49 protein-coding genes and 1 pseudogene (1 of these 50 running past the window's edge) are annotated in these 56,114 nt (G+C 71.9%); 21 read left to right on the forward strand and 29 right to left on the reverse strand.

The window, feature by feature from the left end; genetic code table 11:
* The 3 genes from ACP4J0_RS19455 to ACP4J0_RS19465 form a co-directional block, all read right to left on the reverse strand.
* The coding region (locus ACP4J0_RS19455; RefSeq protein ID WP_426599937.1) for a type I polyketide synthase at nt 1–2,798 on the reverse strand (2,798 nt) is incomplete at its 3' end.
* Entirely contained in the window at nt 2,795–3,784 is a 990-nt protein-coding gene (locus tag ACP4J0_RS19460; RefSeq protein ID WP_426599938.1) for an ACP S-malonyltransferase, read from the reverse strand. The genes ACP4J0_RS19455 and ACP4J0_RS19460, both read right to left, overlap by 4 nt.
* Nucleotides 3,785–3,993: 209 nt before the next feature.
* The gene (locus ACP4J0_RS19465) at nt 3,994–5,118 is read right to left on the reverse strand and encodes a 50S ribosomal protein L11 methyltransferase (protein WP_426599939.1); all 1,125 of its coding nucleotides are present in this window, start codon (nt 5,116–5,118) and stop codon (nt 3,994–3,996) included.
* Between the two features lie 274 nt (nt 5,119–5,392).
* Between ACP4J0_RS19465 and ACP4J0_RS19470 the strand changes: the two genes are divergently transcribed.
* Nucleotides 5,393–6,847, forward strand: coding sequence for a class I adenylate-forming enzyme family protein (locus tag ACP4J0_RS19470; protein ID WP_426599940.1), 1,455 nt, complete (start codon nt 5,393–5,395; stop codon nt 6,845–6,847).
* 57 nt (nt 6,848–6,904) lie between these two features.
* Here the strand turns inward: ACP4J0_RS19470 and ACP4J0_RS19475 are convergent, their stop codons facing one another.
* Nucleotides 6,905–7,666 (reverse strand): thioesterase II family protein, encoded by a 762-nt coding sequence (locus tag ACP4J0_RS19475; protein ID WP_426599941.1) that lies wholly within the window; start codon nt 7,664–7,666, stop codon nt 6,905–6,907.
* 693 nt (nt 7,667–8,359) lie between these two features.
* Here ACP4J0_RS19475 and ACP4J0_RS19480 point away from each other — a divergent pair.
* The 4 genes and pseudogenes from ACP4J0_RS19480 (at nt 8,360) to ACP4J0_RS19495 (ending at nt 11,678) form a co-directional block, all read left to right on the forward strand.
* Complete coding sequence (locus tag ACP4J0_RS19480; protein ID WP_426599942.1) at nt 8,360–10,018, forward strand: flavin monoamine oxidase family protein; 1,659 nt, start codon at nt 8,360–8,362, stop codon at nt 10,016–10,018.
* Nucleotides 10,019–10,075: 57 nt separating this feature from the next.
* Nucleotides 10,076–10,417 (forward strand): annotated as a pseudogene (locus ACP4J0_RS19485) (integrase core domain-containing protein); the annotation flags it as partial.
* A 257-nt stretch (nt 10,418–10,674) separates the two neighbouring features.
* Complete coding sequence (locus ACP4J0_RS19490) at nt 10,675–11,277, forward strand: CGNR zinc finger domain-containing protein (protein ID WP_426599943.1); 603 nt, start codon at nt 10,675–10,677, stop codon at nt 11,275–11,277.
* Between the two features lie 5 nt (nt 11,278–11,282).
* Nucleotides 11,283–11,678 (forward strand): SRPBCC family protein, encoded by a 396-nt coding sequence (locus tag ACP4J0_RS19495; protein WP_426599944.1) that lies wholly within the window; start codon nt 11,283–11,285, stop codon nt 11,676–11,678.
* A 342-nt stretch (nt 11,679–12,020) separates the two neighbouring features.
* Here the strand turns inward: ACP4J0_RS19495 and ACP4J0_RS19500 are convergent, their stop codons facing one another.
* Complete coding sequence (locus ACP4J0_RS19500; RefSeq protein ID WP_426599945.1) at nt 12,021–13,118, reverse strand: MerR family transcriptional regulator; 1,098 nt, start codon at nt 13,116–13,118, stop codon at nt 12,021–12,023.
* A 1,447-nt stretch (nt 13,119–14,565) separates the two neighbouring features.
* The gene (locus ACP4J0_RS19505; RefSeq protein ID WP_426599946.1) at nt 14,566–15,531 is read right to left on the reverse strand and encodes a pirin family protein; all 966 of its coding nucleotides are present in this window, start codon (nt 15,529–15,531) and stop codon (nt 14,566–14,568) included.
* A 147-nt stretch (nt 15,532–15,678) separates the two neighbouring features.
* Here ACP4J0_RS19505 and ACP4J0_RS19510 point away from each other — a divergent pair, with 147 nt between their 5' ends.
* The gene (locus ACP4J0_RS19510; protein ID WP_426599947.1) at nt 15,679–16,026 is read left to right on the forward strand and encodes a tetratricopeptide repeat protein; all 348 of its coding nucleotides are present in this window, start codon (nt 15,679–15,681) and stop codon (nt 16,024–16,026) included.
* 178 nt (nt 16,027–16,204) lie between these two features.
* Here the strand turns inward: ACP4J0_RS19510 and ACP4J0_RS19515 are convergent, their stop codons facing one another.
* On the reverse strand, nt 16,205–17,635 hold the full coding sequence (locus ACP4J0_RS19515; protein WP_426599948.1) for a PepSY-associated TM helix domain-containing protein: 1,431 nt from the start codon (nt 17,633–17,635) through the stop codon (nt 16,205–16,207).
* Between the two features lie 139 nt (nt 17,636–17,774).
* On the opposite strand from ACP4J0_RS19515, the gene ACP4J0_RS19520 reads away from it, so the two are divergent.
* Nucleotides 17,775–18,431: a peptide deformylase gene (locus ACP4J0_RS19520; protein ID WP_426599949.1), complete on the forward strand. Its 657-nt coding sequence runs from the start codon at nt 17,775–17,777 to the stop codon at nt 18,429–18,431.
* 196 nt (nt 18,432–18,627) lie between these two features.
* Here the strand turns inward: ACP4J0_RS19520 and ACP4J0_RS19525 are convergent, their stop codons facing one another.
* The gene (locus tag ACP4J0_RS19525; RefSeq protein ID WP_426599950.1) at nt 18,628–20,064 is read right to left on the reverse strand and encodes a dihydrolipoyl dehydrogenase family protein; all 1,437 of its coding nucleotides are present in this window, start codon (nt 20,062–20,064) and stop codon (nt 18,628–18,630) included.
* Between the two features lie 36 nt (nt 20,065–20,100).
* Between ACP4J0_RS19525 and trxA the strand changes: the two genes are divergently transcribed.
* Nucleotides 20,101–20,583, forward strand: a complete 483-nt coding sequence (trxA, locus tag ACP4J0_RS19530; RefSeq protein WP_426599951.1) for a thioredoxin — start codon at nt 20,101–20,103, stop codon at nt 20,581–20,583.
* A 28-nt stretch (nt 20,584–20,611) separates the two neighbouring features.
* On the opposite strand, the gene ACP4J0_RS19535 is transcribed toward trxA, so the two are convergent.
* Together ACP4J0_RS19535 and ACP4J0_RS19540 are read right to left on the reverse strand one after the other, a co-directional pair.
* Nucleotides 20,612–21,646: a LacI family DNA-binding transcriptional regulator gene (locus tag ACP4J0_RS19535; protein WP_426599952.1), complete on the reverse strand. Its 1,035-nt coding sequence runs from the start codon at nt 21,644–21,646 to the stop codon at nt 20,612–20,614.
* Nucleotides 21,647–21,719: 73 nt separating this feature from the next.
* Nucleotides 21,720–22,433 (reverse strand): TetR/AcrR family transcriptional regulator, encoded by a 714-nt coding sequence (locus tag ACP4J0_RS19540; protein ID WP_426599953.1) that lies wholly within the window; start codon nt 22,431–22,433, stop codon nt 21,720–21,722.
* Nucleotides 22,434–22,580: 147 nt separating this feature from the next.
* On the opposite strand from ACP4J0_RS19540, the gene ACP4J0_RS19545 reads away from it, so the two are divergent.
* Together ACP4J0_RS19545 and ACP4J0_RS19550 are read left to right on the forward strand one after the other, a co-directional pair.
* Nucleotides 22,581–23,144, forward strand: coding sequence for an NAD(P)H-dependent oxidoreductase (locus tag ACP4J0_RS19545; RefSeq protein ID WP_426599954.1), 564 nt, complete (start codon nt 22,581–22,583; stop codon nt 23,142–23,144).
* Between the two features lie 562 nt (nt 23,145–23,706).
* Nucleotides 23,707–24,069 carry a hypothetical protein gene (locus tag ACP4J0_RS19550; RefSeq protein ID WP_426599955.1) on the forward strand — a complete coding sequence of 121 codons (363 nt, stop codon included), beginning with the start codon at nt 23,707–23,709 and terminating at the stop codon, nt 24,067–24,069.
* 7 nt (nt 24,070–24,076) lie between these two features.
* On the opposite strand, the gene ACP4J0_RS19555 is transcribed toward ACP4J0_RS19550, so the two are convergent.
* On the reverse strand, nt 24,077–25,078 hold the full coding sequence (locus tag ACP4J0_RS19555; RefSeq protein WP_426599956.1) for a TerC family protein: 1,002 nt from the start codon (nt 25,076–25,078) through the stop codon (nt 24,077–24,079).
* A 150-nt stretch (nt 25,079–25,228) separates the two neighbouring features.
* Between ACP4J0_RS19555 and ACP4J0_RS19560 the strand changes: the two genes are divergently transcribed.
* The gene (locus ACP4J0_RS19560) at nt 25,229–26,476 is read left to right on the forward strand and encodes a polysaccharide pyruvyl transferase family protein (RefSeq protein WP_426599957.1); all 1,248 of its coding nucleotides are present in this window, start codon (nt 25,229–25,231) and stop codon (nt 26,474–26,476) included.
* Between the two features lie 97 nt (nt 26,477–26,573).
* Nucleotides 26,574–28,025 (forward strand): FAD-dependent oxidoreductase, encoded by a 1,452-nt coding sequence (locus tag ACP4J0_RS19565; RefSeq protein WP_426599958.1) that lies wholly within the window; start codon nt 26,574–26,576, stop codon nt 28,023–28,025.
* Nucleotides 28,026–28,160: 135 nt separating this feature from the next.
* Here the strand turns inward: ACP4J0_RS19565 and ACP4J0_RS19570 are convergent, their stop codons facing one another.
* The 9 genes from ACP4J0_RS19570 to ACP4J0_RS19610 form a co-directional block, all read right to left on the reverse strand.
* Nucleotides 28,161–29,180 carry a sigma-70 family RNA polymerase sigma factor gene (locus ACP4J0_RS19570; RefSeq protein WP_426599959.1) on the reverse strand — a complete coding sequence of 340 codons (1,020 nt, stop codon included), beginning with the start codon at nt 29,178–29,180 and terminating at the stop codon, nt 28,161–28,163.
* 38 nt (nt 29,181–29,218) lie between these two features.
* Nucleotides 29,219–29,563: a DUF6343 family protein gene (locus tag ACP4J0_RS19575; protein WP_426599960.1), complete on the reverse strand. Its 345-nt coding sequence runs from the start codon at nt 29,561–29,563 to the stop codon at nt 29,219–29,221.
* A gap of 28 nt (nt 29,564–29,591) precedes the next feature.
* A complete protein-coding gene (locus tag ACP4J0_RS19580) occupies nt 29,592–30,017 on the reverse strand; it encodes a CBS domain-containing protein (RefSeq protein ID WP_426599961.1) in 426 nt (141 codons plus the stop codon).
* Nucleotides 30,018–30,102: 85 nt separating this feature from the next.
* On the reverse strand, nt 30,103–30,537 hold the full coding sequence (locus ACP4J0_RS19585) for a PPC domain-containing DNA-binding protein (protein WP_426599962.1): 435 nt from the start codon (nt 30,535–30,537) through the stop codon (nt 30,103–30,105).
* Between the two features lie 280 nt (nt 30,538–30,817).
* Nucleotides 30,818–31,948 (reverse strand): hypothetical protein, encoded by a 1,131-nt coding sequence (locus tag ACP4J0_RS19590; RefSeq protein WP_426599963.1) that lies wholly within the window; start codon nt 31,946–31,948, stop codon nt 30,818–30,820.
* Nucleotides 31,949–32,026: 78 nt separating this feature from the next.
* Complete coding sequence (locus ACP4J0_RS19595) at nt 32,027–32,455, reverse strand: VOC family protein (RefSeq protein ID WP_426599964.1); 429 nt, start codon at nt 32,453–32,455, stop codon at nt 32,027–32,029.
* A gap of 151 nt (nt 32,456–32,606) precedes the next feature.
* Nucleotides 32,607–33,032, reverse strand: coding sequence for a PPOX class F420-dependent oxidoreductase (locus ACP4J0_RS19600; RefSeq protein ID WP_426599965.1), 426 nt, complete (start codon nt 33,030–33,032; stop codon nt 32,607–32,609).
* Nucleotides 33,033–33,112: 80 nt separating this feature from the next.
* Nucleotides 33,113–34,003 carry an NAD(P)-dependent oxidoreductase gene (locus ACP4J0_RS19605; protein ID WP_426599966.1) on the reverse strand — a complete coding sequence of 297 codons (891 nt, stop codon included), beginning with the start codon at nt 34,001–34,003 and terminating at the stop codon, nt 33,113–33,115.
* 421 nt (nt 34,004–34,424) lie between these two features.
* Nucleotides 34,425–35,264, reverse strand: coding sequence for a TIGR02452 family protein (locus ACP4J0_RS19610; RefSeq protein ID WP_426599967.1), 840 nt, complete (start codon nt 35,262–35,264; stop codon nt 34,425–34,427).
* 286 nt (nt 35,265–35,550) lie between these two features.
* Between ACP4J0_RS19610 and egtA the strand changes: the two genes are divergently transcribed.
* The 4 genes from egtA to egtD are packed head-to-tail and all read left to right on the forward strand — an operon-like array spanning nt 35,551 to nt 39,984.
* On the forward strand, nt 35,551–36,852 hold the full coding sequence (gene egtA, locus ACP4J0_RS19615; RefSeq protein ID WP_426599968.1) for an ergothioneine biosynthesis glutamate--cysteine ligase EgtA: 1,302 nt from the start codon (nt 35,551–35,553) through the stop codon (nt 36,850–36,852).
* Complete coding sequence (egtB, locus tag ACP4J0_RS19620; protein WP_426599969.1) at nt 36,849–38,225, forward strand: ergothioneine biosynthesis protein EgtB; 1,377 nt, start codon at nt 36,849–36,851, stop codon at nt 38,223–38,225. The genes egtA and egtB overlap by 4 nt, the downstream gene beginning before the upstream one ends.
* Nucleotides 38,225–39,025, forward strand: a complete 801-nt coding sequence (gene egtC / locus ACP4J0_RS19625) for an ergothioneine biosynthesis protein EgtC (protein WP_426599970.1) — start codon at nt 38,225–38,227, stop codon at nt 39,023–39,025. Before egtB ends, egtC begins: the two co-directional genes overlap by 1 nt.
* Nucleotides 39,022–39,984, forward strand: coding sequence for an L-histidine N(alpha)-methyltransferase (gene egtD / locus ACP4J0_RS19630; RefSeq protein WP_426599971.1), 963 nt, complete (start codon nt 39,022–39,024; stop codon nt 39,982–39,984). Before egtC ends, egtD begins: the two co-directional genes overlap by 4 nt.
* Nucleotides 39,985–40,053: 69 nt before the next feature.
* Here egtD and ACP4J0_RS19635 read toward each other — a convergent pair whose 3' ends face one another.
* The gene (locus ACP4J0_RS19635; RefSeq protein ID WP_426599972.1) at nt 40,054–41,316 is read right to left on the reverse strand and encodes an extracellular solute-binding protein; all 1,263 of its coding nucleotides are present in this window, start codon (nt 41,314–41,316) and stop codon (nt 40,054–40,056) included.
* Nucleotides 41,317–41,587: 271 nt separating this feature from the next.
* Here ACP4J0_RS19635 and ACP4J0_RS19640 point away from each other — a divergent pair, with 271 nt between their 5' ends.
* Nucleotides 41,588–41,803, forward strand: coding sequence for a dodecin (locus tag ACP4J0_RS19640; protein WP_426599973.1), 216 nt, complete (start codon nt 41,588–41,590; stop codon nt 41,801–41,803).
* An 84-nt stretch (nt 41,804–41,887) separates the two neighbouring features.
* Here ACP4J0_RS19640 and ACP4J0_RS19645 read toward each other — a convergent pair whose 3' ends face one another.
* On the reverse strand, nt 41,888–42,379 hold the full coding sequence (locus ACP4J0_RS19645; RefSeq protein WP_426599974.1) for an LNS2 domain-containing protein: 492 nt from the start codon (nt 42,377–42,379) through the stop codon (nt 41,888–41,890).
* A gap of 59 nt (nt 42,380–42,438) precedes the next feature.
* On the opposite strand from ACP4J0_RS19645, the gene ACP4J0_RS19650 reads away from it, so the two are divergent.
* On the forward strand, nt 42,439–43,458 hold the full coding sequence (locus ACP4J0_RS19650) for an LLM class flavin-dependent oxidoreductase (protein WP_426599975.1): 1,020 nt from the start codon (nt 42,439–42,441) through the stop codon (nt 43,456–43,458).
* A 126-nt stretch (nt 43,459–43,584) separates the two neighbouring features.
* A complete protein-coding gene (locus tag ACP4J0_RS19655; RefSeq protein WP_426599976.1) occupies nt 43,585–45,930 on the forward strand; it encodes an ATP-binding cassette domain-containing protein in 2,346 nt (781 codons plus the stop codon).
* Between the two features lie 44 nt (nt 45,931–45,974).
* Here the strand turns inward: ACP4J0_RS19655 and ACP4J0_RS19660 are convergent, their stop codons facing one another.
* From ACP4J0_RS19660 to ACP4J0_RS19685, 6 genes are all read right to left on the reverse strand, one after another.
* On the reverse strand, nt 45,975–46,835 hold the full coding sequence (locus tag ACP4J0_RS19660; RefSeq protein WP_426599977.1) for a DUF2382 domain-containing protein: 861 nt from the start codon (nt 46,833–46,835) through the stop codon (nt 45,975–45,977).
* Between the two features lie 72 nt (nt 46,836–46,907).
* Nucleotides 46,908–47,729 carry a lysophospholipid acyltransferase family protein gene (locus ACP4J0_RS19665; RefSeq protein WP_426599978.1) on the reverse strand — a complete coding sequence of 274 codons (822 nt, stop codon included), beginning with the start codon at nt 47,727–47,729 and terminating at the stop codon, nt 46,908–46,910.
* On the reverse strand, nt 47,729–48,499 hold the full coding sequence (locus ACP4J0_RS19670) for a GNAT family N-acetyltransferase (protein WP_426599979.1): 771 nt from the start codon (nt 48,497–48,499) through the stop codon (nt 47,729–47,731). The genes ACP4J0_RS19665 and ACP4J0_RS19670 overlap by 1 nt, the downstream gene beginning before the upstream one ends.
* 223 nt (nt 48,500–48,722) lie before the next feature.
* Nucleotides 48,723–49,472: a succinate dehydrogenase/fumarate reductase iron-sulfur subunit gene (locus ACP4J0_RS19675; RefSeq protein ID WP_426599980.1), complete on the reverse strand. Its 750-nt coding sequence runs from the start codon at nt 49,470–49,472 to the stop codon at nt 48,723–48,725.
* Nucleotides 49,469–51,418, reverse strand: coding sequence for a fumarate reductase/succinate dehydrogenase flavoprotein subunit (locus tag ACP4J0_RS19680; protein WP_426599981.1), 1,950 nt, complete (start codon nt 51,416–51,418; stop codon nt 49,469–49,471). The genes ACP4J0_RS19675 and ACP4J0_RS19680 overlap by 4 nt, the downstream gene beginning before the upstream one ends.
* Nucleotide 51,419: 1 nt before the next feature.
* Nucleotides 51,420–52,091 carry a succinate dehydrogenase gene (locus ACP4J0_RS19685; RefSeq protein WP_426600026.1) on the reverse strand — a complete coding sequence of 224 codons (672 nt, stop codon included), beginning with the start codon at nt 52,089–52,091 and terminating at the stop codon, nt 51,420–51,422.
* Nucleotides 52,092–52,222: 131 nt separating this feature from the next.
* Between ACP4J0_RS19685 and ACP4J0_RS19690 the strand changes: the two genes are divergently transcribed.
* Nucleotides 52,223–53,107, forward strand: a complete 885-nt coding sequence (locus tag ACP4J0_RS19690; RefSeq protein WP_398134038.1) for a LysR family transcriptional regulator — start codon at nt 52,223–52,225, stop codon at nt 53,105–53,107.
* Nucleotides 53,108–53,267: 160 nt separating this feature from the next.
* Nucleotides 53,268–54,278: a hypothetical protein gene (locus ACP4J0_RS19695; RefSeq protein WP_426599982.1), complete on the forward strand. Its 1,011-nt coding sequence runs from the start codon at nt 53,268–53,270 to the stop codon at nt 54,276–54,278.
* A 30-nt stretch (nt 54,279–54,308) separates the two neighbouring features.
* Here ACP4J0_RS19695 and rmdA read toward each other — a convergent pair whose 3' ends face one another.
* Nucleotides 54,309–56,114: the 3' portion of a cyclic Di-GMP phosphodiesterase RmdA gene (gene rmdA, locus ACP4J0_RS19700; protein WP_426599983.1), read on the reverse strand. Its footprint extends 342 nt past the window's final position; 1,806 of the gene's 2,148 nt are visible here — the last part of the coding sequence; its start codon lies beyond the right edge, outside the window; its stop codon occupies nt 54,309–54,311.

Genomic DNA, 56,114 nt, shown 5'->3' on the forward strand with positions numbered 1-56,114 from the left:
GCTTCCGCCCACTCCAGCAACCGGGCCGCCTGAGCACGCACCGCCTCCGCCGACTTACCCGACACCACCCACGGCACGACCCGCTCGGGGCCGGGCCATGGGTGCCGGTACTGGAAGGCGGAGGGCTCACGCATGTCGTCGACGCCGGACAGCTTTTGCCACTGCACGGGAACACCGCGGACGTACAGTTCCGCCAGCGCGGCCATGAACGCCTGTGCGTCCCCCGGGCGCAGTGTCACCGTGTCGGCAGAGTCGGCAGCGGTCGGCCCGAGGGCCAGCACCGTCGCCACACCGGCTGTACGCAGCACTTCCAGGCCGTCGGACACATCCGCCGACTCAAGGAGCCCGCTCGCCCAGTGCTCGGGCGAGGCGATCTCCTCAGCTGAAACGATCCGCCCGGCCACGATCGAAATGCGCGGAGCGGAATACGTGAGCACCCTGGCGACCCAGCGCATCTCCTCCAGCACGGCGCCGGTTCGGGAACCGGCAGCGGCGAGTTCGCTCGCCAGCCTGCCGCGCGCTGCGGACAGCGCGGCGGCGTCCGCCAGGGAGAGCACCCCGGCAACATGGGCGGCGGTGATCTCGCCGGAGCCCTGCCCGATGACGTGGTCCGGAACGACGCCGAAGGACTCCAGCAACCGGGCCAGCGCGACCTCGACAGCGAAGGCCGCGGGCTGCGCCCAGGCGGCGTCGTCCAGTGCCTCGTCGACGTGCAGGGTCCCGAGAAGCATCGGCTTCAACGGGCGGGGCAGGTGGACGTCGAGCTCCGCGCACACGGCGTCGAGGGCCTGGGCGAAGACCGGGAACCGTTCGGACAGCCCGATTCCGGGCAGCTCGGTCGCGTCGCCCGTGAACAGGAACGCGGTGTGTCCCTCGCTCACGCGTGCGCTCGTCACGTTCGGTGCTTCTTCTCCGGCGGCCAGGGCGCTCAGGCCACGGCGGACTGCGTCCGCGTCCGTGGCGACCACCGCGGCTCGGTGGGGCAGCCATGTCCGGGCGGTCGCCGCCGAGGACACGTAGTCCCGCACGGAAGCGAGGTCCGCGTGGGCCAGTGTCTGCGCCTGGGCACGCAGGGATTCCTGGTCCAGGGCGGACAGCAGCACCGGCCCGGTCACGGCCTGCCGCTCCGCCGGAGCGGTGTCGGGGGCTGCCTCGAGGATCAGGTGTGCGTTGGTGCCGCTGAAGCCGAACGCGGACACCCCGGCGCGGCGCGGTCGCTGCGTACGCCGCCACTCGCGTGCCGACCGCAGTAGCTCCACCGCGCCGGACGTCCAGTCCACGCGGGATGACGGCTCATCGGAGTGGAGGGTGCGCGGCATGACTTCGTGGCGCATCGCCATCACCATCTTGATGACGCCCGCCACACCCGCCGCGGCCTGGGTGTGGCCGATGTTGGTCTTCAGCGACCCCAGCCACACGGGCTCCGTCCTGCCCTGGCCATAGGTGGCGAGCAGCGCCTGCGCCTCGATCAGGTCTCCCAAGGCGGTGCCGGTGCCGTGCGCCTCGACGACGTCGACCTCGGAGGGCGCGACGCCGGCGTTGGCGAGCGCCTGGCGGATGAGCCGCTGCTGCGCGCGACCGCTGGGCGCGGTGAGGCCGTTGGTGGCGCCATCGGAGTTGATCGCGGAGCCGCGCAGGACCGCCAGGATCTGGTGTCCGTGTCGCCGGGCGTCGGAGAGTCGTTCCAGGACGACCATGCCCACGCCCTCGCCCCAGGCGGTGCCGTCAGCGCCCTCACCGAAGGCCTTGCACCGGCCGTCGGCGGCGAGTCCGCGTTGGCGGCTGAATCCGAGGAAGCCGCCGACGGTCGCCATCACGGCGACACCTCCGGCCAGTGCCAGGTCGCACTCGCCGCGGGCGAGGGACTGCGCGGCGAGGTGCAGCGCGACCAGGGAGCCCGAGCACGCGGTGTCGACCGTGAGTACCGGGCCCTGGAGCCCCATCGCGTAAGCGATCCGGCCCGAACCGACACTCGAGGCGTTGCCCGTGATCAGGTAGCCCTCGGCACCGTCGCGTGCGTGGACGAGCTTCGGGCCGTACTCGTGGTCCTCCATCCCCACGAACACGCCGGTCGCGGACCCTGCCAGGGCCTTCGGGTCGATCCCGGCCCGCTCAACGGCCTCCCACGAAACCTCCAGCAGCAGCCGCTGCTGTGGGTCCATCGCCTGGGCCTCACGCGGTGAGATCGCGAAGAACTCGGCGTCGAAGTCCGCGGCCCCGGTGAGGAAGCCACCGGAGCGCACATAGGTCTTGCCCGCGCGGTCAGGGTCGCTGTCGTAGGACCCGGCCACGTCCCAGCCGCGGTCGTCCGGGAAGTCCCCGATGGCGTCGGTCTCGTCCAGCACCAGCTGCCAGAGGTCCTCGGGTGAGCCCACCCCGCCGGGGAACCGGCATCCCATGCCGACCAGGACGACGGGGTCGTCGGCGGTGGCCCGCTCGTGGCGTACGGGGGCGGCGGTGTCCTTGTCGCCGAACAACTCGTGGGCGAGGAAGTCCGTCAGATCGGCCGCGGTCGGTTCGTCGAACGCCATCGACACCGGCAGGGACAGGCCCGTCGCGGCGGTGAGGCCGCGGTGCAGGTCGACCGCGGCCAGCGAGCCCAGCCCCAGGTCCGCGAACCGCTGTTCCGGCTTGACGCGCTCCCCGTCCGGCAGCTGAAGGACCGCGGATATCTGCGCTACGACGAGGTCCAGCAGCAGGTGCCGGGCCCGCTCCGGGGTCACCCGGTGCAGCCGTGCCAGCAGGTCCTCCGGTGCCTCGGGTCCCGAAGGCGTCGACGACGGGGCATCGGTGGTCATGCGGTTTCTCCAACGTGGGACGGCGAGGGCAGCAAGGCCGACTTCGGGTCGACCTTCACGACGTGGAAGTGCCGGACAGTGGTGTCCAACCGGGAGAAGAGTGCGTCTGCTCCGGTGAAGTGGACGGTGTGCACTCCCCGGGCGACGAGGGTGCCGACGACAGCGCGCCAGTCGAACGGCCGGTTGAAGGTGTCGAGCAGCATCGTGCGCATGGCCTCGGCCGTGTCGACGATCGAGCCGTCCTGGTCCTTGACCACGGTGATCCGGGGCGCGCGGATGTCGAACCCGGAGAAGACGTCCTGCTCCATCGCGTGGCGCAGTTCGCCCAGGAGGGTGGCGTGGGCGGGCGGGCGCATGGTGTACATGGAGTAGCCGCCGATCCGGCTGATGGCGGTCTTGAAGTCGTCGAGGAGAGCCTCCCGCATCGACACCATGGCGAACCCGCGGTCGAGGTCGCCCGAGACCTCCAACCAGTCGCCGCGCCCGGTCCACTCGGCGAGCAGTTCGGCCAGCCGGTCCTCCGGTACGCGTGCGACGGTGTGGGTGACCAGGTCGGTATGTCGTGTGAGGAAGTACTCGCGTTCCCGGCGCGCGATCCGGGCGGTCAGCCGGATTCCATCGGCGAGGTCCAGGGCGCCGGAGTAGACGGCGGTGGGGCGGAGACCGAAGCTCGGCCCCGCGCATAAGAAAGGCCGCGCGCCTGACTGTGTTTCCGCCCGCTCGGCGAGCGCGAGCGAGCTGATGAGGGACGCGACCTGCGCCGCCTCGGAGTAGTCGTCGTCCGCGGAGTCGCGGAAGCGTTGGAGCAGCGAGTAGCCGAGCACCTCGTCGGCGACGCGCAGCCGGGGGCGGGCGAACCGGTCCAGAACGAGGAACTTCCCCAGGGCGGCGAAGGTCGTTCCCGCCAGTCCCGGGAACACGACCGCGCTCGTCTGCTCGCCGGGGCGAGGTGCCCGGGTCGCCGGGCGGCCGGTGGGGCTGGGCATCGTTCCTCCATATGCGGGGTGGACCGCCGGTGGTTCGCCGGCGCCGCGGTCGGTGGCGGCACGACGCTGTACCGACATGCAGGGGAAAGGAGCCACGGCCTTGGTCCTCGTGGGCGGGTCGGATTCGGCTCCGCGCAGGCTGAGCCGGTCTCAGTGCCTAAAGGCGTTGCATTTGTCTCTGGTCCCAGTTCTGGAGCTGAGGGGGAGTCTCAAGTTTCTGGGAACAGCGATCGGTAGAACGGCGTCGAGCGGAAGCCATGCTGATGGTGTGCCGAACTCCAGCGCAACGGCACTGCTGGACCGACGTCACGGCGCAGCTTGCCCGTCAGCGCGTAGTCGGGGTGTACGCCGTCGTCGCTCATCGCCGTGGTGAACTGGAACTCGAACCGGTCGCCCGGCCGCACCGGCAGGCCTGCCTCTGACAGCGGGGCGTACACCGGGGTCCAACTGCTCGGCTGGACCAGGGAGTCGAGCGGCTCGTCGCCTTCGGCCACCCACAGGCGCATGCCCAGCGCGAGCCCGTGGAAGCGGCCCCGCCGCGTGAATGTCAGCTCGGCCCGGTCGACACCCTCCGGTCGCAGTTCACCGTTGAACTCGAGCGGCTCCACCTCGGCTGTGTCGGATACGTACGACCGTTCCTGCGTCTGCGGGTCGTCCTGCAGTCCCACGAGGCACACCCGCAGGTCGAAGGGGCGGCCCACCGAAGCGAACACCTGCTCCACATAACGGAAGGTGAACAGGGGGAAGCTGGGCAGTTCACCGGCCGCCGCACTGGTCAGGTCCAGCGCCACGGCCGTGGTGACGCTGCGGTGCGGGATGAACACTCCGCCGGGCTTCACCAAGCGCTCCCGAGCGTCCCGCAGCACCGCGCCCGCGCCCTCGGAGCCGCCGAGCGTGCCTATGATCTCGGAGACACACATGTCGACGGGGTCGGCGAGCTCGATCTCGGTGGACAGGCCTTCGACCACGGTGATCCGGTCGGCGAAGCCGGCCTGTTCGATGGCCTCCCGGGCGATCTGCGCGGACTTGGGGATGACTTCCACGGCCCACACGTGCCGCGCCCCGGCGCGGGCGGCGGCCAACGCCCACACCGCGTCCTGCCCGGTGCCGATGTCGAGCACCGTCCGCCCGGGTGCGTAGCGTCGGACGGCTTCGGCATAACGACTCATCCGCAGCTCGTCCTTGAGCATCTGACCGTATGCGAAGTCGTCGTACAGGGGGTACTCGCCGATGGAGGGGAACAGCCACACCGGCGGGTTGGACTCGTAGACGCATGCCCGGACGGGCACGGTGTGCCCGGAGGTAGCTAACTCGGCGATGAAGGAACGAGCCACCTGCAAGTCCTTTCCCTGGACGACGACCGGCCGGTCGGAGCCAGCCGCCGTACTGATCAACACCAGCATGCCACGCCCCGGAGCCAGACCCAACAATTAGTTAAACTTGGCGAGTTGCCGCGATCGAAGCGGGTCAGGTTTTATGGACGACATGATCGAGGACCACTACTCTGAGCGCTCAGTCACGGCCGATGCGTGTCGTGCGCTTCAGCGACGACTGTTGATGGGACGCGCCAACGTGCGGTGACCTCCACGGAACAGCGGGGTGAATTCCATGGCCGCGAAAATCTTCGCCGCCGATTCGGCCGAGACTTTGACGGATTTCGAGCAGAAGGCTCTCGCCATCGCCGACACCCTGCGTGCGCGGGGAGTACACACCGGCACGCGGGTCCTGCTCAAGGCGGGAAACTCGACAGGTTTTGTAGGCGCGTTACTGGCTCTGATGCACATCGGCGCGTCGATCGTACTGGTGGACCAGCAGGAGAAGGCCGCCGAAACGGAACGTATCCGAACCCAGGCCAGGGCAAAGGTCGTCCTGGTCGACGACGATGCACCGGTGCTCGACGGCGATGAAGTCGCCTCCCTCTACGAGCTGCTGGCCGTGTCGGCGGGACGGACGCCCACAGATCGCACCCTTGACTTCACCGCGTGGTCCGCGCTGCCCGACGGACTGATCATGTGGTCGTCCGGCTCCACCGGTCAGCCCAAGGGAATCGTGAAGAACGGCGGCCGGTTCCTGAAGAACCTCGAACGCAACGCGGAACAGGTCGGGCACACCTCCGACGACGTGCTGCTGCCGCTGCTGCCCTTCAACCATCAGTACGGGCTGTCGATGGTCCTGATCGCGTGGATCGTCCGCTGTTCGCTGGTGATCGCCCCCTTCCGCCGATTAGACCGCGCACTGCGCATCGCCGGGTACACGGGCGCAACCGTCCTGGACGCGACACCGGCGACGTACCGCTCGATCCTGAACATCCTCGCGAAACGCCCCGCGGCGAAAGCATCCCTCGGCACGGTCCGCATGTTCTGCAGCGGCGCCGCCGCGCTCGACCCCACCCTCAACCGCCGTTACGTCGACGAGTTCGGCCTGCCGCTGCTCGACAGCTACGGCAGCACCGAACTGGGCAATGTGGCGTTCGCAACACTCGACAACCCCGTGGCCTGCGGAACGGTGCTGGACGGGCTCGCCCTGAAGGTGGTCGGCGACACCGGCGAAGTGCTGTCCTCGGACGAGATCGGCGAGGTGCTCGTTGACTGCCCGGACATGATGCTCGGTTACCTGAACCCCGACGGCGACCTCGACTCCGTCCCCCAGGGCTGGTTCACCACCGGCGACCTCGGCTACCTCGACGACCACGCCAACCTCCACGTGATTGGCCGCAAGTTGGCGGTGAACCGCAACGGCTACACCCTCTACCCGGAGATCATCGAACGCAAGATCGCCGACCGGGGATGCTCAGCCAAGATCGTCTCCATGCCCGCCGCGGACCGGGGCTGTTCCCTCGTCTTCTTCGTCGAAGATGAGCAAGCCCGCGACGCCAAACACTGGCAGGCCCTCATCAAGGCGGTCCTGCCGCCCTGGGAGCAGCCGAACCGTCTGCATGTGCTCGACCGCTTCCCCCTCAACGCCAACGGCAAGCCACACAGGCGAAAGCTCGAGGAGCTCGCGGACCAGCTGTTCTCCCAGCCCGACCAAGGCCATGGCCAGGAGGCCTTCGGCAGCTCATGACGACCGCGAACACCGCGCCGAGGCGGCGGTGTTCTGCTCGGCCTTGCGAGCGGCGGCTCAGCCCCTCCGAGCGGCGGCGGCCAGCTCTTCAGAGACAAGCTTCATGATCCGTTCCTGATGACTCGCCAGGAAGAAGTGGCCGCCGGGGAAACGGTGAATGCCGAATCCACCAGTGGTGTGCCTTTCCCAGGCGTCCGCTTCTTCCCTGCTCGTCCTCGGGTCGGCATCACCGGTCAGTACCGTGACGGGGGCCAGCACGGTGTCTTCAAGTGCGGCGCGGTAGTTCTCGATCGCGGTGTAGTCGCTGCGAATGGCAGGCAGCACCATGCGGAGGATTTCCTCGTCACCGAGAATCCTCGAGTCAGTTCCGCTGAGTGCACGCATTTCCGCAACGATCCCGTCGTCGTCCCGCAGATGCACTGTCTCGTGGCGGAAACTCGAGGGTGAGCGCCGTCCGGAGGCGAAGATCCGCACCGGTGAGACGCCATGGTCGCGCTCCAGCCTGCGGGTCACCTCGAAGGCCAGAACCGCGCCCATGCTGTGGCCGAAAAGAGCCAGTGGCCTGTCCAGCCATGGCACGAGTTCCGCGGTGAGTCGGTCGGCGTAGACACCGATGTCGGTGATCCCGGGCTCATCCCTGCGATCCTGTCTGCCGGGGTACTGCACCGACAGGACATCCACCGCCGGAGCCAGCGACTGGGACATGGGAAAGTAGAAGGGGGCCGAGCCGCCGGCATGCGGCAGACAGACCAGCCGGATCGGGCTTTCATCCGAGGGGTGATAACGGCGAACCCATCGGCCGGTATACAGCTTCTCCATCAAGGGGCCAGAAACTCCCTGTTCAAGTCCAAAAGACCGTCACACGCATCCAACGCTGCGAGCATATACGCGCCACGAACCGCGACGGGGCTCGGGACGACATGCCGGCGCACCAAGAAGCCCTCGGGGTCGGGGCCCGTCCAGGGCGCAGGCGTCACGGGGACCCCTTGCGCGGAAGCCGACCGCCTGGTTGCCAGGCCCTGGTACGACGCCGCGGCGCGCAGTACACCGCGTCCGAGCTTTCGAACCGAAGACTCCAGGCGCCCACCGAGGCTGCGGCTCAAGCCACCGCGTCCGGCAGGGGTCAGGAACAGGCAGGCCTGATCTCACGGCGGTCGAACGTCCAGTGAACCCCTGAACCCTGAACCAGTCAAAATGCACTCGTGGTCGGGGAGTTGGTTACGTTGCCATGTCAACGGCACTGGTACAGTGCGCATGCCGCCTACACATAACGGGGTTTGGTCGCCTCCCACCCGGCACAGAGACAGGGTGTGGTGTTTCCAGGTGTCAGTGGAGCGTCGTCAAGGAGCTCGTCCGAATCGATCGGCTTCGCTTCGAGGGCGTCTGAACCGCACTCGCGCATACGGTGACGGAGTTCCCGTACGCAGAATCGAGGCGTGGCTGGTGCGGCTCCGGCAGTCAGGCGATGTGGGCGATATCGACATGCCGTCCGGCGCCCAGGAGGTTCACGCCATGATGTCTGCACCTACGTCCGCCACGACGATGCTGGTGCCGGACTTTCCTTTCTCCTATGACAGTTGGTTACGCCATCCCGTCGGCCTCGGCACCCTGCCGAGCGCCGTGCACGGCACCGAAGTCGCGGTCGTCGGTGGCGGAGTGTCCGGCCTCACCGCGGCATACGAACTCCTACGCCTGGGGCTTCGTCCGGTCCTCTACGAAGCGGAGCAGCTGGGCGGCCGGATGCGCTCCATGCCTTTTCCCGGAAATCCGGAGTACAAGGCAGAGATGGGTGCGATGCGCTTCCCCCTCTCCGCGAGGTCGTTGTTCCACTACATAGACCTGCTGGAGCTGCGCACCCGCCCCTTTCCCAACCCGCTGGCGCCGACCACCCCGAGCACGCTGATCGCCCTGAACGGCGGTCGCGACCGGGCGCGCAGGCCCGACGAGCTCCCGGACCTCTACCATGGGGTCGCCAGCGCCTGGGAGAAAGCGCTGCAGGAGCGGGCCGACTTGGCCGTGTTGCGTGACGCCGTGCAACGGCGGGACGTCATCTCGCTCAAGGCGCTCTGGAACCGACTGGTCGCGGAGTTCGACGACCAATCCTTCTACGGGTTTTTGGCCACCTCACCCACCTTCCGGTCGTTCCGGCACCGGGAGTTCTTCGGCCAGGTCGGTTTCGGCACCGGCGGATGGGACACCGACTTCCCCAACTCGGTGCTGGAGGTGCTGCGTGTCGTAGTCACCGGGGCCGACGACAACCAGGTCGGCATCATCGGCGGCTCCTCCCAGGTGCCGCACGGGCTGTGGGAGCACCGGCCGACGACGCTCACGCATTGGCCGAAGGGCACCTCGCTGGCGTCACTGCACGACGGCCGGCCACGCCCCGCGGTCACCCGGCTACGGCATACGGCGGACGGCATACGGGTGACGGACGAGGACGGAGAGGAGCGGGGGTTCCCCGCGGTGGTCTTCAGCCCGCACGTGTGGACGCTGCTGCACCAGATCGACTGCGATCCGGCGCTGCTGTCCACTCCGCTGTGGACGGCGGTGGAGCGGACCCACTACATGGGCGCCTCCAAGCTGTTCGTCCTGGTCGACCGGCCGTTCTGGCGGGACATCGACCCGACGACCGGCCAGGATGTGATGAGCATGACGCTCACCGATCGGCTGCCGCGCGGGGTCTACCTGTTCGACGAGGGGCCTGACCGGCATGCGGTGATGTGTCTGTCGTACACCTGGAACGACGACTCGTTGAAGGTCGCCACGCTCTCGGCCGAGGAACGGCTGAAGGCGTTGCTGACCCAGCTGGGCGCGATCTATCCGGGTGTCGACATCCGCTCGCACATCGTCGCGGAGCCGCTGACCGTCACCTGGGAGACCGAGCCCCGCTATATGGGGGCCTTCAAGTCGAATCTGCCCGGCCACTACCGCTATCAACGACGACTGTTCACCCAGTTCATGCAGGACGGGATGGACCCGGAGCAGCGCGGATTCTTCCTGTGCGGGGACGACGTCTCCTGGACCGGGGGTTTCGCCGAGGGGGCCGTGACCACGGCGCTGAACGCCGTGTGGGGGGTGCTGCACCATCTGGGCGGCGCCACACATCCGGAGAATCCCGGCCCCGGCGACCTCTTCGATGTCTTCGCCCCGCTGGAGCTTCCATACGACTGACCGCGCCCGGCATCTCACCGAGTTCGACCGCCGGCGCGCCGCTGGCCTTCGACGGCCGCCGCAGCCTTCTTCGCCGCACAGGGCATCGACCGCGTCGAGCGGGTGCTGACCGACAACGCCTGGCCCTACCGCAAGAGCTTCGCCTGGCGCGATGCACTGGCCGACCTCGGCGCGAGGGGCAAGCTCACCCGCGCCTACCGGCCGCAGACCAACGGCAAGGTCGAACGCTTCAACCGGACCCTGCTGGACGAGTGGGCCTACCTGCGGCCCTACACCAGCAACACCGAACGAACAGCAGCCCTGGCAGACTTACTGCACACCTACAACCACCACCGCAGCCACACCTCACTCGACGGCCACCCACCCATCACCCGCGTCAACAACCCTGCGGGTCAATGGGGCCTATGCCGCACGGTACGGCGGGGCCGGTGTCCTGAGCAGCGTATGAGCCCGTTCCCGGTGCCGGAGAACCCATGCTCCGCGAACCGGGACCGGACTCAAGCCACGCAGAACTCGTTGCCCACCGGTCCTGCATGATCCGCCAGTGCCCGGCCGGCCCTCGGTTCACGCGCGTCGAGTCCGCGAGGACGGAGGCGTTCGTGCTGTCGATGACCAGCTTCCGACCCAAGGGCCAAGTAACCGGTTATATTGGTTACATGGACGTCTCCGCAGCCAAGGGGCTGACGCTGTGCTCCCACACCGGCGTCGCCTACCGGTTCGGCCCCGGCGCACTGTGCCTGGAACTGCTGATCACCGGCGGCCCCGGCTCCTACCGCCGGCACGAGGTCCTGCACGAGCCCGCCGACCTGGCCGCCTGGGCAGACCGGTCGCGACTGACTCCGACGCCCGCGCTGGACATCTCCCAAGCAGAAGTGGCCGACACACGAGGACTGCGCGACGCACTGTTCCGGGTGATCATCGCCCACACGCGCGGCGAGCCTCACCCGCCCCGCGACCTGGAGGCCATCATTGAAGCAGCCGCTCGTCCGGCCATGGCCCCCGCCATCACGCCGGCCGGGAAGCGACAGTGGGCCGGAACCCCCACCGGAACGCACCTGGCGTCCACCGTCGCCCGGGACGCCGTCGAGCTGCTGACCGGCCCCTTCGCGCACCGCGTCCGCACCTGCGCCGCAGAGGACTGCCACCTCCTCTACGTCGACACCTCACGCCCCGGCCGCCGCCGCTGGTGCTCCATGGAGCACTGCGGCAACCGCCACAAGGTCAGGGCGCTGCGCGCCCGCCACACCGAGGAAGGATGACCGTCATGCCCACAGGACTCACCAAGGACGTCGGCTGGCAGATCGGCGTGTCCCGCACCCTGCCCCGCCCCGCAGGCATCGTCTGGGACTTCATCAGCAGTCCCGAAGGCATCGCCCTCTGGCTCGGCCCCGGCGCGGTCCTCGCCCCGGAACGTGGCACCCCTTACCGGACGACCGAAGGAGTGGCGGGCGAGGTGCGCGGCTACCGCCCCGCAGACCGCATCCGCGTCACCCACGGCACCACCACGGTCCAGGTCGCCCTCACCCCCGCATCGGACGGAGCCCGGACGCTGCTCCGTTTCCACCAGGAGCACCTGGCAAGCGCTGAAGAGCGCGAACGGCAACGGGCGCACTGGCAGCACGTCATGGACCAGGTCGCCACCGCCCTCAACCGGCAGTGACAACGGCGTGCAACACCTGACCGGAAACCGGCACACACCGACACACACCGAGATACCGGACTCCTCTCACGATAAGCCGCGCCGGCGGGGACAGTTCTCCTCGCCCAGTGGGGCGTGCTCGGAGCCCACCAGGGGCACACGGAGGGCGTGGAAGTAGCGGTCCTCGACGCTCGCATTCATCCGCACTACGGTGTGTTCTCCCCGGTCAGGGGGAATGCGCCGACCTCGTTGCACCCCGGCCCCTTTCCCGGTCTCATCTTCCGAGGTGCTTGTGGACCGACTCGAACGGCATCGCGGGGTGTTCCCGGCGGCCCCGCCCCCGCAGGAGCAACGCGCCGTGGTTCAGGCAATGAGCAGGCGGAGGCCGAGGTCTGCCGCGTCGATGTCGACGAGGTAGCTGTTGTCCTCGGCCCAACGGCCGGAGTCGAGGTCGTCGCCGAGGCTTCGTACCGCCCGCTGCTCGGCCTGTTGGCCGACCCTCGTCCACACCGACGACGCACGGCGTACGTGATCCTCCAGATACGCCCGCGGTCGGCGCCAGTACGCCTCGAACAGGCCGTCGGCGCAGTCCCACGGGATGGGTACCGGCTCGGCGCGGGCGTCGATCGCGTCGGCCATCCTGGCGAGCGAGGGAAAGTCCGCGAGGACGGTGGCGAACTCGGGCAGGTAGTCGCGGGTGAGCCAGAACCGGTCCTGCCATCCGGGCTCGTCGGTGTCGAAGGTGAGCACCACCACGCGGCGGGCCACGCGCCGCATCTCGCGCAGCCCCGCAATCGGGTCCCCCCAGTGGTGAACGGTGGAGACGGCCATCGCGACGTCGAAGGAGCGGTCCTCGAACGGCAGGTTCTCCGCGGCGGCGGCCACGCACGGCGCCGAGCCCGCGGGTCGCTGTTCCCGCATGACCGCCGATGGCTCCACCGCGGTCACGTCGCGATCAGCGGGCTCGTAGGAGCCGGTGCCGGCCCCGACGTTCAGCACCGTCCGCGCGTCCCCGAGCGCGGCCCAGATCTGCGCGGCGATCCGCGGATCGGTACGCCGTGTCCTGGTGTAGGCGCCGCCGATCGCGTCGTACAGCCGTGCACCGAGCATTTCCAGTTGTTCTTCCGGTGTCACCGCCAGTCCCTTCGCCCGTGCCTCAAGTTCCGTGTCGATGGCCGCCACCATGGCGTCGGCGCGATCGCGCCGCTCCAGCAACAGGCCGCGCAGTCGGCGTAGGTGCGCGACCGCGTCGGCGGACGGGTCGCCGACCAGTTCGGCAACCTCCCGCAGCCCGAAGCCCAAGCGCCGGTAGGCCAGCACCTCCCGCAGCCGCTCCACGTCGCCCGCCGAATAGGCCCGGTACCCGGCCGCGGTCCGCGCCGACGGACGCACGAGCCCGATCTCGTCATAGTGATGCAGCGTGCGGACGCTCACGCCGGCCAGCCCAGCCACGCGTCCCACGGTCCAGTGATCCTCCACGTGCCCCACTATGGAGCCTGACGCCACGTAAGGGTCAAGAGCCCGCAGGCCCCGCACGTCGGGGCATCCTGTGCGTCGCCGTCACCCTCGCGGTCTCTTCGTCCGCTCGAGGCCGAGTTCGCCACCAGGAGGCGGCCCCCAGTTCACCCGGGCCCCGGGCCGGGCCGGGGCCGGACGTGGCGGTCGGGCACCCCGCCCCGGCGCCGATCGACCCGGACCCACCGAGCACGGACACCCGCAACGGGGTTACGAACCGACGCCCACATGGACGCCATACGCGACAGCGACGCAGCCGCGTCCTGGCCACAGACCGAGATGACCGGTTCAGCTGCCGGTGACCAGCCAGTTGATCCGGCCGTCGATCCCACACTCGCGCGGCCCGGTCGCGCTGGGGGGGAAAGCGACCCCGGCACGAACGGATGAGCGGGTGCGATCGCGAATCAGGCACCCGAGAGAGTCACAGGCGCATGGACTCCTTCGAGGCACCGACCGCATCGTGCGCGCCAGTGCGTTCGACCTCACGTCGAAGCCGCACCGGAGCGCTCCGGTGCGGCTTCGCCATCTCACGGACCCGGGCAGAGACCCCGCTAGGACGGACCTCGGCGGGGCCTCGCCCCAACACCCGCGCATCACACGGCGATCACCAACTGGGCAGACCCTCTCGGACCAAGAGGCTCCGACCTGCGGTTTCGTGTCCGCGCTGGACTGGCATAGACGCCCTTGGACGGCTTCTACAACCTGTGCCATGTGGTACCGGCACGCGGCAAAGAGGCATCTCATTGAGCGCTGCACTTCCCGCCGCACCCCAGAGTCCCACGCACGCGAGGGCGCCCGCCGTCCTTCACCGGTTGCATCCCGATGCAGAGTTCTTGCCCTTACTGTCGGATGAGAAGCCAAGATCCGGACCATTGACGGGCCCACGAAGCCGCATCAGGAGCAACTTGCGTCATCGACACAGGTTAGAGCCACACTGGCGCCGTACCACCAGCAGACGAAGAACCTGCTGCGAGCGCCCCGACACAGCACCCCTCCGGGAGGGCAACACGAGCCTCACCGCCACAGCGGTCACACCTCGTGTAGAACCTCTACAAGACGACAGGCCGAGTAGCAAGTCCGTGCGCCGGAGCATGCGACGGTCGCCCGCCGGTTCGGAATCCATCTGATGGTCACCCAGCTTGCCATGACAACGCCACCACAGCAGACGTAAGCCACGAACTCCGCCGACACCTGATGACGCGTCAGTAGAGTTAGCAAAGGGTTGGCAAGTGTCCTGCCACAGCCACCCACAGATGGACACACCCTCGACGGACACGGCACAACGCATCGGGCTTGCACCACACCCAGCCGCCCAGCGTCCGCGAGGGAACCTGCGAAGAACGACGCAGGACGGCCGACCGGCCATCACCGCGCCGTCAATCATTCCCCCAGGTCAACGCACCCTTCCACGCGGCTTCAGCGGCAACGGAGGCAGCGCAGGGGCGGGCAACGGGTCCCCGTCGTACCCCTTCACCTCGCCGAACCTTGTCCCTTCCATCCAGTCCTGGCGGGCCTGTGCGATCTCCTCCTGCGACCGTCCGATCCAGTTCCAGAACATGATCAGCTCCTCCTCGAACGGCTCGCCGCCCAGGAGCATCAGACTCGCGTCGGAGCCGGCGCGCAGGGGGAGTTCGTCGCGGCCGCAGCCGAGGTAGAGCATCGAGCCCGGCACCAGCGGCACGCCGTCGACGTGGGCCTCGCCGGCCATGGACAGGACGGCGTACTCGAAGTCCCGTTCCAGCGGGAGGCGTACGTCCGTGCCGCCTGTGAGAGTCAGGTCCGCGCCGACGAGGGGGGTGTACGTCGTGCCCGGTGAGGTGGCGCCGTCGAGGGTGCCGAGGAGCAGGGTGGCCGTCAGGCCGGGGGCCGTGACGAGGGGCAGGTCGGCGTGGAACTCGAAGTGCGGGTCGGTGTGGCGGTGGGCATCCGGGAGGGCCACCCACAGCTGCGCGCCGTGCAGGTAACGGGCGTGCGAGCGCGGACTCTCCTCGGAGTGGCTGATCGCGCGGCCGGAGGTCATCAGTCCCAGCTGGCGCGGGCGGATGGTCTGCAGGCTGCCGGTGGAGTCGCGGTGCAGCACCTCGCCCTCGTGCAGCCAGCTGACCGTCTGCAGGCCCATGTGCGGATGGGGCGGCACCTGCATGCCGGGCTCGTCGGCGATGTCGTCGGGGCCGTAGTGGTCGACGAAACACCAGGCTCCGACCATGCGCCGGCCCAGGTTGGGCAGCAGTCGGCGGACCTCGGTGGACTCGCCGAGCCTGACGTGGCGAGGGCTGAGGAGTTCCCGCACGGGCTCCGCCACCACGAAGCCGCGGCCGCCGCACAGGCTGGGAACCGCCTCACGATCAAGATTGCTCATGCTGCCCAACCTAGCCCCGGACGGCCCCCCGCGTCAGACCGTCCCGCGGCCGTCACCGTGGCGGGACCACACGCCGCCGTCGACACACTCGCGGTTGTGGAATGTTCAACCATGTCGCGCGGTTGAGTACGCCGAAGGAGGTCACCAGTGGACACGACGTACTACGACCACGGATCACCGACGGAGCGCTGGGAGCGCGCGCGGCTGTTCTTCGACGCCAAGGACTACGCGGCCGCGGCACGTGTCCTGAGCGGGCTGGTCGGGGAGGTGCCCGAGCAGACCGGGCCTCGGCTGCTGCTGGCGCGCGCCTACTACCACTCGGCCCAACTGCGGCGTGCGGAGGCGGAGCTGCGGGCCGTCGTCGAGCGCGATCCGGTCGAGCAGTACGCCCGGCTGATGCTGGGACGCACGCTCGAACGGCAGGGGCGGCAGGAGGAGGCCGACGCGCAGCTGCGGATCGCCGCTGCCCTGGCGGGGGACTTCGCCGGCCGCTGAGCGGCGGTGCCACGGCGGAGCGGTGAGTGGTGAGCCCGGTGGGCGCGGTGAGTGCGGTGAGTGCGATGCCGTACTCACCGCTCCCCCGTCGCGGCTCACCGCTCCCCCGTCGCGGCTCACCGCTCCCCCGTCGCGGCTCACCGCTCCGCCGTTGCGACTCGGCACTCGGCGCAGCCGCTCACCGTTTCGGCGACGCACCGCTCGCATACGTCCGACGGCCCCGGCGGTGAGCGATCTCGCCGAACACGACGTCGAGCGCGACGAACGCGGCCAGTGGGATGCCCAGCAGTGGCACGAAGTAGCCGAGGACGGCGACCGCCGCCAGCAGGGGGACGAGGAGCAGTGGCGGCACCTGCTGCCACGCGCCGCGCGGGATCGGGCGGCCGAACGCGGAACCCCTGCCTCGCTGCCACCACATGCGGTAGCCCCAGATGATGAGCAGGATCAGTGAGGCCGCCAGCAGCATCAGGGCGATCTGGTTGGGCAGGCCGAACAGGCTGCCGGTGTGCAGGTCGATGCCCCAGCGGCTGAGCTTGGCGAGCACCGGGTAGTCGGCGAAGCGGAGTACGTCGGTCACTTCTCCCGTCGCCGGGTCCACGGCGACCGAGTCCTGCTTCTCGGGCCAGCTCCGCTGCACCTGCTTGACGACGTAGGCGGAGGACGCGTCGGCGGGCGGGACGATCTCCACGGGGTCGCCCAGGCCCTCGGCGCGCGCGGCGGCCAGGATCTTGTCGAGGCCGACCCCGTGATCGGCGTCTCCGCCGGCGCCCGCCGCCGCGCCGTGGCCGGCGTGCTCGCCGCCCGACGCGCCCGACGCCGAGGCCGAGACGGACGGGGTGGTCTGGCCGAGCGAGACACGCAGGTTCTCGATGTTCGCCCCGGCATACGTCGACCAGGTCAGACCGGTGGCCGAAAGGAACACGAACCCGGCCGCGGCCCAGGCGCCGACCGTGCCGTGCAGGCCCAGGGTGCGGCGCCGGCCGCTGGTGCCGCGCAGCTTGCGCCGGGCCCGGCGCCGGGAGAACCACAGCACCAGGCCGCCGCTCGCGATCACCCAAAGCCAGCTGGCGGCGAACTCGCTGTACAGGCGGCCCGGTTGGCCGAGGTGCAGGTCGCGGTGGAACTCGTCGATCCAGGTGCGCAGCGGCAGCGCGCCGGTCGAGCCGTACTGTTCGAGGGCGCCGCGCACCTTCGCGGTGTACGGGTCGACGAAGACCGCCAGGGTGTGGTCCGCGTCGACGCCCTCGACGCCGGACAGCAGCACCCTGGTGGTGGCGTCCGCCTCGGGCGAGGGGCGTACGGCCGACACCGTCCCCTCGGGGTGGGCCTGCCGGGCGGCGGCGACCTGCTCGGAGACCGGCAGCTTGCTCTCGCCCACGTCGGGGACGGTCAGTTCGTGCGCGTAGAGCATCTTCTCGGCCTGGAAGGAGGCGGCGTAGAGGAAGCCGGTGGCCGCCGCGATCAGCAGGAAGGGCGCCACGAACAGGCCGGCGTAGAAGTGCAGGCGCAGGACGAGCGGGCGCAGCGTGGACCATCTGCCGGGTGGGGGCGGCGGCGGGGTCGCCGGTCCTGGGGTCTCGTCCGTGGGGGTCGCGGAGGTGGTGGTCATCGGTGGGCGCTCCGGGGACGTCGTGGGGGCGGGGTGCTCCCAGTGGTCGGGGCGAGGACGTCCCCAGTTCCCCGTCGTTTTGGTGGTGTGCGTCACAGTGGAGCTCGGTGGTTGCCGTACGCCGTGGCATCCTGGCGCGATGGGAACTCCGAGTGATCGTGCGCCCTTTGCCGAACGGGTCGGGGAACTGCTCGCCGTCGGCGGGCCGTTGCCGATCGTCGCGGCCGGCGATCCGGTGCTGCGGCGCGTGGCCGAGCCCTTCGACGGGCAGTTGGAGCCGTCGCTGCTGGCACGGTTCGTCGAGGCGCTGCGCCTCACCATGCACGCGGCGCCGGGCGTCGGCCTGGCCGCGCCGCAGGTGGGTGTCGGGCTCCGGATCGCGGTCATCGAGGACCCGGCGCCGGTGCCGGACGAGGTACGGGTGGTCCGGGGGCGGGTGCCGCAGCCGTTCCGGGTGCTGGTCAATCCGTCGTACGAGCCCGTCGGCGCCGCGCGCGCCGCGTTCTTCGAGGGCTGTCTGAGCGTGCCGGGCTGGCAGGCGGTGGTGGCTCGGCATGCCGAGGTGCGGCTGCTGGCGCGGGACGAGCACGGGCGGGCGGTGGACGAGGTGTTCTCGGGTTGGCCGGCCCGGATCGTGCAGCACGAGACGGATCATCTCGACGGCACGCTGTATCTGGACCGGGCCGAGCTGCGGTCGCTGGCGTCGAACCGGGCGATGGCCGAGTGGTGGGGGCAGGCGACGCCGGAACGGGCGGCGGCGGAGCTGGGGTTCGGGCTGCCCGCCCCGGCGGTCTGACTGGCCGCCGGGGCGGCACGGGCGGGCTGTGCGCACCCGCGGTCGCGGGGGGCCGCCGCCGCCCGCCCGTGCCGCACCGGGAGTGTCTGCGGGGGCGTTCGGGCACCGGGAGGGGCCGGCACGCCCTCAGCCGGGGCCCCGGCAGAGGCACGACTGCCCCTCAGCCGGGGCGGCTGCCCTCAGCCGTGTGAGGGGGTCACTGGTCCCGGTACGCCTCCAGCAGCCGCAGCCACACCTCGCTGATCGTCGGGTAGGACGGGACCGCGTGCCACAGGCGGCTGACCGGGACGCGGCCGGCGACGGCGACGGTCGCGGAGTGGATCAACTCGCCGACGCCGGGGCCGACGAAGGTGACGCCGCGGACGATCTCGTCCTCCAGGTCGACGACCATGCGGGCGCGCCCCCTGTAGCCGTCGCCGTACAGGCTCGCGCCGGCCACCGTGGCGAGGTCGACGTCGACGGCGCGGACGCGGTGGCCCGCCTGCTCGGCCTCGGCGAGGGTCAGGCCGACGGACGCCGCCTCGGGGTCGGTGAACACCACCTGGGGGACGGCGTCGTGGTCGGCGGTCGCGGCGTGTGCGCCCCACGGGCCGCAGTCCAGGTCCGCCGCGCCGGAGACGCGGGCGGCGATGGCGGCGCCCGCGATACGGGCCTGGTACTTCCCCTGGTGGGTGAGCAGGGCGCGGTGGTTGACGTCGCCTACGGCGTAGAGCCAGTCGTGGCCCGCCACCCGGAGGCTGTCGTCGACCGGGAGCCAGGAGCCCGGTTCCAGTCCCACGGTCTCCAGACCGATGTCGTCGGTGCGCGGGACGCGGCCGGTGGCGAAGAGGATCTCGTCGGCCTCGACGCGGTCGCCGGTGTCGGTGACCACGACGACGGTGCCGCCCTCCCGGGTGACGGACTCGACGGACGTGCCGGTGCGGATGTCGACGCCGGCCTCGGTGAGCGCCTCGGCGACCAGTTCGCCGGCGAACGGCTCCATGCGGGCGAGGAGGCCGCCGTCGCCGCGCACCAGGAGCGTCACCCGGGAGCCGAGGGCCTGCCAGGCGGTGGCCATCTCCACGGCGACGACTCCGCCGCCGACCACGATCAGCCGGCCGGGCGCGCTCTTCGCGCTGGTGGCCTCGCGGCTGGTCCAGGGGCGTACCTCGGCGAGCCCGGGCAGGGCGGGCAGGGCGGCGCCGCTGCCGGTGCAGACGGCGACGGCGTGCCGGGCGGTCAGTACCCGGCGCGTGCCGTCGGGGGCGGTCACCTCGACCGTGCGCGGCCCGGCGAGGCGTCCCTGTCCCCGGTGCAGGTCGGCGCCGATGCCCTTCACCCACTGGACCTGGCCGTCGTCCTTCCAGTGGGAGGTGTACTCGTCTCGGCGGGCGAGGACCGCCGCCGCGTCGAGGGGGTCCCGCACCGACCGGCTCAGACCTGGCAGGCGGTGGGCGTCCGCGCGGGCGAGGACCGGGCGCAGCAGGGCCTTGCTGGGCATGCACGCCCAGTAGGAGCATTCGCCGCCGACCAGTTCGCTCTCCACGATCGCGGTGGACAGCCCGGCCGCGCGGGTACGGTCGGCGACGTTCTCCCCCACGGGGCCCGCGCCGATCACGACGACGTCGTACGCGATGGAATCCGTTTGCGTCATGGGGCCAGTCTGGTGGGTGGTGTGCGGCGTGGCCACATGGGTACGAGCGCGGAATACCCAGCAGGTCGGCAGTGTTGTGCCGACGGCTCACGCCCCCGAACCCAGGAAGAGGGATCTCGCATGACCAGCACCGTGGAGCTCACCAAGGAGAACTTCGACCAGACGGTCACGGACAACGAGTTCGTCCTGATCGATTTCTGGGCGTCGTGGTGCGGTCCGTGCCGTCAGTTCGCCCCGGTCTACGAGAAGGCGGCCGAGGCCAACCCCGACCTCGTGTTCGGCAAGGTGGACACCGAGGCGCAGCCGGAGCTGGCCCAGGCCTTCGGCATCCAGTCGATTCCGACGCTGATGATCGTCCGGGACCAGGTGGCCGTGTTCGCGCAGCCGGGCGCGCTGCCCGAGGAGGCGCTGACGGACGTCATCGGGCAGGCCCGGAGGCTGGACATGGACGAGGTTCGCAAGTCGGTCGCCGAGCAGCAGGCGCAGGCCGGGGGCCAGGCCGCGCAGGACGGCCAGTAGGCGGACCGGCCTCCGGCCGGCCCGACAGTCAGCTCGACTCCCGGTGCACCACCGCCGCGCCCAGCACCTTGTGCCGCTCGGGCGCGGCGCCGGGGTCGCGGACCGCCCGGTCGACCAGGGCGGCCAGGTCGCGGCCGGCCGGCAGTTCCAGGTGGACGGTGCTCAGCCGGGGCCGCAGCAGGCGTCCCAGCACCAGGTCGTCGGCGCCGATCACCGCGGCGTCGCCGGGGATGCCGAGGCCCTCGTCCTGCAGCGCCCGCATCAGCAGCATCGCGTACTCGTCGTTGTACGCGTACACGGCGTCGAGACCGAGGGAGTCCCAGCGGGCGGCCAGCCGGGCGGCGTCCTGCTCCTCGTAGGCGAGGCGGAGTTCGGTGACGGTGGCGTCGGTGTCGTGCACGGCGCGGCGGGCGCCGGTCAGACGCGGTGCGGAGAAGACCTCGAGCCCGTCCTCCGCGGGCACGACGACGCCGATCCTGCGGCGTCCGCGTTCGTGGAGGTGACGGACGGCGCGGTGGCCGACGATCTCGTGGTCCATGAGCAGTGCGTGCGCTCCCTCGACGGCCTCGGGGCCGAGGGTGACGACCGCCCGGGCGCCCGAGCGTTTGAGGACCTCCACTCCGCGCGGGCCGAGACCCGGTCCGGGGACGAGGACGGCGACCGGGCGTAACTCGGCCCAGGCGCGGGCGGCCTCGTCGTCGTAGGGGCCGACGGTGCCGTACTGGACGACGGTGTAGTCGAGGCGGCCGAGGGCCTGCTGGAGTTCGTCGAGGAACCGGCGGTAGAGCGGGCCGGCGGGGAAGGACGGCGCGGGCATCAGGACCGTGCGGCTGTGCCCGGCGCGCAGGGAGCGGGCCGCCGCGTGCGGGACGTATCCGAGCTCCCTGGCGGCCTCGTGGACGCGACGGCGGGTGGGCTCGCTGATCCGGACGGCGCTGGTGTTGTTGAGGACGTAGGAGACGGTCGCGCGCGAGACGCCGGCCAGGCGGGCCACATCGGCGCTCGTGGGGACGGAGCGCGGTGCGAGGGACTCGGGGGCGGGCGGTTTCGGTATCTGCACCATGACGTACGGCATCTTGGCAGAAGCCCGGCGGGGGGCGGCGGGCGGGGGAACGTCGTCCGGACCGGACGAGTACTCAGCCCTTGGGCGCGGTGGGCACGGTGGTCGCCGTGGTCGCGGGCTCGGCCGGGATCTCGGTGCGGGTCACCCGTGCGACCAGGTCCAGCCAGCCCGCCTGGAGCCGCGCCGGGGGCACTCCGCACTGTTCGGTGAGGTGGTGGACCAGGGCGGCGTCGAGGTACGCCAGCAGCGTGTGGGAGAGGAGTTCACTGTCCCCGTCCGGGACCGCCTGCCGCAGCAGCAGGGCGACGTGGCCGCGCAGGAAGCGGCGCGGCGCGGAGGTGTAACGGCGTTCCGCGCTCGGTTCGGCGGCCAGTTGCAGTTCCAGTTCGTCGATGGAGCGGCGCAGCATCGCGCAGCCGAAGGCGCGCAGCCGCTCGACGGGCGGCGCCCCGGGGCCCAGGGGCGGCGGGCCGCCGAGGAGCGCGGCCTGGAACTTCTTCTCGGAGTGGTCGAGGAGCGCCATGAGCAGGCCGGTGCGGTCGCCGAAGCGGCGGAAGACCGTGCCCTTGCCCACCGAGGCCGCCGCGGCCACCGCCTCCATCGTGACGCCGGCCGCGCCGTGCTCGGCGACCAGCCGCGCGGCGGCCTCCAGCAGCCGGGCCCGGTTGCGCGCGGCGTCGGCGCGCAGGCACGGCTCGTCCTCCTCGGTCCCCGTGCCGAGCTGCAGCAGTTCGGGTGGACCGGCGGTCTCCTGGGGCTTCGGGAAGGGGGGCAGGGCGGCGGACATGGAGCCAGCCTAAGGCATCGGGAAGAAAACTGGACCGCGGTCCGTTTGGGATGTTAGAAATTAAACGGACCTCGGTCCGGATCCGTTACGGCAGTGTTTTCAGCAGCGTCTGCCCCGTCAGCGTCTGCTCCGTCCTTGGGAGTACTCATGTCTGTCCGCATCCTTGCGCTCGTCGGCAGCCTTCGCGCCGGTTCGCACAACCGCCAGCTCGCCGAGGCGGCCGCCAAGTTCGCACCGGAGGGCGCCGAGGTGCAGCTGTTCGAAGGCCTGGCCGAGATCCCCTTCTACAACGAGGACATCGACGTCGAGGGCAGCGTCCCGGCCGCCGCCGTGAAGCTGCGCGAGGCCGCGCAGGCCTCCGACGCCTTCCTGTTCTTCTCGCCGGAGTACAACGGCACCATGCCGGCCGTCCTCAAGAACGCCATCGACTGGCTGTCCCGTCCGTTCGGCGCGGGCGCCTTCGCCGGCAAGCCCGCCGCCGTGGTGGGCACCGCCTTCGGCCAGTACGGCGGCGTGTGGGCGCAGGACGACACCCGCAAGGCCGTCGGTATCGCCGGCGGCAAGGTGATCGAGGACCTCAAGCTGTCCATCCCCGGTTCGGTGACCCGTTTCGCCGAGACCCACCCGGCCGACGACGCCGAGGTCGCCGCCCAGCTGACCGAGGTCGTCGCCCGGCTGCACGGCCACGCCGACGAGGCCGTCGCCGCCTGACACCCGCCTGCACGCGTACGGGACCGGAGCTCCGCCGAGCTCCGGTCCCGACGTGTGTCGCCGTCCGCGGCCGGCGTGAGCCGGGGTCCGCGGTGCCGGGGTCCGCGGTGCCGGGGTCCGCGGCCCTGCGGCCACAGCAGGCCGACGCCCGGATCGCGGGCGGGCTGCCGGATCTGACGGGAGGCGACGGACGTGGTGAGCGCAGGGTGTGGGCCGGTACGGGCATGGGGCGGCGGTACGGGGAGTGGGCCGGTGCGAGGAGTGGGCCGCCACGGTGACTGCATACCCGGTGGTCGTCGACGACCACGGTACTCGCGTCGTCGGGTCTCGCGCGGCACCCCCTCGCCGGCGCGGGTTGCCGGGCGACGGCGGGTCACCGGAGGGTTGCCGGGCCCGCCGCCCCGGGGGCAGACAACCCTGGTGGTGGCGTCCGGGCCTCGCGGCGCCATGTGGATCTCGACGCGCTCGGGACGGACCCTCACACCTCCGAGGTTCACGTGGGAGCCGTCGTCTCCTTGACTGGTCGCGCAACCGGAAGACACACGACCTCACGGGGGTACGTATGAAGCGCGGGAAGAACGTCGTCATGGCCGGGATGGCCGCCACGGTATCGGTGCTGGCCCTCACGGCGGCCGGCTCCGCCGTTCCGGCGCCGGCCACGCCGCCCGGAACGGCTGCCTCCGCGGCAGCAGCCGGTGTCGACTGCGACGGCTGGGTGCACAACAACAACCCGGACCACGGCATCGCCGGCTGCAGCAACAACACCGACCGCACCATCACCTTCCGCGCCGAGATCGTCTGCGGCCGGGCACCCGACGTCTCCGGCCAGTGGGTGACACTGGCGCCCGGGCGGTACGGCGAGTCCTCGGGCGTCTGCGCGTTCTACAGCTCGGGGGTCGGCAGCGTGGGCTGGACCATCCAGTAGGCCTCCGTCACGCGTCCCGCCCCTTCTCCTCCGCCTCCTCCTTCTCCCGTTCCTCCTCCTGTTCCCGCTCCGGTTTCCTCGCGGCCCACAGGCTCGTCGCCGTGGTGACCGCGAGGACGAGCACGATGAAGCCGAGCGAGAAGGGGATGCCGATCTCGGGGACGTGGACCCCGGACTCGTGCAGGGCGTGCAGGAACAGTTTGACGCCGATGAAGCCCAGGATGACCGACAGGCCGTAGGAGAGGTGGATCAGCTTCTTCAGCAGGCCACCGATGAGGAAGTACAGCTGGCGCAGGCCCATCAGGGCGAACGCGTTGGCCGTGAACACGATGTACGGGTCCTGGGTCAGGCCGTAGATGGCGGGGATGGAGTCGAGGGCGAACAGGACGTCGGTGGAGCCGATCGCGAGCATCACGACCAGCATCGGAGTCATGACCCGCTTGCCGTTCTCCTCGATCCACAGCTTGGTGCCGTGGTAGCGGTCGGCCACTCCGAAGCGGCGTTCGACCGTCCTCAGCAGCTTGTTCTCCTCGTACTCCTCGTCGTGCCCGCCCTTGCGGGCGTCCTGGATGAGCTTCCACGCGGTCCAGATCAAGAAGGCGCCGAAGATGTAGAAGACCCAGGAGAAGGCGGAGATGATCGCCGCGCCGGCCGCGATGAACGCGGCGCGCAGCACCAGGGCCACGATGACGCCGACCATCAGAACCCGCTGCTGGTACTGCGAGGGCACCGCGAACTTCGCCATGATCAGGACGAAGACGAAGAGGTTGTCGACGCTCAGCGACTTCTCGGTGATGTAGCCGGCGAAGAACTCGCCGGTGGGCCCGCCCCCGGCGAACACCAGCAGCCCCACACCGAACAAGCAGGCCAGAACCACCCAGACGGCCGTCCAGATCCCGGCTTCCCTGATCGACACGTCGTGCGGCTTCCGGCCGATGAAGAAGTCGGCGGCGACGAGTACGCACAGGCCCGCGACGGTCAGCAGCCAGACCGTGAGTGAGACGTCCACTGGTGCTCCTGATACGTGTGAGGGGCCGACCCGGGTACGGGTTCTCGGTCAGCGTGTTTCCGTAATCCGGTGCAGGCAACCCGGCAGCGTGCGCGGTCCGCGCACCGAGGCCGGCGGTCCGGCCGACCCCGACGTGACGGGAGCCCCTGCATGACCACTGCCCCCTCGCTTCCGCCCCCCGCCCGGCCGCGCCCGCGCATCGGCGTGCTCGGTTCCTACGGCGGCTTCAACATCGGCGACGAGGCGATCCTGACCTGCGTCCTGAGCTGCCTGCGCGCCCAGCGGCCCGACGCGCACCTGATCGTCCTGAGCCGGAACGCGGAGCACACCCGCACCCATCACCCCGACGCCGACGAGGTGGTGCCCTGGGAGGGCGTCAGCCGCAACCACGTCCTCGACGTACTGCCCGGCCTGGACCTCCTGGTGCTGGGCGGTGGCGGCATCCTCTACGACGGTGAGGCGCGGCGCTATCTGCGACTGGTGCGCGCCGCGCAGACCCGCGACGTGCCGACCTTCGCCTACGCCGTCGGTGCGGGGCCGCTGACGGACGCCGAGGACCGGGACGCGGTGCGCACCGTGCTGGCGGACATGGACGACGTCGTGGTGCGGGACGAGGAGTCCCGGCTGGTCCTGGAGGAGGTCGGCCTGGAACGCGAGGTCACGGTCACCGCCGACCCGGCCCTGCTGCTGGGGCCCGAACCCTTCACCGAGGCCATGATGCGGGACGAGGGCATCCCCTCCGGCGCCCGGCTGGTGGGGATGTCGGTGCGCGAACCGGGCCGGGCCGCCGAGAAACTCGACGAGGGCGACTACCACGCGCTGCTCGCGGACGTCGCGGACTTCCTGGTGCGGCGACTGGACGCGCACGTGGTGTTCCTGCCGATGGAGCGGCACGACGTACGGCACGCGCACGCCGTGCTGTCCCACATGACCGCGCCGGACAAGGGCCGGATCCTGCACGGCGACTACAGCCCCGGGCAGGTCCTCGGCTTCATGCGGCATCTGGACGTGGCCGTCGGCATGCGGCTGCACTTCGTGATCTTCGCGGCGCTCACCGGCGTGCCGGTGCTGCCGCTGCCCTACTCCGGCAAGGTCTTCGACTTCGCCCGCCGGCTGGGCGCCCCGGCCCTGGTGGGCGTGGCACGGGAGCAGGCGGGGTTGCTGCTGGCGGAGGTCGATCGGATGTGGGACGAGTATCCGCGGCGCCGGGAGGACCTCCGGTCCCGGATGCGGGAACTGTCCGCGGCGGCCAGGGAGACCTGTGTGCGCTGCGGCTCGCTGCTCGACGCGATCGGCGAGGTGGACGCGGTCGGCGAGGCGGGCGACGGGCCGCGGGCACAGGCGGCGGGGCCGGACCCGGAGCCGTACGTCTCCGAGCCCCGCCCGTTGCACGCGTGACGGCCGACGCCTGACCGGCCCGTTGCACGCGTGACGGCCGACGCCTGACCGGCCCGTTGCACGCGTGACGGCCGACGCCTGACCTCCGAGGAGAGCGATGCCGATCCTGGAAGAGCCCCGCGAACCCCGCACGGTCACCCTGCCCCCGCGGCCCGCCCGGCACGGGGGCCGGTGCGACGTGCTGGTGGTGGGCGGCGGTCCCGCCGGGTTCGCCGCCGCGGTCGGCGCGGCCGACGCCGGGGCCGACGTCGTACTGGTGGAGCGGTACGGGTTCCTCGGCGGCAACGCGACCGTGGCGCTGGTGATGCCGCTGATGTCGTTCCACAACGAGCACAAGCAGGCCGCGTTCACCGAGTCGGGGGACACCTCGCGGCTGCTGCCCACCGACCACGGCGAGGGCGAGCCGGTGGTCGCGGGCGTGCTGTGGCAGCTGCTCGACCGGCTCATGGGGCGCGGAGGCTGTCTGCCGCCCTCTCCGAAGACCGGGTACACGGTCCCCTTCGACCCGGAGCTCTTCAAGCTCTCCCTGCTCGAGATGATGGACGAGGCGGGGGTGCGGATGCTGTTCCACTCCTTCGCCTCCGGCGCGCTGCCCCTCGACGACGGCTCCGGCTGGCGGGTGGTGTTCGAGACGAAGTCGGGGCCGGTGGTGATCGACGCCGGGGTGGTCGTGGACGGCACGGGCGACGGCGACGTGGCGACGTCCTGCGGGGCACCGTACGAGATCGGCCGGCCCGAGGACGGGCTGGTGCAGCCCATGACGCTGATGTTCCGCGTGGCGGACTTCGCGCGGCCGGACTTCGCCGACTACGTGCGCGCGCACCCCGACCAGTGGCGCGGCGTGCACGGTCTGTGGGACCTGATCGAGGAGGCCAGGGCGAACGGCGAGCTCCGGCTGCCGCGCGAGGACATCCTCTTCTTCGCGACCCCGCACCCGCGCGAGATCGCCGTCAACAGCACCCGCGTCAACCGGGTGCTCGGCACCAGCGTGTGGGACCTGACCCGGGCCGAGTACACGGCCCGGCGCCAGCTCTCCCAGATCGACCGCTTCCTGCGCACCCGCGTGCCCGGTTTCGAGGAGGCGTACGTGGTGCAGAGCGGCACGCACATCGGCGTACGGGAGAGCCGGCGCGTGCTCGGCGACTACCAGCTGACCGGACACGACATCCTGGCGGCGCGCACCTTCCCGGACGTGGTCGCGCACGGCGCCTACCCGGTCGACATCCACAACCCGCGCGGCTCCGGCACCGTCCTCAAACGGGTGCCGCGGGGCAGCTTCTACGACATCCCGCTGCGCTGCCTGGTGCCACGGGGCACCGAGCGGCTGCTGGTGGCCGGACGCTGCATCTCCGGGACGCATGTGGCGCACTCGTCGTACCGGGTGATGCCCATCGCCATGGCGACCGGCCACGCGGCCGGGGTGTGCGCGGCGCTGACGGTCCGGCACGGGCGCGGCCCGCGCGGCCTGCCCTACCGGATGGTCCAGCACGAGCTGCTGCGGCAGGGGGCCCGGCTGCGGATGGATGCTCCCACGGCTGCGGACGGGTGACGCGAGGTCGTTCGACGGCTGCGGGAGGGTGACGCGAGGTCGTTCGTTCGCGGACGGGTGAGCCCTGCGGGACGGGGCGGACCGGTGAGGCTCGTGACCCTGAAGGGCTGGTGGGTGGGCGTCGAGGTCAGCCGGTCAGCTCGCCCAGTCCAGCAGGCGGTCCCGGGTCTCGGGGGCGCGCAGGTGGTCGAGGGAGGCCTTCTCCAGCTGGCGGACGCGTTCCCGGGTCAGGCCCACGTGCTGTGCCACCTGCTGCAGGGTGCGGGGACGGCCGTCGTGCAGTCCGTAGCGCAGGCTGAGGATCAGGGCCTCGCGGGGCGCGAGGGTGCCGACGGCCTCCCGCAGTTCCGCCGCGAGGGCCTGGAACTCGGCCACCTCGGGGGCCTGGAGCACCTCGGTGTCGGGAATGAGGTCGCCGACGACGGTCTCCCCCGCCTCGTCCACCGGAGTGTCCAGGCTGACGGCGCTCCGTCCGACGCGGCGCAGCCAGACGACCTTGTCGCCGTCGATACCGCTCTCGGCGGCCACCTCCTCGGCGGTCGGCTCGCGGTCGAGGCTCCCACGAAGCCGCCGCTCGACCTTGGCGAGCTTCTGCAGCTGCTCCACGACGTGCACCGGCAGCCGCACCGTGCGCGCGTGGGTCGCCAGGCCCCGCTCGATGGCCTGGCGGATCCACCAGGTGGCGTACGTGGAGAACTTGAAGCCCTTGGTGTGGTCGAACTTCTCCACGGCCCGGATCAGTCCGAGGTTGCCCTCCTGGATGACGTCCAGGAGGGGCAGCCCGCGGTGGGCGTGGCGTTTGGCCATCGACACCACGAGCCGCAGGTTGGCCCGCACCATGTGGTCCTTGGCCGCCTGGCCGTCGTGGACGGCCTCCTCCAGCGCGCGGCGCCTGTCCGGTGTCGGGGCGGGCTCGCCGGTGTCGGCCGACTCCAGCTCCTCCATGGCCCGGACCCCGTCCTCGATACGCCGGGCCAGGCTCACCTCGTCCTCGGCGGTCAGCAGCGGGGTGGCGCCGATCTGGGTCAGGTACTGGCCGAGCAGGTCGGGTTCCTCGTCGGGTTCGGGTATCCGGTTGCGCAGCCGGGCGGTGCGGGTGGCGGCGCGGCGGTCCTCCCGGGCGCCTGCCGTCGTGGTTCGTGCCGGGGGAGCCATGTCGCTTCCTCCGTCCCCTTCCTCGGGTGGTTCTCGGGTCAGTGCGGTACAGGGGTGCCCCGTCCGCGCCGCAACCGGCCGGCCACGACCACCAGGTCGGCCGCCGCCGGCAGTGCGAACGCCGCGCACACGGCGGCCAGGGCCACCAGGCCGGCTCGTCCGGGGCTGTCGCCCGAGCCGGTGTCCGCGGCCCACACGCCGAAGAACGCGGCTCCGGCGACGAACAGCGGCAGGAAGACGGCCGACAGCAGCAGCCGCAGCCGCAGCGGGCTCTGTGCGGTGACCGGTTCGGTGCCGGTGCGCGGGAAGCGGCGGCCGGTCGCGCCGGGCCGCGCGCGAGGGGCGGGTTCCGCGGCCCCGTGGGGCCGGCGTCGGTCGCTCATGCCGTTCCCTCCGTGCGGGTCGGAGGCGTCAGTGGTCGGGCGGGGCCTCGCTGATGTCCGCCAGGGCGGAGTGCGGGTCGTCGGTGGCGGCCAGGTCGCCGAGGGTGACCACGCCGACCGGGACGCCGCCGTACTCGACGACCGGCAGCCGCCGCACGGCGTGGCGTCGCATCAGCTCGGCCGCGTAGTCGGTGCTGTCGTCCGGTTCGAGGGTGACGACGGGCGGGGGCGTGCAGACCGAGCCGACCGTGGTGTCGTCGGGGTCGCGACCGTCGGCGACGCTGCGCAGCACGATGTCGCGGTCGGTGAGTACACCGAACAGGTCCCGGTCGTAGGTCACCAGAACGTCGCCGATGTCCTCCTCGCGCATCAGCCGGGCCGCCCGGGCCACCGTGGTCATGGGCTCGACGGCCACCACGGCGGGTGACATCACGTCTCGGATGCGCCGTGTCATGGTCGCGCCTCCCGGGGTGGTGCGGAGTTCCGTGCGGGCCGCGTAGCCCGCACCCGGGCCGGTAAACCGCCCTGCGGCGGCCGGCTCAGCCCAGGTCGATCAGGGCCAGGCCGATGTCGGGGCGGTGGGTCTTGGCCAGTTCGGCCGGGCTGTCCCGCACGACGACCTCCAGCGTCGGCCAGACCCGGCCGGACAGCAGGTGGCCGCCGCGGGTCGAGCCGTCGGACAGGCCCAGTACGGCGTGCAGGTGCGGGGCCGGCCCGTCGTCGGCGACGGCGATGTCCCCGATCAGGGACAGCACCTCGCACTGCTCCCCCACCGGAATGCGCCGGTAGTCCTTGGCCTGCCGGTCGAACCAGCCGACGACCGCCTCCGAGAAGGCGCCCACGGCCGTCACCTGGGATGCCCCGAGCGACCGGTCGCGGGCGAAGGCGGTGAGTTCGGCGAGCGCGTCCTCGCCGGGGTCGAGGACCACCACGCACACCGCGGACGGCCCGTCCTGCACCTGTCGCCACTTCATGCGCGGTCGGGTACCCGGCGCGGGTCGGGGCAACCCCGCTGCGCCGTGCGTCCCGCCGCCACGTCCGCCTTTGGACGCCGGCTCGGCCGACCCCGGCGGACCGCGCCGTCCACGGCTGTCCGCCTGGTCGGTCGGCGGCAAACCGACGACCGCGGCTCCGACCGGGGTGCGGGGGCTCCGGGCCGGCTGACCGCCACCGCGTACGGCGGTCGCGGTGGCGGGCGTACTCGTCCTGGCGCCCCGCTGCTGCCCCGGCACGACCACGCGTCGGCATAGCTAGCTAGGACTGCGGTGTCCCCGGGCCCAGCGTGGGGAACCGGCGGCGGGCCAGCGCGAACAGGGCGGGATAGTCGGTGCCGTAGGTGATCGCGGCGGCGAAGAGGGCGTCGAGGGCGGCGCGCAACGGGTCCGGTCCGGCCGCGGCGGGCAGTGCGGGCATCGCCATCGCCTGTTGCAGCAGGTTGTCGCGGCATCCGTCCGACGAGTCCACCAGGGTGTGGGTCGTACGGTCGTCGGCGAAGAACCGGTCCCAGGCCCGCTGCGGGACGTCGAACGGCGCCGGCAGGGGCTCCCCGCGGTCCAGCGCCGCCAGCGCGGGTGCGATCCAGTCGACGCCGTCCAGCCCCGCCGCGGCGAAGGCCCGGTGGGCGGCCCACCGGGCGAGGTCGCGCTGCGTCGCCGGGCACGCCGCGTCGACGGCGTCGAGCAGGTCGCGGTCCAGCGGAACGAGTCCCCGCGCGTTGCCGCCGGCCTCGCGCAGGCGGCGGCTGGGCAGCCGACCGCCCCAGGACAGGGCTTCCGCACGCTCCTGTGCGGCCTGCTCCGCCGCCCGCCGCTCCTCCCGCCGGCGGCACTCGGCCGCGGCCCGCTCCTCGGGCGTGGGGGGCGGCGGCAGACCGCGGGCGTGCCGGTGCCGGTGTGCGGCGCTGCGCGAGGTCTGCCGGACGACGAGGTCCGCGGCGGGCGGAGCCGGCCAGAACTGGAGCAGGTAGTGGTCGACCGGCGCGCCGCCTTCGAGTACGGCGAGCTCCTCCTCCCGGCCCCGGTCCATGCCGCGCCCGCAGTAGCGCACCCGGTGGTCGGCCGGGAGCAGGTCCAGTGCGCACAGGGGGCCGTCGCCCCACGGCAGGACGACCGTCGAGGCGGAGGCCGGCCGGAAGGACACCTCCACCACGTCCTCCCAGCCGTCGTCGAGCGGCGGTGCCGCCCCGTGCACCTCGACGGTCAGACCGACGCGGCCGGTGTGCAGGCCCGTGACGAGGAAGAGGTGTCCGGGGACGGCCGCCCCGCACAGTCCGTTGGTCTGCCCGGCGCAGGCCGGCGACGGACCCGGGTTCTCCTCGTCAGGTCGGCTGTCCACGTAGAACTGTCCGTAGCTGACGTGTAGTTCACCGCTGTACACCGTCCGCACGGCCACCCCCTCCTCATGTCCGGCTCCCTGAGGCCACCAGTATGCGGAGGGGGTGTGACAACGGTCGCCGACGGCCGGTCAGCGTGCCCCGGGGACGTCCTGGGTGACGCCGTTCAACGGCGAGGACGGGTCGCTGCCGTAGGGGCGGGTGAAGGCCTCCATGCCGTGCCCGGACGGGTCGCCGAAGTACACGCCCCGTCCGCCGTCGTTGCGGTTGATCCGGCGCGGGTGCCGGCCGTGCGGGTCGGCCTGGATGGGGACCCCGTCCTCGACGAGCCGGGCGAGGATCTCGTCGAACTCGTCCTCGGAGACGAGGAACGCGTAGTGCTGCACCGGGATGTCGATGTCGACGGTGGCGAAATCGAGGGTGACGCCGTTGTCGGTCGTCACGGGCAGGAACATCCCGGCCGGCTCACCGACCTCCAGGCCCAGGATCCGGGCGAGGAAGTGAGCGGACTTCTCCCGGTCCCGGGAGAGAACGATGGTGTGGTTGAACTCGACTGACACGGGTGAATGCCTCCACGGGCATCTCCGCGGCGCCTCCATGCCTCACCCGGACGGTGACCGACACGCGATGCCGCGCCGTGGATCTTAGAGGAGGCGGCCGGTCGTGTCGATACCCGGCGGGATCCCCGTGGTCCACGGTGCCGGCCCCTGCTCAGCCGGACGCCTGGTCGCTGTCCTTCAGGGCGCCCCAGCCGTGCCAGCGCTCGACCTCGACCCAGGCGCTGACCCTGGCCCGGTCCCGGTTGGGGTACGGGTTCCCCGTGTAGTGCCTGGAGAGGCGGTCGATGCCGGTGAGGCCCTCGTCGTCGCGGGTCTCGGTGACGCGGCCGATGAGGGTGACGTGCGTGTACCAGTCGTCGCCCGCGAGGACGGTGAGGGTCACGCGCGGGTCGCGGCGCACGTGTCCCAGGCGTACCCGGCCCTCGTCGAAGTTGATCAGGACCCGGCCGTCGTCCTCCCACAGGTACCAGGTGGGCGTGGAGACGGGCGCGCCGTCCGAGCGGAGGGTGGCCATGACGCACGGGTTGGGGCGGCGCAGCAGGTCGACGGCCTCGGGCGGCAGCGGCGGCTTGGACATGCGGACTCCTTTGATCTTGGTGTGTGCCGAGACTACTTCGGTCTTCCGGTTGTTCCGCTCATCCGGTACCCCGGGTGAGCTCAGTCGGACGCCCTCTCCTCGAAACTGGCGAAGTAGGCCGCCGCCATGTCCTCGTCGCCGTGTCCCTGTGCGGCGGCGCGCGCCAGGCGTTCGGCGCCGGCGGCGGCCACGTCCAGGCGGACGCCGTTCGCCTCGCCCGCCTCGACGATCAGCCGGGCGTCCTTCGCGGCGGTGGTGACCGCGAACTGGGCCGGGCGCAGCGCGCCGTCGCGGATCAGGCCGGCCTTGGCGCGCAGGTAGCCCATGTCGAGCGGGCCGCCCGCGATGGCGTCGAAGAAGCCGTCCGGGTCCACACCCAGTGCCTTGGCGAGCGCCAGGACCTCGCCGGCCGCGTTGGTGGCGGCGAGGACCCAGCTGTTGGCCACCAGCTTCAGCCGGGTGGCGCTGCCGGCCGCGCCGTCCTCGCCGGTCCACACCGTGCGGGAGCCCACGGCGTCGAGGACGGGCGTCACCGTGCCCCGTGCGTCGGCCGGGCCGGCGGCCAGGACCAGGAGCTGACCGGCCTCGGCGGGCCCGCGGGTGCCGAGGACGGGGGCGTCGAAGAAGACGAGGCCGTGTTCATTGGCGAAGGCGGCCAGGTCGGCGACCGCGTCGACGCCGGCGGTGGTCGACTGCACCCACTCGGTGCCGGGGCGCAGACCGGGGGTGGCCTGCCGCATGACGTCCAGAGCGGCCGGACCGTCGTACAGCATGGTGACGACGACGTCGGCGTCCCGCACCGCCTCCTCGGGGCGGGCCGCGACGTGCGCGCCGTCGGCGGCCAGCGGCTCGGCCTTGTCCCGGGTGCGGTTCCAGACCCGGACGGTGTGTCCGGCGCGGGCGAGATTGCGGGCCATCGCGGCACCCATGATGCCGGTGCCCAGGACGCTCACGGTGAGCTGGTCGGTCATGACGTCGGCTTTCTCCGCTCGTACGGTCGGGGCCGGGGCGGACCCCGGTATTCGGCCAGTCGGTGCCGGGGGCGGTCCGGCCCCGGTGATCGGCCAGTCGATGGCCGGGGACGGTGCGGCCCCGGTGATCAGCCTGCCACCCGATCGCGGGTGCCGCAGATCAGTCCGTCCGGCCAGGTCCGGAGACCGCCCCCACCGGGGACCGCGTCTGCGGCTCGGGGCGGCGGCCGACCCGCCCGCACCGGCACTCCCGGACGACGAGGACGCGGCCCCGCCGCCGGCACGTGGGACCGCTCCGGGCGGGACTCGTGACCGGCGTGGACCGGGTGCCGCGGCTGCGCGACGCCGGTGCGCGCCACCGCGAGGCGTGCGCCCTGGACCGGAGGCCGTTCGGCGCCGTACCGCAGCGGCTGCGGGAGCGCTACGGCTGGAGCCGGCCGGGACGGCCCGCCCCCTCCGGGAAGACGCGTGCGAAGGCGGCCCTGACCGTGCCGCCCGGCGTGCGGTCCAGGATGCCGAACGTCACCCGCTCGAAGGCTTCCGCGAACCGTCCGCCGGGCCCTAGCCGCGTCCGGAACGCGCCCGCCACCTCGGCCGGGTCGTTGCGGAACACTCCGCAGCCCCAGGCACCGAGCACCAGCCGCCGGTACCCGTGGGCGGCGGCCGTCTCCAGCACCCGCTCGGCGCGTGCGGCGAGGGCCGCGGGCAGCTCGGCGGCGCGCTCCGGGGCCGTGCGCAGCACCACGCCCGCGTTGGGTGCGGCGGACGTGAGGAAGCCGGCGGTGTACGGCTCGTCCAGCAGCCGGCCGCGGTCGTCGCGGAAGACGGGCACGCCGGGCGAGTGGATGACGCGGTCGGTGTAGAACGGGTCCCGGTGGGCGCGGTGGTGGTCGTAGAACTCGCGTGCCCGCAGCAGGCAGGTGTACAGCGCGGAGGCCCGGCACAGGGCTTCCTCCTGGGCCTGGGCGCCGTTGAGATAGCCGCCGCCGGGGTTGCGGGCGGAGGCGAAGTTCAGCACGGCGACCTCGCCGCCGAGCCGGCGGGCGGCCTCGAGGCTGCTCTCGCCGGTGACCTCGAAGACAGTTCGCACCGGAACGGACGCAGCCGGTTCCACGGGTGACGGGCCGAACATCCGGGTGCGCTCCCGCGCCTCCTCGACCGCCGCTGCGATCGGTACCTCGCGCCCGCCGGACGCGCGGTAGGACCCCGCCATCACGATCTGCTCGGTCTGCTGTGCGATGCCCCGCAGGCGCGCGCTCACGGCGCCACCCCCGTGGACGCCGTGACCGCGCACCGCGCGGTGTCCCCCGTCGTGCTCATGCAGGAATCCTGGGTGATGCTGGTGATGCGGTGCAACGGAGTTCCCGGCCCGGGAACGACGGGGAAAGCCCCCGGAAACGGACGGGTCACGGAGATTACCGAGCCGGTACGTCCCGGTATGCACCCTTGTGCGGGACCGCACGAGGGTCTTGGGTGGGACGAGTGTGCCGACCCGGCCCACCGCTGAAGGGTCGGCGGCATGGATGGAATCTCAGGAGGATCCCGACATGTCCGATGCGGTAAGTGGCTGTACGCGGCCACGCACCTCTGTCACCGAAGCCGAGGTCGAGGCGCTGGTCCGCGGCATCTGCTTCAAGACCGGTCCGCCGAGGCTGCTCGGCGTCGAAGTGGAATGGCTCGTCCACGAGCTGGACGCACCCCGGCTGCCCGTGTCACCCGAACGACTGCGCGCCATGTACGCCGCACTGCGGACCGTGCCCCTCAGGTCGGCGCTGACCGTCGAACCCGGCGGCCAGCTGGAGTTGAGCTCGCTCCCCGCCGCCTCCCTGATGGAGTGCATCGGTACCGTCTCCGCCGATCTCGACGCCGTCCGCGCGGTCCTGCGCGACGACGGCCTCGCCCTCGTGGGCCTCGGTCACGACCCCTGGCACTCCCCCCGCCGCTATCTGAGGCAGCCGCGCTACGACGCCATGGAGGCCTGTCTCGACCGCGCCGGCCCCGCGGGCCGCTTCATGATGTGCGCCTCCGCGTCCGTGCAGGTGTGCGTGGACGCCGGGTACGAGGAACCCGGCCCGCTCGGGCACGTACGCCGCTGGTGGCTGGCCCACCATCTGGGCGCGGTCCTCACCGCCGCGTTCGCCAACTCCCCGCTGGCCGAGGGCCGGCCCACCGGCTGGCGGTCCACCCGGCAGCTGCGGTGGACGCAGATCGCCACCGGCCGGGCCGGTGGCCCCCCGCTGGACTCCGACCCGCGCGGCGCGTGGACCCGGCACGTCCTTCAGGCGCCGGTGATGTGCGTACGCCGGGAGGAAGGACCGTGGGACGTACCGGAGGGCCTGACCTTCCGGGAGTGGACCCGGAGCCGGGCGTCGAGACCGCCGACCCGGGAGGATCTCGACTACCACCTCACCACACTCTTCCCGCCGGTCCGGCCGCGCGGGCATCTGGAGCTGCGCATGATCGACGCCCAGCCCGGCGACGACGGCTGGATGGTGCCGCTCGCCGTGACGGCGGCCCTGTTCGACGACCAGGAGGCCACCGAGACCGCCTACCGGGCCGTGAAACCGCTCGCCGAGCGCACGCTCGGCCTGCCCGCCCCGCACAACCCGCTGTACCGGGACGCCGCCCGCGACGGCCTCACCGATCCGGAGCTGCGCGAGGCGGCCGTCGTGTGCCTGACGGCGGCGCTCGCCGCCCTGCCCAGGCTGGGAGCCACCGCGGCGGTGACGGACGCCGTCGCGGCGCACCTGGAGCGCTACGCGCTCAAGGGCCGCTGCCCCGCCGACGACCTGCTGGACACGCCGGACGGCGCGAGCCGTGGCCCGCACGGGACGGAGACCCGCCCATGACCGACCCCGCCATGGACACCGCCACCGACACCCCCGACACCACCACCGACACCACTGGCGGGACGGCCGTCGACGCCGGCGCCCTGCGCGAACGGGCCCTGGCCACGCTCGTCACGGCCCGCGACCGGACCACGCTGCTGACCAGCTGCGTGGACGGCCCCGATCTGACGTCCCAGGTGTCGCCGCTGATGTCCCCGCTGGTGTGGGACCTGGCGCACATCGGCAACCAGGAAGAGCAGTGGCTGCTGCGCGCCGTCGCCGGGCAGGAGGCGATACGGCCCGAGATAGACAGCCTCTACGACGCCTTCGAGCATCCGCGCGCGGAGCGGCCCAAGCTGCCGCTGCTGTCGCCCGCCGAGGCCCGCCGGTACGCGGCCGACGTGCGCGGACGGGCCCTGGACGTACTGGAGAGCACCGCGTTCCACGGGACGCGGCTGACTCAGGCGGGTTTCGCCTTCGGGATGATCGCCCAGCACGAGCAGCAGCACGACGAGACCATGCTGATCACCCATCAGCTCCGCAGGGGCCCGCAGGCCCTGACCGCGCCGGACCCGGACCCGGTGCCGCTGTTCACCGGCCCCGCGGAGGTCCTGGTGCCCGGCGGCCCGTTCACGATGGGCACGTCGACCGAGCCGTGGGCCCTGGACAACGAACGCCCCGCGCACCGGCGCGAGGTGGCGCCGTTCTACATCGACACCACGCCGGTGACCAACGGCGCGTACCAGGCGTTCATCGACGACGGCGGCTACGACGACTCGCGCTGGTGGACCCCCGAGGGCTGGGACCACATCCGCCGGCACTCCGTGACCGCCCCGCTGTTCTGGCGCCGGGACGGCGGGCAGTGGCTGCGGCGGCGCTTCGGGGTCACCGAGGTGGTGCCGACCGACGAGCCGGTGGTGCACGTGTGCTGGTACGAGGCGGACGCCTGGGCCCGCTGGGCCGGACGGCGGCTGCCCACCGAGGCCGAGTGGGAGAAGGCCGCCCGGTACGATCCGGCGGGCGACCGCTCGGCCCGCTATCCGTGGGGCGACGCGGACCCGGGGCCGGACCACGCCAACCTCGGCCAGCGGCATCTGCGCCCGGCGCCGGCGGGCAGCTATCCGGCCGGTGAGTCGCCGCTCGGGGTGCGGCAGTTGATCGGTGACGTCTGGGAGTGGACGTCGAGCGACTTCGCCCCGTACCCGGGCTTCAGGGCGTTCCCGTACAAGGAGTACTCGGAGGTGTTCTTCGGGCCCGAGTACAAGGTGCTGCGCGGCGGTTCGTTCGCCGTGGACGCGGTGGCCTGCCGGGGAACGTTCCGCAACTGGGACTATCCGATCCGGCGGCAGATCTTCTCCGGGTTCCGCACCGCCCGCACCCCGGAGGCCTTCTGATGTGCCGTCACCTCGCCTACGTGGGACCCGAGGAGCCGCTCGGCCGGCTCCTCGTGGCGCCGCCGCACGGCCTGTACCGCCAGTCCTGGGCACCCAGGCACCAGCGCCACGGCACGGTCAACGCCGACGGTTTCGGCGTCGGCTGGTACGCCGGGGGCGACCCGGTGCCGGCGCGGTACCGCCGGGCCGGGCCCATCTGGGCGGACCAGTCCTTCGCCGACCTGGCCCGGGTCGTACGGACCGGCGCGCTGCTCGCCGCCGTGCGGGACGCGACGCTGTCGGGCGCGGACGCGGAGGCCGCGGCGGCGCCGTTCGCCGCGGGAACCTGGCTGTTCAGCCACAACGGTGCCGTGGCGGGCTGGCCCGGTTCGCTGGCGCGGGTGGCCGGCACGCTGCCGCCCGAGGACCTGCTGGCACTGGAGGCACGCAACGACTCGGCACTCGTGTGGGCGCTGGTCCTCGGCCGGCTGCGCGCCGGGGACGACGAGGGCCGGGCGCTCGCCGAGACGGTGCTGGAGGTCGCCGCGGCGGCCCCCGCCTCCCGGCTCAACCTGCTGCTCACCAGCGGCACCACCATCACCGCGACCACCTGGGGCGACACTCTGTGGTACCTGAGCCGCCCCGGGGGTGGCACGGTCGTCGCCTCGGAGCCGTACGACGACGACCCGCACTGGCAGGAGGTCCCCGACCGCACCCTGCTCGCGGCGAGCCGCACGGACGTGCTGCTCACCCCGCTCAAGGACCCGGGCGACACCGCCCTCGCAGACGCTTTCGTCTCTCCGAAGGAGCCCCGTACGTGAGCCCGTTCCGCCTCACCCGCACGCTGCCCGAGGACGCCACGGACGCCGCCCTGCGCGCCGACGTCCTGGCGGGCCTGACGAGCACGCCCAAGTGGCTGCCGCCCAAGTGGTTCTACGACGCGCGGGGCAGCGAGCTGTTCGAGGAGATCACCGCGCTGCCCGAGTACTACCCGACGCGGGCCGAGCGGGAGATCCTCGTCGACCGGGCCGGCGAGATCGCCGCGGCGACCGGTGCCCGCACGCTGGTGGAGCTGGGTTCCGGTTCCTCGGAGAAGACGCGGTTCCTGCTCGACGCGCTGACCGGCCTGCGCGGCTACGTGCCGGTCGACGTCAGCGAGAGCGCCCTGACCCAGGCCGGTCGGGCACTCGTCGCCGAGCGGCCGGACCTCCAGGTGCACGCGCTGATCGCCGACTTCACCGGAGGGCTGACGCTGCCCGGGACGCCGGGTCCCCGGCTGGTGGCGTTCCTCGGCGGCACGATCGGCAATCTGCTGCCCGGCGAACGCGCCGCGTTCCTGTCCGCCGTCCGCTCCCTGCTCTCCCCCGGCGACTCCCTGCTGCTCGGCACGGACCTGGTCAAGGACGAGCGGACGCTGGTCCGGGCGTACGACGACGCGGCCGGGGTGACGGCCGCGTTCAACAAGAACGTACTGTCCGTCATCAACAGGGAGCTGGACGCCGACTTCGAGCCCGCCGCCTTCGAGCACGTGGCGCTGTGGAACGCCGACCGCGAGTGGATCGAGATGCGACTGCGCTCCCGTACCGCGCAGACGGTCAAGGTCCAGGCGCTCGACCTGGCCGTGGACTTCGCGGACGGGGAGGAGTTGCGTACCGAGGTGTCCGCGAAGTTCCGGCGGGATGGCGTGCGGGCCGAACTGGCCGCGGCGGGGCTTGAGCTGGCCCATTGGTGGACGGACGGCGAGGACCGTTTCGCGCTGTCGCTCAGCGTGGCCCGCTGAGGACGGCTCGCCGAGGACGGCTCGCGGCACGTGAGCGTGCCGGGCGCGGTCCGCCGACGCGGCGACGCCTCAGCGCGCGTCGAGGTCCAGCAGTTCGGTGACGCGGTCGGAGGCCTTGCGGGCCTCCGACTGCGCGTCGCCCCCGGTGAGCACCTTCGTCATGTACGTCTTGATCGGATTGTCCGCCTCGACCGCGCCCCACCGGGGCGTGCCGGGGGTCGCCCGGCCCTGCGCGGCGCCGGCCGCCATGGCGGCCACCCCCTCCTCGCCCGCGACGGCCGCGGCGAGCGACTTCTTGTTCGGGACGTAGTTCATGGTCCGGGCCAGGTCGGTGTTCCACTTGGTGCCGACGAGCGCCTCGACCACGGCGAGGGCGCCGTCGTGTTCGTCGGTGTTCTTCGGTACGACGAGGTCGGAGCCGCCGGTGAAGACGGCACCGGGCTTGCCGGCGCTCTTGCCGGGCACGGGGAAGAAGCCGAGCTTGCCCTCGAGTTCGGGGTTCTCGCGCACGATGGACCGGGCGAGCCCCGGCACCGCGACGATCTGCGCGACCCGCCCCCGGGCGAACACGCCGGCCTGCGGCGGGTGTTCCTCGTCGGCGTCCAGCGGGCCGTCACCGAGGGCCTGCAGCTCGCGGTAGAAGTCCATGCCGCGCAGGGCGGCCTCGGAGTGCAGGGCGCCCGACCAGACGCCACCCGACTCCGTGGCCAGCTCGCCGCCCTCGTCCCAGATGAAGCCGGAGAGTGTGTACCAGTCCTGTCCGGCCAGGTAGATGCCCTGGTCACCGCCCGAGTCGAGCTTCTCGGTGGCGGTGAGCCACTCCTCGCGGGTGCGGGGCGGCCCGGTGATGCCGGCCTGCTCGAACAGGTCCTTGCGGTAGATGACCACGCGGTTGGCCGCGTACCAGGGAATGCCGTACTGCTGGGACATCCACTTCCCCGGCTCGGCGAGGCCCGGCAGCCAGTCGCGGATGCCCCAGTCCCGCATCGACTCCAGCGTCAGATCCATCAGCCGGCCGCCCTCGGCGTACTGCGGAACCTGGGTGTTGCCGACCTCGATGACGTCGGGCCCGTCCGTGCCGTCGGCCTTCAGCGCGGTCTGCACCTTGTCACCGATCCCGGTCCACTTCTGGATCCGGATGTCCAGGTCGAGGCCGGGGTTCTCCCGCTCGAACTCCTCGGTGAACCGCTGCAGGAAGTCCTGCGAGGCGCTGTCCTTCATCAGCCACACGGTGACGGTGCGCCGCTCACTCCCGCCGTCCTGCGGCATCAGGCCGCAGCCGCTGAGCAGGGAGGCGGACACACAGACAAGGGCGAGCAGGCGACGTCTCACGAGGGGTCCTTCTGTCTGACGGACAGGGGGCGGTGGCGGACAGGGGTGTCCTGCGCACGCGAAGGGAGACCCGACGTGGGGGACGAGCCCGAGGCTCGAACGGGTGTCTGGGATTTTGGTATGGACCAATGCGGAGGTCAAGGGGTGACCTTGTCCGGACCCCCGACGCCTCGCGCTCCGTCGCGGCTTGGGGCACGGTGGAGTGACGCACGACACACGGCGTACGGCACGTGCCACAGGCCACCGCCGCCCCGCGGAAGGGAGCACCCGCATGTCGAACCACACCTACCGGGTCACGGAGATCGTCGGTACCTCGCCCGACGGCGTCGACCAGGCGATCCGCAACGGCATCACCCGCGCCTCGCGGACCCTGCGCAATCTGGACTGGTTCGAGGTGACCCAGGTGCGCGGCCAGATCGAGGAAGGGGAGGTCGCCCACTGGCAGGTCGGCCTGAAGCTCGGCTTCCGCCTGGAGGACTCGGACTGACGGCCCCGGGCGTACTCCGCTCCCGGTTCACCGCGGCGGCCGCCCTCGGGCTCACCGCGGCGGTCCTCTGGCCGACCGGGACGGTCAGGTGCGGCCCTCGCGCTCCTGCGCCACACGCAGCTCGGCCGACCGGGCCGCCCAGCGTGCCCGGACGACGGTGAACCCGGCCCGTTCCGCGTCGTCGCACACCAGCTCGTCGTCGTCCACGAGGACCCGGACCTCGCGGGTGCGGGCGAGCCGCCGGAGGATGTCCAGCTTGGTGCGCCGGGCGGGCCGGCGGTCGGCGTTGCCCCGCATGTGCACGGGACCCTCGGGCAGGCCGTGCGCGGTCAGCCAGTCGAGCGTGTCGCGCCGGCAGCGCTCGGGCCGCCCGGTCAGATACACGATCTCGCACTCCTCGGCGCTCGCCCGCAGCAGCGCGATGCCCTCCGCGAGCGGCGGATCGTGGGGCGCGGCGGCGAAGAAGGCGTCCCAGTCGCGCGGCCGGCGCTCCAGGAACCGCTGCCGGTGCGCGGTGCCGGCGAGGGTGTTGTCCAGGTCGAACACGGCCACCGGGGGCTTCTTGCTGTCGGTCACCCGCCCACCCTAGAGCGCCGTACCGGGAATCCTGGCGCCGTCCGGACGTTGAACAGCGTGTGAGCTCAGTGATCGCGACCACCCGCTTCTCCGTTCTCGACCGCTCCCGCATCCGCGAGGGCCACACCGGCGCACAGGCGTTGCGCGACACCGTGGAACTGGCGCGGGAGGCCGAGCGGCTCGGCTACCACCGGTTCTGGGTGGCCGAGCACCACGGTGTGCCCGGAGTGGCCGGCTCGGCGCCGACCGTGCTGGCCGCCGCCGTCGCCGGGGCCACGCGCACCATCCGGGTCGGCACCGGCGGTGTGATGCTGCCCAACCACCGGCCGCTGGTCGTCGCCGAGCAGTTCGGCGTGCTGGAGTCGCTCTTCCCCGGCCGGATCGACATGGGACTCGGCCGCTCGGTGGGCTTCACCGACGGCGTGCGGAAGGCGCTGGGCCGGGACAAGGAGGACGCCGACGACTTCGGCGCCCAGCTGGCCGAGCTGCTCGGCTGGTTCCGCGGCACCTCCCCCACGGGGGTGCGCGCCCGCCCCGCGGAGGGGCTGACCGTGCCGCCGTTCGTGCTGGCCATGGGCGAGGGCGCGGCCGTCGCCGCCCGGGCCGGCCTGCCGATGGTCATCGGGGACCTGCGCGACCGCGACCGGATGCGCCGCGGCATCGACCGCTACCGTGCCGGGTTCCGCCCCTCCGCGTGGAGGGCGGAGCCGTACGTCGTCGTCTCGGGCACGATCGCCGTGGCCGGCACCCCGGAGGCGGCCCGGCGGCTCCTGGTCCCGGAGGCCTGGTCGATGGCCCACGCCCGCACCCGCGGCTCCTTCCCGCCCCTGCCCCCGGCCGAGGAGGTGGAGTCCCGGACGATGACCGCCAAGGAGCGCGACCTGTACGACGCCGGTCTGGCCGGCCACATCGCCGGCACCGAGGAACAGGTCGCCGACGAGCTGGAGTCGCTCCTCGAGGACACGGGCGCGCAGGAGGTCCTGGTGACCACGAGCACGTACGACCGCGAGGCGCTGCGGGACTCCTACCGGCGGCTCGCCCGTGTCACCGGCGCGGACATGTTCGCCGGCCAGGCGTAGAATCGCGGGGTTTGTCCCACCGGTCCCACCGGTCCCACCGGCCCCACCGGCCCTGCCGGACCCACCGGATCCACCGGCCCCCGGTCGGCGCCGGCCGTCACCGAAGACCCTACGGAGTCCCCCGCGATGCACAGCCCCCACGACCCCTACGTCCGGGTGCGCGACGCCCGCGAGCACAACCTCAGGGGCGTGGACGTGGACGTCCCCCGGGACGTGGTGGCGGTGTTCACCGGTGTGTCGGGGTCGGGGAAGTCGTCGCTCGCGTTCGGGACGGTCTACGCGGAGGCGCAGCGGCGCTACTTCGAGTCGGTCGCGCCGTACGCCCGCAGGCTGATCCACCAGGTCGGCGCCCCGAAGGTCGGCGAGATCACCGGGCTGCCGCCCGCCGTGTCGCTGCAGCAGCGCCGCGCGGCGCCCACGTCCCGTTCCTCGGTCGGCACGGTCACCAACCTGTCCAACTCCCTGCGGATGCTGTTCTCCCGCGCCGGTGACTACCCGCCGGGCGCCCCGCGGCTCGACTCCGACGCCTTCTCGCCCAACACGGCGGCGGGGGCGTGCCCCGAGTGCCACGGGCTCGGCCGGGTGCACCGCACGACCGAGGAACTACTGGTTCCGGATCCGTCGCTCTCCGTCCGGGACGGCGCGATCGCCGCGTGGCCGGGCGCCTGGCAGGGCAAGAACCTGCGGGACGTCCTCGACGCGCTCGGGTACGACGTGGACCGGCCGTGGCGGGAGCTGCCCGCCGGGCAGCGGGAGTGGATCCTGTTCACGGACGAGCAGCCGGTGGTCACGGTGCACCCGGTGCGGGACGCGGGCCGCATCCAGCGGCCGTACCAGGGCACGTACATGAGCGCCCGCCGGTATGTGATGAAGACCTTCTCGGACTCCAAGAGCGCCACGCTGCGGGCGAGGGCCGAGCGCTTCCTCACCAGTGCGCCCTGCCCGGTCTGCGGCGGCGGCAGGCTGCGGCCCCAGGCTCTGGCGGTCACCCTCGGCGGCCGTACCATCGCCGAGCTGGCCGCGCTGCCGCTCACGGAACTCGCGAAAGCCCTGCCGACGGGCGGCGAGACGGCCCGGGTACTCGCCGGGGACCTCACCTCCCGGATCGCCCCCGTCGTCGAGCTGGGGCTCGGCTATCTGAGTCTCGACCGTGCGACGCCCACCCTGTCGGCGGGCGAGCTGCAGCGGCTGCGGCTGGCGACGCAGCTGCGCTCCGGGCTCTTCGGGGTCGTGTACGTCCTGGACGAGCCGTCCGCGGGACTGCACCCGGCGGACACCGAGGCGCTGCTGACGGTACTGGAGCGGCTGAAGGCGGCCGGCAACTCGGTGTTCGTGGTGGAGCACCACCTCGGCGTGGTGCGCGGCGCCGACTGGATCGTGGACGTCGGTCCGCGGGCGGGCGAGCACGGCGGGCGGGTGCTGTACAGCGGCCCGGTCGCCGGGCTGGCCGACGTCGGGGAGTCCGCGACCGCCCGCCACCTCTTCGACCGCTCCCCCGCGCCCGTCCGCGCGGTCCGGACCCCGCGAGGCACGGTGACGGTCGGCCCGGTCACCCGGCACAACCTGCGCGGGGTGACCGCCGAGTTCCCGCTCGGCGTCCTCACGGCGGTGACGGGCGTGTCCGGTTCCGGGAAGTCGACGCTCATCGGCGAGATCACCCAGGACCTGCCGGGGGTGGGCCGGCTGGTCTCCGTCGACCAGCGGCCGATCGGACGCACCCCGCGCTCCAACCTGGCCACGTACACGGGCCTGTTCGACGTGGTGCGCAAGGTCTTCGCGGCCACCGACGAGGCGCGGGAGAGGGGTTACGGTGTCGGCCGCTTCTCCTTCAACGTGCCGGGAGGCCGTTGCGAGACCTGCCAGGGCGAGGGGTTCGTCGGCGTCGAGCTGCTGTTCCTGCCGAGTACGTACGCGCCGTGCCCGGACTGCGGCGGGGCGCGCTACAACCCCGGGACGCTCGAAGTGGCGTACCGGGGGCGGAACATCGCCGAAGTGCTGGACCTGACGGTGGAGGGCGCCGCGGAGTTCTTCGCGGACACGCCGGCCGTGGCACGCAGCCTGGCCGCGCTGCTCGACGTCGGACTGGGCTACCTGCGGCTCGGCCAGCCGGCGACCGAGCTGTCCGGTGGCGAGGCGCAGCGCATCAAGCTGGCGAGCGAGCTGCAGCGGGGGCGTCGCGGCCACACGCTGTATCTCCTCGACGAGCCGACGACGGGTCTGCATCCGGCCGATGTCGAGGTGCTGATGCGCCAGTTGCACGGTCTCGTCGACGCCGGGCACACGGTGGTCGTGGTCGAGCACGACATGGCCGTGGTGGCGGGCGCCGACCGGGTGATCGACCTGGGGCCGGGCGGCGGCGAGGCGGGGGGCCGGATCGTCGCCGAGGGGCCGCCGGCCGAGGTGGCGCGCGCGGGCGGGAGTGCCACCGCCCCCTATCTGGCCGAGGCGCTGCACGGGGGAACGCGCTGGTGAAGGCACTTCGCCGGCGCGCGCCCTCGCGGTGACGGCAGGGACGCCTACGTGCGGCCCCGTCGGGTGTCGTCGTCGGTGGTGGCCTCGGTCTCGGCCTCGATCCGCTCCTTGCGGACCTGGCCGCGTACCGTCTCGTTCTCGGTGTGCTCCTCCGTGGTCATCCGGACACGCTCCACCGGCACCGTCTCCGTGTCGACAACGGGGCGTTCCTCGTGCAGCGTGACCTCGTGCTCGTCCTCGCTGATCTCCGGGCCGGAGAGCGCCGCGTCACGGTTGGCGTCCGTGATCGGTTCGCGCTCCACCCTCACTTCCTCGTGGCTCACCGGGACGGTCTGCTGGACCTCTTCCGTGACCACGTACTTGCGCAGCCTGGCCCGGCCGGACTCACGCCGTTCGACGCCTACGTGCATCTGCTCCTCGGAACGGGTCATGGCGTCGTCGCGCATGCCCGTCCGCTCCGGGGCGTCCTGGTAGCCGGTCGTGCCGGCCGTACCGGCGGCTCCCGCGGCTCCCGCGGCTCCGGCCGTGCCCGTGCCCGCGGCCCACCGGCCGTCGTCGGTCCGCTCGGCCTCGGAGAGCACGCTGTCCCAGTTGATGCCGTAGTAGTCGTAGAGCCGGTGCTCCTCGGTCTCCGACAGATGGCCGCCCGCGTCGACGTCGACGTTGGGCGCGTCCTTGACCTGGTCCTTGCGGTAGGGGACCTCGATGTGGTCCTGCACCAGCGAGGCGTCACGGATGGGTACGAAGGACTCGTTGGAGCCGAACATGCCCGTCTTGACGCTCACCCATTCGGGGCGCCCGGTCATGTCGTCGAAGAAGACGTGCTTGGCGTCGCCGATCTTGTTGCCGTCACCGTCGTAGACCGGATGGTCCAGGACGTTGGCGATCTCTTCACGGGTGATCATCTGGCATCACCCTCCTTCCGGAGTGCCTGCCTTCCGATTGTCCGCATCAGCAGTACGGAAACGGCACATACATCACAAAGCACACATACTTTTCGAAGGTGCTTTCCCCTGGGCGGCGCGGGCGAGCGACCGCCGGTCGGGGTGCCGGCCCGCTCCGATGACCGGCCCCACCTCCACCTCGGCGGTCAGCCCGCGCGCCGAGGCCACCCGCCACAGGGAGGCGAGCAGGGTGTCCTCCCCGACGAACGCGGGCGCCGTGCTCACCGCCCGCTCCCCGCTCCGGTACCGGATGCTGACCGGCTGGACCGGCACCGCGGCGTCCAGGGCGGCCTGGAAGACGGCCCGGTGGAAGTGTCCCTGGGCCCGGCCGCACCACGTGCTGCCCTCGGGGAAGGCGGCGACCGCGGCGCCCGCCCGCAGTGCCCCCGCGATCGCGGCGACCGTGTCCGGCAGGGCCCGCAGCCGGTCCCGTTCGATGAACAGCACGCCCGCGCGCGCGGCGAGCGGGCCCGCCACCGGCCAGTGCCGGATGTCGCTCTTGGCCAGCATCCTGGCAGGGCGCACGGCGGCCAGCAGGGGGATGTCGAGCCAGGAGACGTGGTTGGCGACGAGGAGCAGCCCGCCCTCGGGCGGGGCGGCCCCCGTGACGCGGACCCGGACGCCGGCGGCCCGCACGAGCCACCGGCACCAGTGCCGCACCACGGCGGCGGGGATCCTCCGCCGCGAGCGGGGGCTCCCCCGGCCGAGCGGTGTCAGCACGACCACGATCGCGGCCAGGAGCAGCACGGCGAGCACGGTGAGCCGCAGTACGGCGAGCGGTACGGCCGCCGCGGCCCGGGACGGCTCCACGCACGCCCCGGGGGTACAGGGCGCGGCGGGCAGCCAGGCGCTCATCAGGCCGGGACGAGCGAGAGGAAGTGCCGCAGATAGCGCGGGTCGACCCGGCTCATCGGCAGCAGCACGTACAGGTCGGCGACGCCGAAGTCCACGTCGTGCGCGGGCTCCCCGCAGACCCAGGCGCCGAGGCGGAGGTAGCCGCGCAGCAGGGCCGGCAGTTCGGTGCGGGCCGCCGGCCCCGCCGCGCGCGGGACCCACGGGAGCAGCGGCCGTACCCGGTACTCCTCGGGTGCCAGGTGCTTGGCCCGCACCCGGTCCCAGGTGCCGGCGGCGAGGGCGCCGCCGTCGGCGAGCGGGATCGAGCAGCAGCCTGCCAGCCACTCGTGGCCCTGGTCGGTCATGTAGCGGGCTATGCCGGCCCAGATGAGTCCGATGACGGCGCCGTCCCGGTGGTCGGGGTGCACGCAGGAACGGCCGACCTCGACGAGACCGGGCCGTATCGCGTCCAGCGCCGCGAGGTCGAACTCGCTCTCCGCGTACAGCCGCCCGGCGACCGCCGCGCGCTCCGGCGGCAGCAGCCGATAGGTGCCGACGACCTGCCCGGTCGTCTCCTCCCGCACCAGCAGGTGGTCGCAGTACGCGTCGAAGGGATCGACGTCGTACCCGGGCTGCGGGCCGGCGAGCAGCGCGCCCATCTCCCCGGCGAAGACATCGTGCCGCAGCCGCTGCGCGGCCCGCACGTCCTCCTCGTCACGGGCGAGGGCGACGGTGTAGCGGCGGGGTGCGGCAGGCTTCGGGGGACGGTCTGCGGTCAGTACGCCGGGCATGGCACTCTCCTGGTCACGGGCCGGGGCGGCGACGGCGGACCGACGGTGTACGGTCTGCCGCCCCTGTTCTTCCGCTGCCGGTTGGCCGGTGCGTGACCTGGGCCGGGAGAGTGGATGTGGGCCTGTTGAATGCCAGGGGCGGGAAGCGAGACGGGGCCGGGAGGAGCACCTCTCCCGGCCCCGTCCGTCCGCACCTTCCGGCGAACGTCCGGTCGGGCCCCGGCTAACGCCTGGCCACCTTGCGCGTGGCCCGCAGCCACTCCTTGTTCATGCTGGTGATGGACACCAGGGGGATGCCCTTCGGGCACGCCGTGGCGCATTCGCCGGCGAGGGTGCAGCCGCCGAAGCCCTCGTCGTCCATCTGCGCCACCATGTCCAGCACCCGGGTCTCGCGCTCGGGCGCCCCCTGCGGCAGGACGTTCAGGTGGTTGACCTTCGCCGAGGTGAACAGCATCGCCGCCCCGTTCGGGCAGGCCGCGACGCACGCGCCGCAGCCGATGCACTCTGCGTGTTCGAAGGCGAGCTCGGCGTCCGGCTTCGGCACCGGGGTCGCGTGGGCCTCCGGCGCGGCGCCCGTGGGCGCGGTGATGTAGCCGCCGGCCTGGATGATGCGGTCGAAGGCCGAACGGTCGACGACCAGGTCCTTCACCACCGGGAAGGCGGACGCCCGCCACGGCTCGATGTCGATGGTGTCGCCGTCCTGGAAGGACCGCATGTGCAACTGGCAGGTGGTGGTGCGCTCGGGCCCGTGGGCGTCGCCGTTGATGACCAGCGAACAGGCGCCGCAGATGCCCTCGCGGCAGTCGTGGTCGAAGGCGACCGGGTCCTCGCCCTTGAGGATGAGCTCCTCGTTGAGGGTGTCGAGCATCTCCAGGAAGGACATGTCCCGGGAGATGCCGTCCACCTCGTACGTGGACATGGCGCCGTCGGCGTCGGCGTTCTTCTGCCGCCAGACGCGCAGGGTGAGCTTCATGCGTAGCTCCGCTGAGTGGGGTGGACGTACTCGAAGACCAGGTCTTCCTTGTGCAGGGCCGGGGCCTGTCCCGTACCCGTGAACTCCCAGGCGGCGGCGTACCCGAACAGGTCGTCCCTGCGGGCCGCCTCGCCGTCCGGGGTCTGGGACTCCTCCCGGAAGTGGCCGCCGCAGGACTCGGCCCGGTGCAGCGCGTCGAGGCACATCAGCTCGGCGAGCTCCAGGTAGTCGATGATGCGGTTGGCCTTCTCCAGGGACTGGTTGAACTCCTCGCCGGTGCCGGGGACCTTGATGCGCCGCCAGAACTCCTCGCGGATCTGCGGGATGCGCCCCAGGGCCTTGCGCAGGCCGGAGTCGGTGCGGGCCATGCCGCAGAACTCCCACATCAGTTCGCCCAGTTCGCGGTGGAAGGAGTCCGGCGTGCGGTCCCCGTCCACGGAGAGGAGCAGGTTGAGCCGGTCCTCGGTCTCGGCCAGCACCTCCTGCACCGCCGGGTGGCCGTCGTCGACCTCGTCCTTGTGGGGGTTGCGGGCGAGGTAGTCGTTGATGGTGGCCGGCAGGACGAAGTAGCCGTCGGCGAGGCCCTGCATCAGCGCGGAGGCGCCGAGCCGGTTGGCGCCGTGGTCGGAGAAGTTGGCCTCGCCGATGGCGAACAGGCCCGGGACGGTGGTCTGGAGGTCGTAGTCCACCCACAGTCCGCCCATCGTGTAGTGCACGGCGGGGTAGATCCGCATCGGTACCGTGTACGGGTCCTCGTCGGTGATCCGCTGGTACATGTCGAAGAGGTTGCCGTACTTGGCCTCGACCGCCCCCCGGCCCATGCGCTTGATCGCGTCGGCGAAGTCCAGGTACACGCCCTGGCCGCCGGGCCCCACTCCCCTGCCCTCGTCGCAGACGTTCTTGGCGGCGCGGGAGGCGATGTCGCGGGGGACGAGGTTGCCGAAGGACGGGTAGACGCGCTCCAGGTAGTAGTCGCGCTCGTCCTCGGGGATCTTGTTCGGCGGGCGGTCGTCGCCCTTGGCCTTCGGCACCCAGATCCGGCCGTCGTTGCGCAGCGACTCGCTCATCAGCGTCAGCTTGGACTGGTGGTCGCCGGTGCGCGGGATGCAGGTGGGGTGGATCTGCGTGAAGCAGGGGTTGGCGAAGTACGCGCCGCGCCGGTGCGCCCGCCACACGGCGGTCGCGTTGGAGTTCATCGCGTTGGTCGACAGGTAGAAGACGTTGCCGTAACCGCCGGAGGCCAGGACCACGGCGTCGGCGAAGTACGTGTCGATCTTCCCGGTGATCAGGTCCCGGGCGACGATGCCGCGCGCCCGGCCGTCCACGACGATCAGGTCCAGCATCTCGGTGCGCGGGTGCATCTCGATGTTGCCCGCCGCGATCTGCCTGCTGAGGGCCTGGTAGGCGCCGAGCAGCAGCTGCTGGCCCGTCTGGCCGCGGGCGTAGAACGTGCGGGAGACCTGGACGCCGCCGAACGAGCGGGTGTCGAGGAGGCCGCCGTACTCGCGGGCGAAGGGCACGCCCTGCGCCACGCACTGGTCGATGATCTCGACCGAGATCTGGGCGAGCCGGTGCACGTTGGACTCGCGGGAGCGGAAGTCGCCGCCCTTGACCGTGTCGTAGAACAGGCGGTGGACGGAGTCGCCGTCGTTGCGGTAGTTCTTCGCGGCGTTGATGCCGCCCTGCGCGGCGATGGAGTGGGCCCGGCGGGGCGAGTCCTGGTAGCAGAACTGGACGACGCGGTAGCCCTGTTCGGCGAGCGTCGCGCCGGCCGAGCCGCCCGCGAGGCCGGTACCCACCACGATGACGGTCTGCTTGCGCCGGTTGGCGGGGTTGACCAGCTTCGCCTCGAAACGGCGCGTGTCCCAGCGCTCGTTGACCGGCCCGGCGGGGGCCTTGGTGTCGGCGACCGGCGCACCGGTCGTGTAGTCGGCGTAGGTTGTCATGTCAGCTCACCACTCCGGTCATGACGCCCACGGGTACGGCGACGAAGCCGGCCGTGAGCAGCAGCGCGAGGACGTTGGCGACGGTCTTGAGGGCGCGGTCGCGGGTGCGGCTGCCGGCGCCGAGGGTCTGGGCGGCGCTCCAGAAGCCGTGCCGGACGTGCATGCCGACGGCGAGCACCGCGACGATGTAGATGACGTTGCCGTACCAGGTGGAGAAGGTGTCCACGACGTTCTGGTAGGGCTTGCCCGTCTCGAAACCGCCGGAGTGCACGGTGCCCGTGGTCAGGTCCAGGATGTGCCAGACGATGAACAGCGCCAGGATGATCCCGCCCCAGCGCATGGTGCGCGTCGCGTAACTGGAACGCGGCTTCCTGTGCACGTACTTGCTGGGCCGCGCCTTGATGTCGCGGCGGCTGAGCTGGTACGCGGAGACGGCGTGGGCGACGACGGCGACGACCAGCACCACGCGGACCAGCCAGAGCGTCCACTCGTAGTGCATGAACGGTTCGCCGACCGTGCGCAGCCAGTGGGCGTAGTGGTTGAACTCGCTCGCCCCGAAGAAGATCTTCAGGTTACCGATCATGTGGGCGACCAGGTAGAGCAGCATGACGAGACCGCTGACCGCCATCACTGTCTTCTTGCCGACGGTCGAGTCCCACACGGTGCGCGCCATGGACGGCCGTCGGTCCGTCCGCGTTGCCAGAGCCATGGCACAGGACGCTACGGGGCCGAGGGCCCATCGGTCCAAGACATGGAAAACCTGGATTCCATAGAGTCTGCCTATCAGCGCCGTATACTGGGAGTATGCAGCTGCAACAGCTCCAGTACTTCGTGGCGGTCGCCGAGACCCGGCACTTCACCAGGGCCGCCGAGGTGGTCCACGTCGCGCAGCCGTCACTGTCGCAGCAGATCAAGGCGCTGGAGCGGGAGCTGGGCGCCGACCTCTTCCTGCGGGCGCGCGGCAACATCACCCTCACCGACGCCGGGGAGGCGCTGCTGCCGCTGGCCCGGCGCATCCTGGCCGACGCGGACACCGCCCGGCACGAGGTGCTGGAGCTGGTGCAGCTGCGCCGCGGCCGGGTCAGGCTGGGCGCCACCCCGAGCCTGTGCACCGGTCTGCTCCCCGATGTGCTGCGCGCCTTCCACGACCGCTATCCCGGAATCCGGCTGCTGATCGAGGAGGGCGGCTCGCACGACCTGGTGCGGGAACTGGCGCGCGGTGCGCTCGATCTCGCCCTGGTCGTGCTGCCGCTGCCCACCGCCTCACCGGCACTGACCACGGTGGAGCTGCTGCGGGAGGATCTGGTGGTGGTGTCCTCTCCGGAGTCACCCCGGCCGGGCGGCGGGCGCCGCGCCGTGCGCATCGCCGACCTGGAGGGCGAACGCCTGGTGATGTTCCGGCACGGCTACGACCTGCGAGAGCTGACCGTGGCCGCGTGCCGTGCCGAGGGGTTCGAGCCGGACTTCGCGGTGGAGGGCGGAGAGATGGACGCGGTGCTGGGCTTCGTGCGGGCCGGACTGGGCATGGCGGTCGTACCCCGGATGGTGGCCGCCCGCTCCGGGCACGGACTGCGGGTGACGCCGCTGGCCCGTCCCGGCCTGAACCGCACGATCGCCCTGGCCCATCGCAGCGACGTGGCCCCGCCGAGGGCGGCGCGGGAGTTGCAGCGGATGCTGCTGGAGCGGTGACGGGAGAGGCGGAGCGCAGCACGCGGCGGCGGAGGCGCGGCACCGGGCCCATGCGGATCGCCCGCGCTGCCCTCGTGTCTGCCCGCCCGCCCCTGCCGCCACCCGCACGCGGGCACCCATCCTGAGGGATTACCTCTGTTCGATTGTGAGGGAGACATCGATGCGGACACGTGGGACGCGACCGGACGAGGCCGTCACGGCACAACGCGCTACGGCGCTCAGACGCCACGAGGCACCTCTCTTCCCCGGTGGCCGGCCCCTCGCGACACCCGCGACCCTCACGGCCGTACAGCGCACCGCGGGCAACACCGCCGCGCGGCACGTCGTGGCCCGCTCGGCACGCTCCGGCACCGCACTGCCCGTGCAGCGCGCGGCTGACGAGACCGCCGCCGAGCAGGCCTCGAAGAAGAACAGCACCGCCACCCGCGCCTTCGCCAAGGGCTTCGCCAACTTCGTCTACAGCCACGACAACCTGAGCTTCGACGAGGCCTACTGGGAGTTCACCGAGATCCAGAAAATCTACACGCACGACGTGTTCGGCGATGCGGGCTTCCAGAAGAACGTGAAGGACCAGATCTGGGAACGGACCCAAAAAAAGATCAACGACTACAAGAAGGAGGCCCGTCCCATGAACATCCCCGAGGGGGATCCGGTCCGCCTCTACCGCAAGATGTCCGCGTTGGAGGCCGAGGTCTTCCTGAAGCCCAAGAGCGCGAAGGCCGGCATCGTCGATTCCATGAAGGCGAGGGAGAGCAAGCAGTACCGGAAGTACTTCACGACCTCCCTCGTCCACACCGCCAAGTTCAGCAACGAGAACGCGGCGGACGCGGACAACGAGAAGGTCCTCGAATTCACGATACCCGCGGCGGACTACTGGAACTTCTTCCAGAAATACGCTCAGCCCAATCAGAAGGCCGGCGCCTTCGACCGGGCGGATTCCGCGGTGGTCAACCAGGAGGGCCTCCGTGTCGGACCGGAGGTCAACTTCCTCGACGACAACCGGGTCAAGGAGGTCCTCCAGAAGAAGACGCACCACAACATCGGCATCGGCGGAGGCAACGTCGCCGACTTCGCCAAGATCGCCACCCGTGTCGCGGAAGTGGAGCCGAGCCGGGTGGAGAGCGCCATCGCCGCCTCCAGGGCCTCGATGGCGGCGACTCTCGCCCTGTAGCAGCCGCCGTCGAGGCCCGGAGGCCGGCCCTCACAGGCCGGCCGCGTCCACCAGGGCCAGTTCGTGCAGACGATCCGGTGGGCCCGGGCGGGCGTAGTACCAGCCCTGGGCCGTGTCGCAGCCGAGTATGCGGAGCTGCTCGGCCTGGGCACCCGTCTCCACGCCCTCCACCGTGACCGTGAGGTCCAGGCTGTGGGCCAGGGCGACGATGCCCTCGACGATCTTGAGATCGACCGGGTCCGCCGGGAACCGCTGCATGCTCTGGGTGAACGAGCGGTCCAGCTTGAGGACGCTCACCGGCAGCCGGCGCAGGTTGGCGAGGTTCGAATAGCCGGTGCCGAAGTCGTCCAGGGCGATGTCGACGCCCATCTCGGCGAGCCGGCGCAGCGGCTTCAGCAGGTCGTCGTCCGCGCCGATCAGCGCCGATTCCGTGACCTCCAGGCAGAGCGCGTCGGGCGTGACCCCGGTCCGCTCCAGGATGTCCACGGTGTCCTGGACCAGGCCGGGATGGGTGAGCTGGCAGGGCGAGAGGTTGACGTTGATCCGCAGCGGGCCCGCGGGGGTCGTCCCGCCGTACCGCTCCCGCCAGGCGCGGGCCTGCCGCACGGACTGCTCCAGCACCCAGCGGCCCAGCGGCACGATCAGCCCCGTGTGCTCCGCGAGCGGGATGAACCGGTCCGGGCCGAGCACACCGTGCTGCGGGTGCAGCCAGCGCACCAGTGCCTCGGCGCCGTGCACGCTGCCGTCGCCGAGGTGCACCAGCGGCTGGTACTCGATGAAGAACTCACCCCGTTCCAGGGCCGCCGGCAGCGCGGTGGTCAGGCCGTGCCGGGTGATGACGCGGGCGTCGGCCTCCGGGTCGGCGAGCTCGAAGCGGTTGCCGCCCGCCGACTTGGCCCGGTACATGGTGATGTCGGCGCTGCGCAGCACCTCCGCCGGGCTGCGCTCGCCCGCCTGGCCCTCCACGACGCCGATGCTGCCGCGCACGGTCAGTTCGCGGCCGTCGATGCTGATGGGGGCGAGCAGCGCGTTCATGATCCGCCCGGCCAGCTCGTCGGCCTCGTGCCGGGTGTCCGTGCCGGTGGTCAGCGCGACGAACTCGTCGCCGCCGAGCCGGGCCACCATCTCGCCGGGCGCGGTGGCGCAGGCCTGCAGGCGGTCGGCGACCTCCACGAGGAGCCGGTCACCGGCCGCGTGACCGAGGCTGTCGTTGACGGTCTTGAAGCCGTCGAGGTCGAGATAGCACAGGCCGAAGCGCCGGCCGGGCCCCGCGCTCAGGGCCTTCTCCAGGCGTTCGAAGAAGAAGCTGCGGTTGGGCAGGCCCGTGAGCGCGTCGTGCGTGGCCTCGTAACGCAGCCGCAGATTGAGCAGCCGGCGCTCGGTGGTGTCCTCCATCAGCGCGAGCTGGTACTGCGGGGTACCGTCGGCGTCGCGCAGCAGGGAGACGGTCAGATTGGTCCACAGGACCGTTCCGTCGGGCCGGTAGAAGGCCTTCTCCACGTGGTAGTGCTCGCGCTCGCCGCGCACCAGCTCGTCGTAGAGCCGCCAGGTCTGCGGCGCGTCGTCGGGGTGCGTCCACTCCACGGCCCTGCGGCCGCCCAGGGTCGGGTCGGCGATGCCGAACATACGCATCAACGCGTCGTTGACCTGGAGGATGTTGCCCTCCAGGTCGGCGATGCCGATGCCTATGGCGGCACCCTCGAAGACCGCGCGGAAGCGGGCCTCACTGGCGTGCAGGGCCTCGGCCACCACACCCTGTGCCTTCAGGGCGGCCTGCGCGATGGCCTCCTGTTCGGCCAGGGTCCGGGCGCGCAGCGCCCCGGCGAAACCGGCCGC

Source organism: Streptomyces sp. WG7 (assembly GCF_049975785.1).
Classification (GTDB): Bacteria; Actinomycetota; Actinomycetes; order Streptomycetales; family Streptomycetaceae; genus Streptomyces.

What these genes read in the sequence shown, in the direction of transcription:
- ACP4J0_RS19540 (WP_426599953.1), bottom strand. Translation starts at nt 22,433, where the DNA reads ATGTCCGCCGCCCTGCCCCCCTTCCCGAAGCCCCAGGAGACCGCCGGT.
- egtB (WP_426599969.1), top strand. Translation starts at nt 36,849, where the DNA reads ATGACCGACCCCGCCATGGACACCGCCACCGACACCCCCGACACCACC.
- ACP4J0_RS19515 (WP_426599948.1), bottom strand. Translation starts at nt 17,635, where the DNA reads ATGACCACCACCTCCGCGACCCCCACGGACGAGACCCCAGGACCGGCG.
- ACP4J0_RS19460 (WP_426599938.1), bottom strand. Translation starts at nt 3,784, where the DNA reads ATGCCCAGCCCCACCGGCCGCCCGGCGACCCGGGCACCTCGCCCCGGC.
- ACP4J0_RS19685 (WP_426600026.1), bottom strand. Translation starts at nt 52,091, where the DNA reads ATGGCGCGCACCGTGTGGGACTCGACCGTCGGCAAGAAGACAGTGATG.
- ACP4J0_RS19550 (WP_426599955.1), top strand. Translation starts at nt 23,707, where the DNA reads ATGAAGCGCGGGAAGAACGTCGTCATGGCCGGGATGGCCGCCACGGTA.
- ACP4J0_RS19560 (WP_426599957.1), top strand. Translation starts at nt 25,229, where the DNA reads ATGACCACTGCCCCCTCGCTTCCGCCCCCCGCCCGGCCGCGCCCGCGC.
- ACP4J0_RS19675 (WP_426599980.1), bottom strand. Translation starts at nt 49,472, where the DNA reads ATGAAGCTCACCCTGCGCGTCTGGCGGCAGAAGAACGCCGACGCCGAC.
- egtC (WP_426599970.1), top strand. Translation starts at nt 38,225, where the DNA reads ATGTGCCGTCACCTCGCCTACGTGGGACCCGAGGAGCCGCTCGGCCGG.
- ACP4J0_RS19655 (WP_426599976.1), top strand. Translation starts at nt 43,585, where the DNA reads ATGCACAGCCCCCACGACCCCTACGTCCGGGTGCGCGACGCCCGCGAG.
- ACP4J0_RS19580 (WP_426599961.1), bottom strand. Translation starts at nt 30,017, where the DNA reads ATGACACGGCGCATCCGAGACGTGATGTCACCCGCCGTGGTGGCCGTC.
- ACP4J0_RS19680 (WP_426599981.1), bottom strand. Translation starts at nt 51,418, where the DNA reads ATGACAACCTACGCCGACTACACGACCGGTGCGCCGGTCGCCGACACC.
- ACP4J0_RS19565 (WP_426599958.1), top strand. Translation starts at nt 26,574, where the DNA reads ATGCCGATCCTGGAAGAGCCCCGCGAACCCCGCACGGTCACCCTGCCC.
- ACP4J0_RS19575 (WP_426599960.1), bottom strand. Translation starts at nt 29,563, where the DNA reads ATGAGCGACCGACGCCGGCCCCACGGGGCCGCGGAACCCGCCCCTCGC.
- ACP4J0_RS19495 (WP_426599944.1), top strand. Translation starts at nt 11,283, where the DNA reads ATGCCCACAGGACTCACCAAGGACGTCGGCTGGCAGATCGGCGTGTCC.
- ACP4J0_RS19695 (WP_426599982.1), top strand. Translation starts at nt 53,268, where the DNA reads ATGCGGACACGTGGGACGCGACCGGACGAGGCCGTCACGGCACAACGC.
- ACP4J0_RS19480 (WP_426599942.1), top strand. Translation starts at nt 8,360, where the DNA reads ATGATGTCTGCACCTACGTCCGCCACGACGATGCTGGTGCCGGACTTT.
- ACP4J0_RS19660 (WP_426599977.1), bottom strand. Translation starts at nt 46,835, where the DNA reads ATGATCACCCGTGAAGAGATCGCCAACGTCCTGGACCATCCGGTCTAC.
- ACP4J0_RS19545 (WP_426599954.1), top strand. Translation starts at nt 22,581, where the DNA reads ATGTCTGTCCGCATCCTTGCGCTCGTCGGCAGCCTTCGCGCCGGTTCG.
- ACP4J0_RS19570 (WP_426599959.1), bottom strand. Translation starts at nt 29,180, where the DNA reads ATGGCTCCCCCGGCACGAACCACGACGGCAGGCGCCCGGGAGGACCGC.
- ACP4J0_RS19475 (WP_426599941.1), bottom strand. Translation starts at nt 7,666, where the DNA reads ATGGAGAAGCTGTATACCGGCCGATGGGTTCGCCGTTATCACCCCTCG.
- ACP4J0_RS19600 (WP_426599965.1), bottom strand. Translation starts at nt 33,032, where the DNA reads ATGTCCAAGCCGCCGCTGCCGCCCGAGGCCGTCGACCTGCTGCGCCGC.
- ACP4J0_RS19690 (WP_398134038.1), top strand. Translation starts at nt 52,223, where the DNA reads ATGCAGCTGCAACAGCTCCAGTACTTCGTGGCGGTCGCCGAGACCCGG.
- ACP4J0_RS19490 (WP_426599943.1), top strand. Translation starts at nt 10,675, where the DNA reads ATGGACGTCTCCGCAGCCAAGGGGCTGACGCTGTGCTCCCACACCGGC.
- ACP4J0_RS19520 (WP_426599949.1), top strand. Translation starts at nt 17,775, where the DNA reads ATGGGAACTCCGAGTGATCGTGCGCCCTTTGCCGAACGGGTCGGGGAA.
- ACP4J0_RS19665 (WP_426599978.1), bottom strand. Translation starts at nt 47,729, where the DNA reads ATGAGCGCCTGGCTGCCCGCCGCGCCCTGTACCCCCGGGGCGTGCGTG.
- trxA (WP_426599951.1), top strand. Translation starts at nt 20,101, where the DNA reads ATGGGTACGAGCGCGGAATACCCAGCAGGTCGGCAGTGTTGTGCCGAC.
- ACP4J0_RS19670 (WP_426599979.1), bottom strand. Translation starts at nt 48,499, where the DNA reads ATGCCCGGCGTACTGACCGCAGACCGTCCCCCGAAGCCTGCCGCACCC.
- ACP4J0_RS19505 (WP_426599946.1), bottom strand. Translation starts at nt 15,531, where the DNA reads ATGAGCAATCTTGATCGTGAGGCGGTTCCCAGCCTGTGCGGCGGCCGC.
- ACP4J0_RS19525 (WP_426599950.1), bottom strand. Translation starts at nt 20,064, where the DNA reads ATGACGCAAACGGATTCCATCGCGTACGACGTCGTCGTGATCGGCGCG.
- ACP4J0_RS19605 (WP_426599966.1), bottom strand. Translation starts at nt 34,003, where the DNA reads ATGACCGACCAGCTCACCGTGAGCGTCCTGGGCACCGGCATCATGGGT.
- ACP4J0_RS19535 (WP_426599952.1), bottom strand. Translation starts at nt 21,646, where the DNA reads ATGGTGCAGATACCGAAACCGCCCGCCCCCGAGTCCCTCGCACCGCGC.
- egtA (WP_426599968.1), top strand. Translation starts at nt 35,551, where the DNA reads ATGTCCGATGCGGTAAGTGGCTGTACGCGGCCACGCACCTCTGTCACC.
- ACP4J0_RS19470 (WP_426599940.1), top strand. Translation starts at nt 5,393, where the DNA reads ATGGCCGCGAAAATCTTCGCCGCCGATTCGGCCGAGACTTTGACGGAT.
- ACP4J0_RS19640 (WP_426599973.1), top strand. Translation starts at nt 41,588, where the DNA reads ATGTCGAACCACACCTACCGGGTCACGGAGATCGTCGGTACCTCGCCC.
- ACP4J0_RS19585 (WP_426599962.1), bottom strand. Translation starts at nt 30,537, where the DNA reads ATGAAGTGGCGACAGGTGCAGGACGGGCCGTCCGCGGTGTGCGTGGTG.